Below are 55,814 nucleotides of genomic sequence, written 5' to 3' on the forward strand. Positions count from 1 at the left end.
CAAGGCAGGTGAGCTGGCATGGCACACCGAAGGCAGAAATACCATCATTCAGGGCGACATCAACGGAGACGGCATTCACGACTTTGAAATCCAGCTCCGCGGGCACATTGCTCTGGATGCGGGCGACTTCATTCTCTAAAGCCTGAAATCAAATCAGCGGCCGGGTACTAACCGGCCGCTGAACTTCACTACTCCGCCCGCCCGCCGGGCCTTTTTCAGTTCCTGAATTTTGCTCTTGTCGCCAACGATAGTGTCGACCGCCGCCGCCCGTATCGCAATAATATGGCGGGCTGGCCATGGTCTGTGGGCGAGAACGGAATCTGCATCGAAGCTGGTGACCTCAAAAAGCGTGAAACTGGGCGGATGGTAATAGAAGAAGCGGTAGCCCAGTTCAGCAATGTCTTGGTAGATTTTGAGGGACGGCAATCCCAATAGCACTATCAATATATCCACTTTGCCATCAGCGAAGCAGGGCATTGCACCTTTCAGAACTGCGGGTTCAAACCCTGCCACGTTGATCTTGAGTACATCGATGTGGCTCAGATTCAGCGACTCCAGAGTTTCATCGAGCCGGTCAACGGGCACCATCTCGGTGGGAGTATCATCGTCATCGGCCGCGACCAGATGGCTCATCCACGTCTTAGGTTCAGTTTCAAACCGCCCCATTTCCTGCCGGTCAGACAATGCGGCGTGGTGAACGGTCACCACGTTTGCGACCCCGTTGCGCACAATATTACGCTGGAACGTTTCGATATTGGCGCTGCTGGGTTCGAAAGCGTGGATGGTCGCGCGGGGCAACGACATGGCGGCAAACAGCGAAAACTGTCCGATAGCTGCCCCAACGTCAATTATCGTCCAATTGGGTCGACCCACCCTTTTCAGGAAATCGAATTCAGGGTCGATGTAATCCCCGAAAGCCATCAGGGTGGCGGGAAACTGGCCAGGATAATTGAACTCAAGTATAGGCCCTGACCGTAATTGCACTTCTGCGTGATCGGGCCTGCTTAACCATAGTTTAATACACCTCCCCCCCCGGATGGTCGCAAACGGGCCCGTGGCGCGCATGCCCCAGCCTATCTTGTCGGCCGAAACACGTAGCCGCCGAACGATGGTCGACAACTTTTTGATGTTATTTATCATCACTTTAGCTTCTGCCAGCTTTGAAGCGTGATGAACACCCCGGAGTTAGATCGGTGTCCGGCGTCTGTTCAGAGTAGGCGGTGGATCAAAGGGTGTAGACCTATAGGTCAACTTCCTAGCCCCTCAAGCCTGTGTCACGCTGAATGCAGTACATTGCATCAGTCAAAAGTAGTTGTATCTGCAGTGCGTCTTTGGGGAGACTAGTCATGAGTGAACAAAAAGTTTTTAACGCCGAAAATGGAATTTATGCCGTTTGGGACACAACGCCATCGCAAGATCCAGAAGGTCGCGACGGCATTCTTATGCTTGCCGATACCGGGGTAACGTTTCAAAGCTTACTTAAATCGGCCCAGCAGGGATTTCCTCATCTGGGAGTAACGCTCACCAACCAATTGCCGGACGACGATCCTGCTCTGTTTACGCCGCGTCTGATTCTTCTGGATGCATTGGCGTTCCGCAGTGTTTCCAGTTTGATCGGGCAATGCCGCGAGTATTATCCAAATACGCCCATTGCCCTGATGGTGGAAGGCGGGTGGAACGAAGATCCGGCCTTGCGCGCCGTTGTTGCCGAGCGTGCGGTTCAGGGCCTGCTGCCATTCAACCTGCAAATGAATGTCTGGCTTGCCGCGGTATGGCTGCTGTTGAACGGCGGGGAATATTTTCCAAGTACCGTGGGTCCAAAATCGGCTGCGCGCAGCTTTCTGACTCGGCGGCAGCAGCATTTGAATTCGGATCGTTCGGATTCAGAGTCGATGTTGTCGACGCGGGAAGCCGAAGTGCTGGAGTTTGTGTCCGATGGGCTGCAAAACAAGATTATTGCCGCCAAAATGGAGCTTTCAGAGCACACGGTGAAGGTGCATGTGCACAATATCATCCGCAAACTGAAGGTACATAATCGGACGCAGGCTGCGGCGGTATTCAGATCTTTTGACCGGCGCTCGGGACATGAAGTGTCGGTTGGCAGCCAACCGAGCATCGCACGATCAAGCTGACGGCAACGCCGTCAAGGCGATCTGATTTCGAACGGCAAAAACAGGCTGGCATTTGCACGAGGCAAATGTCGGCCTGAGTTTTTTGGTTCCGGCTAATCGTCGTCGAAATCCTCGGCGATAAGATTGTGACTGTCCCATTGGCTCTCTGGAACTGGATCACCGACGGTAAAGCTGAAATCAGTGACGCTTTGCAGATCTGGCGCGGCGGTGCAGATCAGCTTGATGTGGTACCACTTGAGTTTGGAGCGGAACGCCCCGTCGGACGCCGTCAGGGTTAAATCCTGTAGCCGAGTTTCATCGAAGGCGGCAGCGACCAGAGAGTCCGCTTGATATTGCGGGTCCCACAGGGGGATCTGCTCGAGCGCCTCGATATTGCAAAGCTGGATGACGCGTTCCTCGGCCCCCAAGAGGGGCAAAGTATCGCGAATTTCGCGGTTGGCCGGATCGGCGAGTATGGCGCCGGAAAAATAAGTGGTGGCTTGCACCATATTTTCGCCAGGTGCTGGTTCTGCGGGAGGCACGACTGGCTCGACGGGATCGACAGCTTTGGGTGGGATTTCAATCGGGCCGGCAGGTGTGGCGACCGGAGTAGGCTGGGGCGCAAAACTTGCCTGATATTGGGCAGGCGAAACGATATCAACGGTAATCGAGCGTGTATTGGGCCGATCAAGCGGGCGTGCAGGAATCGAGAGCCAAAGCGCCAGAACCAGCAAATGCAGCGCGCCCGAGGCGAGTAGCGTGACGGCTAGGGCCGTCCCACTCTTCATGCCCGCGCCGGGTTGGCCAGACGGGAACATCAGGTCCATCGAGCGCCCCGGCGACAATGCGCAAACCGCGCCAGGCATTGCCGCCGTGACCAGCGACTTTATGCGAAAACGATTGAACCATGCCCCTGCAATCATCAGCTTAATTTCCAGCGCTTCGCGGCGCGGCATGAATTACATTGAGACCAGCATGCGGTCGATTTTTGGCGACAGTTGGCCATCTCTTCATCGCATGACCACGGGTTGTATGGGGCAGGACTGTGCCGCGCAATATTGGATGATTGGTCATGGGGGACGATTCTGGCAAGGATAGGCTTGAAAGCGCACAGAATTGCGACTCTCCCCCTTTACATGGGGAACGGACTAGTCAATGAATAGGTATTAGATTGGTATGGTATTCGGCTTAGATTGGTTCGAGGTGCAGAAATTTGGCAAGGCTAGTCCTACGTGGGGTCAAGAAGCGGTTCAAGACCACAGAAGTGCTCCACGGCATCGATCTGGAAATAGGCGACCGTGAGTTTGTGGTTTTCGTTGGCCCTTCGGGCTGCGGGAAGTCGACGTTGCTACGGCTGATTGCCGGGCTCGACCCGATTTCAGACGGTGAGTTCTATCTCAACGAAAAGCGCATGAACGATGTGGCCCCGTCCCAGCGAGGGATTGCCATGGTGTTCCAGTCCTATGCGCTCTATCCGCATATGGATGTTTACGAAAACATGGCGTTTGGTGCGCGCCTGATGGGGCTAACCAAGCCCGAAGTTGAAGACCGGATTTCCGAAGCGTCGCGGATGCTGCGGCTGGAAGAATTGCTCAAGCGCAAGCCGCGTGAATTGTCGGGCGGGCAGCGGCAACGCGTGGCTATCGGGCGGGCGCTGGTGCGCAAACCCGAAGTTTTTCTGCTCGATGAGCCGCTTTCCAATCTGGACGCGGCGTTGCGCTCCGAGGTGCGACTTGAGATTGCGCGCCTACATCGCAGCATTGGCGGCACGATGGTTTATGTAACCCATGATCAGGTTGAGGCGATGACGCTGGCTGACCGGATCGTCGTGATGAATCTGGGGCGCATCGAACAGGTCGGCTCGCCACGCGAACTTTATGAAACGCCCGCCAACACCTTTGTTGCGACTTTCATCGGTTCCCCGAAGATGGCGCTGATTGATGTAATCCGGCAGGGTGATCGCGTCGGTATCAAGGATGGTGGTAGCATTGGCCTGTCCAAAATGCCCGATGTTGGCAACCAGCTCAAAATCGGGTTGCGGCCAGACGCCCTGACCATCAGTCGGGACATGGCGACGGACGGGTTTTTGGCCACGGTGGTCTATACCGAATATCTGGGCGACAATGCCTATGTCTATGCCCGTCTGGTAGATGGCACGCTGGTCGGCATCCGCACGCCGCCCAACCAGCTTTACGAGCCAGACGAAGCGGTGCGGGTGTCTGTTATCGAGCCGGCTGCGCATTTCTTTTCCGCCGAAGATGGTCGGCGACTGAGCGTTTGATGACGCTCACCAAATTAATCCATCGCCAATAACGAACAATCAGGAGAGGAACTTGAAAATGAAGACCAATATCATCCGTCTTGGCGCCCTGCTCGGCGCCGCGCTGGTCGCGATGCCTGCGCTGGCCCAGGATCTGACATTCTGGAGCTGGCGTCAGGAAGACCGGGCCCAGTACGAAAAATTCATCGGTGCCTTTGAAGCCGAAAATCCTGGCATTACGGTCAAGTTTGAGACCTTTGAAGCGGCCAATTACAACACCATTCTGTCGACAGCGCTGGCGGGTGGCACTGGGCCCGACCTGATGATGGTGCGCGCTTATGGTGGGTTGGAAAATGTCGCGTCGGCTGGATATCTCATGCCCGTCAGTGCCGAAAATGTGCCAGCACTGGCCGATTTCGCGCCAGCTGCGCTAGAAGCTGAGACCATGCGTTCGGACGGCAAGATCTACGCTGTGCCCTTTGCCAGCCAGACCATGCTGGTGATTTACAACAAGAAGATGTTTGCCGATCTTGGTCTGGAAGAACCCCAGACATGGGACGAGTTCCTTGCCCTCAGCCAGAAAGTCAAGGACAGCGGCGCGATGCCATTTGCCAATGGTACGGCAACGGCATGGCAGAACGAAACCATCGTTTCGGCCCTGACCTCGTCGATCATGGGCAAGGAATTCTACAATGATCTGGTGGCGGGCAAGGCAGACTTTACCGACGCGCGCTATATCGAAGCCCTGACCAAGCTCAAAGAAATCAGCGCCTTTTTCCCTGATGGGTTTATCGGCCTTGACTATGCCTCTTCCCAACAATTGTTCAGCTCGGGTCTGGCGGCAATGTTTGCGGGCGGTTCGTTTGAATTGGCGACCTTCAAGACACTCAATCCTGACCTTGATCTAGGTGTGTTTGCAGCGCCCGGCATGTCGGCTGACGACGAGAAGCTGGTTGGCCTGTTCTTTGATGGTGGTTATGCGGCCAACGCCAATGGCGAAAACAAGGAAGCGGCGGTCAAGTTCCTCAATTATGTGGCCAGCAAGGAGTTCGGCCAGGCATTTGCGGATTCGCTCAACAATATCTCGACGGTTCCCGGCGTGACGTTCTCGAACCCGCTGTTGCAGGAAGTCTCCGATCTCAACAAATCGGCGATCCCCTACATGATGCTGGTACATTTCCGTTATGACGAGCCATCGGGGTCGGTGTTGCTGCAGGGCGAAGTGCAAAAGCTCATGGCCGATCAGACGACGCCTGAGGCCATTGGCTCGGCACTGACCGACGGTTTGGCCGCTTGGTACAAACCTTTCCAGAAGTAAGTCGAACTGGCTGGCCGGACTACTATTTGGGTCCGGCCAGCGCCTATCTACTGATCAATGAGAGTTTGACATGCCTCGATTGCGCCTGACCGGACGCGGAATGTGGATCACGGCGTTGATCGTGCCACCGCTCGCCTTTGTGGCGCTCTTCATTATCTATCCGATCATTTCAGCATTTGCTTATGCGTTCTATGATTGGCAGGGGCTGCTGCGCGGCGACTTCGTCTGGTTCGATAATTTCCATAAGGTCCTGTTCGAAGAACCTTATGCCAGTTGGACACGCAACGCGTTCGGTCACAATATCATTGTTTTTTTTGCGCTGATGGTGCTGCAAAATGGGGTTGGCTTCTTGCTGGCCTATGCCTTGTGGCGAGAGTTGCCCGGCGCGCGCTTTCATCGGATTGCCGTGTTTTTGCCGGTAGTGCTCTCGACCATCATCGTGGGTTATCTTTGGAAACTGTTCCTGCATCCACTGTTTGGCGTGGTCAATCAAAGCGCCCGCGCAATTGGATTGCCATGGTTGGCGCAGCCGTGGCTGGGGCAGGATTCCACCGCCATCTGGGCATTGATATTTGCCAATGCCTGGCACATGGTTGGCTTTCCAACCCTGGTATTTCTGGCCGGTATGCAGCGTATTCCCACCGAAATTCTCGATGCGGTTCGCATGGAGACGCAAAGCGAATGGGTCAAAATCCGCAAAATCGTCTGGCCGCTGGTGGCACCGAGTGCGACTGTGGTTTTCGTTCTGCTGTTCGTTGGAGCGTTCAACTGGTTTGAACTGCCCTACATCATGGCAGGTCTGGACGGGTCACCCTATGGTTCGACTGATGTTCTGGGGCTTTATTTCTACCGTACCGCTTTTGGCAATGTTTCCTCGGGGCAGCAGAACTTTGGGCTGGGCAGCGCGTTGGCCGTGCTGATCTTTGTATTCATCGCGGCCGTGGCGAGCGTCATCACTGTGCGATTGCGGGCGCGGGAGATTCAGATATGAGCGCGACCGCAACGACCTATTATGATCGCAAGGGGATCATTGGCACGTTGGGCCGCGATGGCCTGTTGCAGATCATTCTGGTTGCCAACACCTTCATCATGCTGGCACCCATTGTTATCATGGTGTTTTCCGCCTTCAAGACCAACATGGAGATTTTCCAGTCGCCCTTTGCGCTGCCCGATTTCGGCAACGTCGGGAACTTTGTGAAAATCTGGACGCAGACCAATTTTATCCGCTACCTGCTCAACTCGTTTCTGGTAACGGGCAGTTCGATGGTGCTGATCCTGACGCTGGGCACCATGGCAGCCTATGCCATTGCGCGTTATCAGTTTTTCGGTGCAAGCTTCATTCTGATGTTCTTCATCGCCGGGCTGACCCTGCCCCTCAAACTGGCAATCATTCCGCTGTTCATGCTGATGCGGGACATTGGCATTCTCAACAATCAGCTTTCGTTGATATTCGTCTATACAGCGATGGGCCTGCCGACGACCGTCTTCATCATGACCGGTTTTATCCGAACGCTGCCCAACGAGCTTGAAGATGCGGCCCGGATGGATGGCGCGAGCGAAGCGCGAGATCATGTGGTCGGTGATGTTGCCACTGGTGCGTCCCGCCATGGTTATCGCGGGCATTCAGAATGTGGTACCGATCTGGAACGACTTTTTCTTTCCGCTGGTGTTTATTCAGAACGACAGTCTCAAAACCCTGCCGCAGGGCCTGACGACTTTCATGGGCGAATATAATACGGATTGGGGCGTATTGTTCTCGGGGCTAACACTGTCGGCGGCGCCGATTATCCTGATCTACATCGTCCTGTCGCGGCAATTTATCAGTGGGATGACCTCGGGAGCGATCAAGTGAGTTTAGAACTAAAGCGCGGCGGCCTGATCGTCTCTTGTCAGGCACAGGCCGACAATCCCCTGCACGGCCCGATATTCATGGGAGCCATGGCTCTTGCTGCGCGCGATGGTGGCGCCGTCGGGATTCGCGCCAACGGACCAGAGGACGTTCGCGCCTGCAGGGTGGCCGGATTGCCGACAATTGGCATCAGCAAGATCAAGAGCGACGGTTTTCCGGTCTATATAACGCCCAACCGCGCGGCCGCACAGGATCTGGCAAAGGCAGGCGCTGACATTATCGCGCTCGATTGCACACCTCGTCCCAGAAACGGCGATGATCCGGAAAGTATTGTGCGCTTCATTCGCGATGAGTTGGGCCTGGAGGTTTTTGCCGACATCTCGACGCTGGATGAGGGGCTGGCCGCCGAGCAGATGGGGGCGACCTATGTTTCGACCACCCTATCGGGCTACACCAGCTACACAGAGCCCAAGCCCGAGGGGCCTGACCTCAAGTTGATCGAGGCGTTGGCTTCACGTATTTCGACGCCTATAGTGGCGGAAGGGCGCTTCAATACGCCGCAATTGGCGCGCAATGCGCTGGATGCCGGAGCCCATGCAGTCGTCGTCGGCACCATGATCACCAGCCCGCGCGAAATTACCCGCGCCTTTGCGCGTTCACTCGCGAAATGAGCACTGGCTATCTCGGCATTGATATTGGCGGCACGGCATCTCGCTGGGCGGTTGTTGACGAGGCCGGCCTGCTGGTTGGACGCGGCTCAGCGATGGGAGCGACAGCCCATGTATTCAACCCGGCGGAACGGGCGCGCCTTGAGGCCACGTTGCACGACATTGACCACCAATCCGCTGGTTTTTTGCCGCTCCGGGGAGCCTATATTGGCATAACCGGTTATGGTGACGGGCTTTGGCGCGATGTTGCTCCTCTCGCTGCTGAAATACTGAAACTCCCGACTGATCGGCTTCAGATTACCGACGATATGGATCTTGCCTACCATGCAGCATTTGCGCCGGGCGCAGGCCATCTCATATCGGCCGGGACAGGTTCAATCGGCCTGCATATCGCTGCCGACAATTCAGTTATTCGGGTCGGCGGGCGCGGCCTGCTTATCGACGATGGCGGTTCGGGGACATGGATTGCGCTCGAGGCACTCAACCTGATCTATCGGCGCATCGACGAGACCGGCACGCCCGACGATGCCGCCGTTCTGGCTGAAGAAATTTATGCCGCGATGGGCGGGACTGATTGGGACACGGCACGGGCCTATATCTATGGTGGTGATCGCGGCAAGATCGGGATATTGGCATCGTCGGTCGCCAAGGCCGCGTCGCGTGGTGACGCGGTAGCCCATTCGATATTGCAGCAAGCCGGGGCTGAACTGGCCCGCCTTGGGCAGGCCCTTGCAAAACGGGCAGGAAAACTTCCAATCGGTTATGTTGGGGGCATTGTCAGTTTGCACCCTGCCCTCAAAAAATCATTGATCGATACACTTCTAGATTACGACGTGGTCTTCCCGCAAATTGATGCCGCGTTGACGGCGGCGGAGCTGGCCGCAAAGAAACAGGAAACATGATGAGCAGTACAGAATCCGCCTCGCCCCGCTTTGCCAGCATCGAAGACTGGAACAGCGCGGATCTGGTCGACGGCATTGTGGAAGGGCAGTTTGCTGCAATCAGCGCGGTTCGCACGGCGGGGCCAGCGCTGGCGCGGGCGATTGATCTGGCAGCGGAGCGGTTGGCGCGTGGCGGGCGATTGATCTATATGGGCGCAGGGACATCGGGCCGTATCGCGGCGCAGGACGCCGCTGAATTGCCGCCTACATTCAACTGGCCATATGAGCGGGCAATCACGCTGATGGCGGGTGGCAACGACGCCTTTTTTCTGGCGGCGGAAGGGGCAGAGGACAGCGAAGCGCTGGCCGCCGAAGCGCTCGACGAGGTTGGCGTCGGCGCTGATGATGTCGTCATTGCCCTTGCTGCCAGCGGGCGCACGCCCTACGCCATCGCCGGACTGGTTCACGCGCGGGCTGCGGGTGCCTTGACGATCGGGATATTCAATAATCGCGGCGGCAAGCTGGGCGAGGTAAGCGACATCCCGGTTCTGCTTGAGACCGGAGCGGAATTTCTGGCTGGCTCGACACGGATGAAAGCGGGGACCGCACAGAAGGCGGCGCTTAATAGCCTCTCGACCGGGGTCATGATCAAGCTTGGCTATGTGTATCGCGGCCTGATGGTGGAAATGCTCCCCACCAATATCAAGCTGGTGGATCGCGCCGCCAAGATGATCGTGGAATTGACCGGTGCTCAGTACGATAGTGCGCGCGACGCATTGCAGATTGCCGATGGCAGCATCAAGCTCGCGACTGTTATGATCACCAAGACATTGTCCCGCGCCGAGGCTGAAGCCCATTTGGCAGCCGCCAGGGGCAATTTGCGCCAAGCACTGCGCTAGCATGGCGGTGCGGCTCGAAACTGTTGAATATCCCGACCCGGTGGCGCGTGCCACCATTGGGACCGGCCTGGGGCAATTCAATGAGGCCGACGTTGGGCCAGCTGACAGGCGCGGGTTGGCGGTGTTTGTCCGGGACGAGCATGATGCAGTGGTTGGCGGGTTGAGCGGCTTTACGGCCTGGGGCTGGCTTTATGTGCAGTGGCTATGGCTCGATGAGCTCTGGCGCGGGAAAAGACTGGCTGCGAAAATGCTGGCCATGGCCGAGGCTGAAGCGCAAAAGCGCGGTTGCCACGGTGCCCATATTGATACGTTCAATCCGCTGGCGCTCAAAGCCTATCAGCGGGCCGGCTATGTCATTTTTGGGCAGTTGGACGATTTTCCCAAGGGTCGCACGCGATATTTTCTGCAAAGGCGCCTGGACTCGTGAATTCGACAATCAAAGGAATTTTGTTGGGCATCGGGGGCGTCATGACGCTCAGCGCCATGGACAGCATTGCCAAATCGCTGGGAGCCAGCCTCAATATATTCCTGGTGGTGTTCGTGCGCTATCTTGGCGCCGCAATCTGGCTGGCGTTCTATCTTGTCCTGACCAAACGGGCCTGGCCACAGCGCAAGAATTATTCGCGCCATATGTTGCGCGGCGCGCTCATGGCGATGACTGCCTGTTTTTTCTTTTATGGCGTCACGCACCTGCCGTTGGCTATTGCCGCAGCGCTTGCTATGAGTGCGCCGCTCTATATTTCGCTGTTCGGGATCGTCCTCTTGAAGGAGAAATTCTCGCCGGTGCTGGCAATTGCAATTGTCCTGGGCGTCGTTGGGTCGCTGGTGGTCGTGCTGGGTGGCACTGCTGTTACAGTGACCGGTTCTGCGGACATTCTGGCCTGGGGAGCCGCGATATTGGCGCCGATCAGTTACGCCAGCGCTATCGTATTGCTCAAGCATCATTCCGGGGACGAAGGCGCGGCCTCGATGACGCTGGCTCAATCGCTGGTCGCCGCTATCATCGTCATGCCGTTGGCCGTCGTCAATTTCAGCCTGCCCGCAGGCATTGCCTGGGTGCAGGTCTGCTTTATCGGGCTATTGGGGGCGATTGGCTTTTTGCTGTTGATTGCGGGACTTCGGCGCATTCCCGCTTCGGTTTTCTCGATTGTTGATTACACCGGCCTGCTGTGGGCTGGGATCTTTGGCTATTTGTTTTTTGCCGAGATCCCACCCCCGCAACTGTGGTTTGGTGGGGCCTTGATCATATTGGCCTGCGCTATCAGCACCCATAGCCATCGGGCGCCGCGCGTCAAACCGGCCAAGGCCTAACTGGCAATCTTGCCGCCAGTCATTGGGCTTTTGGCCCCGGTAGTGGTGGGGAAGCTGATCGGCAGATTGCGCATTGTGCGGACGGCGAGGAATGCAAAGCATTCAGCTTCAATGGCATCGCCGCGCCAACCGACGGTTTCAGCGGACACGGCTTCGACACCGGCCCGTCTGCCCAGCATATCCATGATGACGGGGTTGCGTCGACCACCGCCGCAAACGATCAGTTTCTTGGGGCGGGCGGGCAATAAATCGAGCCCTTTACCGACGGCCGACGCGGTAAAGGCGGTTAAGAGAGCCGCGCCATCTTCGACGGCGCATCCCTCGGCCATGTCGGCTGTAAAATCGAAACGGTCGAGTGATTTTGGATAGGCGGCGTTCAAATAGGGGTGATTCAGAAGTTTTGACAGGCGCGTTTCATCGACGGTTCCGGCCAGTGCCAGCGCGCCGTCACGGTCCATTTCACCGCGTCCATGGGCCATGACAAAATCATTGATCGGCGCATTGGCCGGCCCTGTGTCAAAAGCGACGATCTGGTCTTGCCCGTCCCACCAGGTGATGTTGGCGACGCCACCCAGATTGAGAACGGCGTAGGAGCCGTCAGCGCCAAGCCCGCGCATCAGCGCCGCGTGATAGATCGCGGACAACGGGGCGCCCTGCCCGCCTGCTGCAACGTCGGCGCTGCGAAAATCATAGGCAACCCTGGTTCCCAGCCGCTCGGCCATCAGGTCGCCGTCGCCCAACTGGCGAGTTGCCCCAATCCGACCCGGTTGCGGAGCGCGATGCAAAACGCTTTGCCCATGAAAGCCGACGATGCCGATGTCGGTCATGCTCATGCCCTGACGGGCGACAAACCCGGCCACCGCATCGGATTGGGCAATTGTCAGCGCTCGTTCGGCTTTTGCAAAAATTTCGGGCTCGGGACCTTCGAAGTTCCATTCGCGCGCCGCGTCCAGCGTTGCGACCAGCAAAGTGCGTACTTCGTTGGCGTAAGGCGCGAGCGTATAGGTTCCGAACTCGGCAACCGTTTCGCCATCCGTCTTGAGCAGTGCAATGTCAATATTGCCGTCCAGCACCGTGCCGGTCATCAGACCGATTGCCCATATGGGTTCCATGAAAGCGTCCTAACTGCGGTTGACGGCGTCGCCGACCGCGCGGCGCAGCTCGATAATGCCGCTGTCGAAATGGCGGGTCGGATGAACGCGATTTGTCAGCAATGTCCATGCCCGGCCAGCAGCAAAATCCAGCCAAAGGCCAGTGCCGGTAAAGCCGGTATGCCCGATGGTTTCATCGCTGCAATGCTGGCCGCCGGACCAGCCATCATAGGGGCGTTCCCATCCGTGCGTCCGGCGCGCCGATAAGGGTGTCCGCATCAAGGCAATGGCGTTTGCTGACGCGCCTGTGCTGTCTAGCAGGCCTTGAGCAAAGTCCAGAACCGAGGCGGCTGTGCCAAACAGCCCGGCGTGGCCCGAACCGTGCAGCGCCGAACAATTGTCGTCATGCACTTCGCCGCATAAAACGCGATTGCGCCACATACAATCTTCGGTGGCTGCGCAATTTTGTGGGTCCACCGACCAGCCAAATCCAGGGCCGGGGTCAAGTTCGCGTATGGTTTTTTTGGCCAAGCGCTCGAGTGCGAACCCCAACAGAATGAAATTGATGTCGGAATAAACCGACGGTCCGGCACGCCATTCGCGTTGTAAAATGAAGGCACGCAACAGGTCGGGATCACGCCCATAGGTATAAATCGGCTCGACCGCCGGAAACGGCGTTTGGTGGCCCAGGCATTGGCGGAACGTGATCTTGCGCTCCCAGGCGTCGGGATTGTACTGGCGAAAGTCCGGCAGTACGGTCGTGAGCGGCGCGTCAAGGTCAATAGTACCCGCATCGGCCAGGGACAGAATGCGCGAGGTGGTGAATATGGTCTTGGTCAGCGATGCCAGATCGAACCATGTATTTTCCGTCATCGGGCGAACGACTGGCGTTGTCTGGGCCTGCCCCAAATGGCGAACTGTGCGAGCGCCGTCGCGGTCGACCATCCCGAGCACGGCCCCCGGAATCCGACCCGCCTCAATGGCTGCGGCAACGGGCACAAAAGCGGCTTCAAACTTGGCAGTCATTGATGGTCCCGATAGAGATGGCAGGCGACCTGGCCCGCTGTTGTTGATCCCGCCGGGCGCTCCAGAACCGGGCGCACGGAATGGCAAATGTCCATCACTTTTGGGCAGCGGGTGTGAAAGGCGCAACCCATTGGCGGGTTGGTTGGATCGGGCAATTCCCCTTGTAGCACAACCCGTTTCTGGCGGGCCACGCCGGGGCGTGGGATCGCAGACAGCAGGGCCAGCGTATAGGGGTGTCGTGGCTCGTTCATGATCGCTTCGGTGGGGCCGATTTCAACAATCCGGCCCAGATACATCACCGCAATCCGATCACTGACGTGGCGAATGACCGACAAGTCATGGCTGATGAAGAGAATCGACAGATTGAGGCGCTTCTGCAATTGGGCGATCAGATTGATGATCTGGCTCTGGATGGACACGTCCAGCGCCGAAACAGCTTCGTCGGCCACCAGAAGTTTTGGATCGAGGGCCAACGCGCGCGCAATGGCAATGCGTTGGCGTTGGCCACCGGAGAATTCATGCGGATAGCGCCTGCCAGCATCGGGCGGCAGTCCAACCAAATCCAGCAATTCGCGGACCCGATCATTTTGCGACGCCCCGTCCCCAATGCCGTGCACCACCAGCGGTTCGCCAATGATATAGCCAACGCTGTGGCGCGGGTTGAGGGAGCCGAAGGGGTCTTGAAAGATCACCTGCAGATCGCGCCGGATCGCCTTCATCTGGTGGCGATCAAGTCCCGTCAGGTCCTTGCCGTCAAACAGGATTTGCCCCCCGCTAGGTTCTACCAGTCGCAAGAGCGTCCGGCCGAGCGTGGATTTGCCACAACCCGATTCACCGACAACGCCGAGCACCTCGCCCGCCTCGATATCAAGAGAAACATCGGACACCGCCTGCACCACCGCGCCCTTGGCGCCGGGATAAGTCGTGGACAGGTGGTTGAGTTCAAGCAGGCTCATGCGGCAGGGTCCCAGCAACGGATCAGATGGGCATCGCCGACAAGTTCAGGCATGGTTTGCGGGCAGGCATCAACCATGGCATGGCAGCGAGGATGAAAGGTGCAACCGCTGGGGCGCTGCCCGGGAGGCGGCACCGTTCCGGGAATTGCAGGCAGTTCGGTTCCGGGGATGTTTGAGGCTGGAATAGTGCGCAGCAAGGCTTCGGTGTAGCGATGGCGAGGGCGGGCAAAAAGCTCGTCAGCTGCCGCCTGTTCAACAATGCGCCCCCCATACATGACGGCGACCCGGTCGCAATATTGGGAGACAACGCCCAGATCATGTGTGATCAGCAAAACGGCCATGCCGGTTTCGCGCCGCAAATCATCGAGAAGATCGAGAATTTGGGCCTGCACGGTTACATCGAGCGCGGTGGTCGGCTCATCGGCAACGAGTAGTTTGGGGTCGCAGGCCAAGGCCATGGCGATCATCACCCGCTGACGTTGGCCGCCTGACATTTGATGCGGATAACGGATGAGCGCTGTTTCGGGCGTCGGGATACCCACCCGCCCCAGTAGTTCAAGCGCCCGGGCCATTGCCGCTTCCTGGGAGACGTCGCGGTGCAGAGTGACCACCTCGGCGATCTGGTCGCCGACAGTGAAAACAGGATTGAGCGAGGTCATCGGCTCCTGAAAGATCATGGCCACCTGCTCGCCGCGCAGCGCTTCGAGCGCGCGATCATCAAGTTTGAGCACATCGGCGCCGTCAAAGTTGATTTCACCCCTGTCGATGTGCATCGGCGGCTCGGCCAACAGGCGCATGATGGAAAGCGCGGTAACGGACTTTCCGCAGCCCGATTCCCCGACCAGTCCCAGCATTTCGCCAGCGGCAATATCGAAGGAGACCCCCTCGATGACCGGACGGGACCCGACCGAGATGTGCAAATCCTTGATGCTCAGCAGCGCCGGGTCGGGCATTTCGGCTCCAGATAGCTGTCTTGGACGGCCCTTCGCCTTTGGCGTGGCGGGACCAATGGTGTTGTCATCATGCAGAATTAGTACGTTTGGGCAGGCAAAGTCCATACTGGTCTTATATTGGCCTGCAAATTTGCCGACGATGGCCAAACGGGGAACAGATCACGCGGACGCCTCAGCGCCTCAAATTTTGTAGAAGGTGCGCCAAGTGCTTGCACATATTGGGCCAGTGACATAGCGTAGATGCCACAAGGATTGGTCTTAGATTGGCCTGCTTGCGCAATCAAATCGCCGCATGCCAGCAAACCTGAAGTTCTGGAGGAAACATGTCACTCAAAAAACTCAGCGCCGCACTGCTCGCGACCAGCATTCTGGTTAGCTCTGCCTCAGCCGCCACGCTCAATATCGCGATCGATTCATCCCCTGCGGGGCTCGATCCGCATCTGATCACGGCGTTCAACTCGGTGGTCATTGTTCAGGACAATATCTATGAGGGCCTGACGGCCATCGACAAAGATCAGGCCGTGGTGCCGGGTCTTGCCGAGTCGTGGGACATTTCTGACGATGGGCTGACTTATACGTTCAAGCTGCGGTCCGGCGTGACCTTCCATGACGGATCGGCCATGGATGCCGAGGATGTCGCCGCCTCGATCCGGCGGGTGCAGTCCGAAACCGTGGCATCGCCGCTCGCCAGCCGCGTAAGCCCGATCGTCGATATCAAGATCATTGACCCCACCACCGTTGCGCTGGTGCTTGATGCGCCATTTGCGCCGATCCTGTCCTCGCTGGCTGGCATCGCCATTGTTCCCGCCGAGATGGAAACAGACGTGGATGCCCTTCAGCAGACTCCCGACGGCACTGGGCCGTTCAAATTCGCTGAATGGCAGCCGAACGGCTTTATCAGCCTCGACAAAAACGAGGCATACTATCGCGAAGGCGAGCCGAAACTGGACGAAGTTGTGTTCAATTTCGTGCCGGAGGCGGCAACCCGTCAGGTCGGCATTACCAGCGGTGAATATGATCTTTTGCCTGGCATTGATCCGGCCACAGCGCTGCAGCTGCAGGGGCAAGCGGGGGTGACGGTTCAGCAAACGCGAGACCTGTCCTATACGCTTTTGGGCATGAATGTCAGCCGCCCGCCCTTTGACAAACCAGAGGTGCGCGAAGCCATCAACATGCTGCTAAACCGGCAGGAAATCATTGATGGAGCCCTGTTTGGTTCGGGCGTTCCGGCTGGGCCGCTGTCGCCTGCCCTAACCGAATGGGCGCTCGATCCGGGCACCTTTGGTTGCTACACCACCAATGTTGACGGGGCCAAGGCCCTGCTTGAGGAAGCAGGCGTCACAACACCAATCAAACTGACAATGAATGTGTTGCCGCGTCAGGATACACGCGACATCGCGCAGGTTATCCAGCAGGAATTGGCTGCCGGCGGCGTTGAGGTTGAACTGATCAATCAGGAAATCGGACAGTTCGTTCAGGACTGGCGCAATTCCAACTTTGACATGTTCGTATCGGCCAATGGCGGCAGCCCAGATCCTGATGGTTATTTCTATCGCACCTTCATCGGTGGCGGTTCGACTAATGTGTTCAAATATGACGACGCCGAAGTAGATAGCTGGCTCAATGAGGGTCGCGTTGAAACCGATCAGGCCGCCCGCAAGGCTATCTATGACAAACTGCAGACCAAACTGGCCTGCGAGGGTCCGGTTGCTCATATCGCCTATGGCACGCTCAACACAGCCGTCAGCGACAAGGTCAAAGGATTTGAAATCTACGCCAATGGCCGCTTGACCAGCCTCGTCAATGTAACTGTCGACGAATAATTGTTGCCGGTGCGTCGCCTATGGTGACGCACCGTATTTCCTGCGGTTCACCCCGCCCGTCTTGCGGATAGATCCATGTCCCAGCGCTATTTGCTGAGCCGCTTCATTGACCTGCTGGTCGTGCTGTTTGGCGTATCAATCATTGTATTCCTGATGATCCGCCTGATCCCCGGCGATGCCGTGGCGATCATGCTGGGCGCCAATACTGAAATCACGCCCGATCGCATTGCCGAACTCAAGTCACGTATCGGGTTGGACCAGCCGATGGTGATCCAGTACGGTCGCTGGATCTGGGGCGCCGTTCAAGGAGACCTGGGCACCTCGATCTGGACGGGACGGCCAGTTTTGCAGGAGATTGGCGCCAATATCTGGCCAACGGTTGAGCTGACCCTGTTGTCAGTGCTGGTTGGGGCGGGACTGTCCATTCCGCTGGGCGCTTTTATGGCCGAAGCGCGAGGCAAGGGCGCGGAAGTCGCTGTGCGGATTGGTGCGATTGCAGGGCTGACCATTCCCTCGTTCTGGCTGGGGATCGTGTCGATCTTCTTTGTGGCCAAGTTTCTGCCCGGCGTTCAGGCGCTCGGCTATGTTCCATTTACGGAAGACCCGTTGGGCAATCTGCAACGCATGATCCTGCCCGTCATTGCCCTGTCGCTGCCAATGCTGGCCAACCTGTCGCGGCTGGTGCGCTCGGCAATGCTGGATGCATTGAGTCAGGATTACATCCGAACGGCCAAGGCCAAGGGCGCGAACCGGCGGCGCATCATTTATAAGCATGCCCTGCGCAATGCGCTCATTCCCTTCATCACCAGTGTCGGGGTTTCGGCGGGTTATCTGTTGGGCGGTGCCATCGTCATCGAGCAGGTCTTTGCCATTCCCGGTCTCGGAAGGCTGGTGCTGGGGGCCATTGCGGAGCGGAATTATCCTTTGGTACAAGCCACTATTCTAGTGATGACCACGGCGTTTGTGCTAGTCAATTTTCTCGTCGACATGCTCTATGCCGTGATTGACCCACGGGTGTCGCGTTGATCAATTTTGCGCGCCAGAACAAACTCTTGAGCTTTGCCGTCATCTTTGTCGCCCTGCAGGTCTTGTTGGCGCTGTTCGCGCCGGTTTTGGGGCTGCAAGACCCCTATGCCCAGATCATGGTGCAACGGCTCAAGGGCCCGAACGTTGCTAACTGGCTGGGCACTGACCAATTGGGCCGCGATATTCTTTCGCGCATTATTTATGGCTACCGCACCTCGCTCCTCACTTGCGTGACGGCAGTCGTGCTTTCGCTGCTGGCCGGGGGCACGCTGGGGATGCTGGCCGCCTATTATCGCGGCTGGTTTGACCGGATCGTCATGCGGCTCATGGACGTTTTGTTTGCCTTTCCCATACTGCTGCTGGCCATCGCCGTGATTGCGGTGCTGGGCCCCAGCATTTGGGGCGCCGCTATTGCCATTGCCATTGTTTACACGCCGATATTTGCCCGATTGCTGCGCGGCCCGGCGCTGGTGATCTGCGAAAGCGAATATGTCACGGGGGCCAAGGCGATCGGCGCAGGCGACATGCGGATCATTTTTTTGCACCTGTTACCCAATCTGGCTTCTGTGGTGCTGGTGCAAACAAGCCTTTTGCTGTCGGCTGCCATTCTGGTGGAAGCCTCCCTGTCGTTTCTGGGTCTGGGGGCACAACCACCGACGCCGTCGCTGGGCTTGATGCTTTCGGAAGGGCGCAATTTTCTGTTGCTGGCGCCGTGGCCGGCGATATTTGCAGGTTTCGCCATCCTATTTTTGTCATTTGGTTTCAATCTTTTAGGCGATGCGCTTCGCGACACGCTTGACCCGCGATTGCGCAAAGAGAGCTAAATCATGTCGGGCACAGCGCTCGCCGTTTTTGCCGAGCGATTTCCAATCGCGGGTGGATTCACCATCTCCCGCGGCAGCAAGACCGAAGCCGAAGTGGTGACGGTTCAACTATCCCAGGATGGCAAAACCGGTTGGGGCGAATGTGTCCCTTATGCCCGATATGGGGAGCGCATTGATCAGACCATCGGGGCTATTACTGCGCTCGAAATGGAAATTGCCGGAGGACTGACACGGCTGCAACTGCAATCGAGATTGCCACCGGGCGCGGCGCGCAATGGGCTCGATTGTGCCATGTGGGACCTTGAAGCCAAACTGGCAGGTCGCAGCGTTGCGGATCTCTTGGGACGTTCCACTCCGGCTGAAATCGTCACCGCTTTTACGATCAGCCTTGATACGCCCCAACGCATGGCAGCGGCGGCAGCCAAAGCTGAACAATGGTCGCTGCTCAAGCTCAAACTGGGCGGTGAAGGCGATATCGAACGGCTTATGGCGGTTCGTCGCGCCGTGCCAAACAAGCGGATAATCGTTGACGCCAACGAGGCATGGTCCGCGCATAATCTGCCTGAAAATCTCGACGCCTGCCAGCGCACCAGGATCGAACTCGTAGAACAGCCTCTGCCTGCCGATCAGGATCAGATACTGGCTGATATTGTTTCGCCGGTGGCAATCTGCGCCGATGAAAGCGCCCATGTCGGATCGGGACTGGCTCGTATCGAGGCGCGTTACCAGGCGATCAATATCAAACTGGACAAGACCGGTGGGCTCACCGAAGCCTTAGCTTTGATGGCAGTGGCGCGGGGCCAGGGCATGAAGGTCATGCTCGGCTGTATGGTATGCACCTCCCTGTCGATAGAACCGCTCACCCTGCTCGCCGCAGATGCCGACTGGTGCGATCTGGATGGGCCGTTCCTTTTGGAACGTGACCGCCCCGGCGGCTTTGATTGCGTTGACGGCAGATTGGTCGTGGATAGTGGCAAATTGTGGGGCATTTCGAGCTAATCTGAGGCCTCGAGGATGCCCTATGAAAGAACATTGCACAGGGGCTTGACCTTCCCACCATTGGAAGCCCCACATTAAGGTCCACACGATATTTTTCTGTTGGGAGCCCGAAATGAGCGAGCACAGCCATTCTCATGACCACCATAATTCAGACCACGGCGACGCCGCCGAAATGGAGCGCGATCCTGTTTGCGGCATGAAGGTCGACCCGACCGCTGGAAAGCCCAGGGTGGAGCATGAGGGCCACACCTATCACTTTTGCTCCAAAGGATGCGCGACCAAATTTGAGGCGGCACCACAGGATTATCTGGGGGAGCGGAAAAAGCCCAAGGCCATGCCAAAGGGCACGCAATACACCTGCCCCATGCATCCCGAAATTATCAAGGATGAGCCGGGCGACTGCCCGATTTGTGGCATGTCGCTGGAACCAATGGGTGTTCCTGCCGAAGACGCCGGGCCAAATCCTGAACTTGTTGATTTTACCCGGCGCTTCTGGATCAGCGCTGCAATGTCCATTCCGCTGTTGATTCTGACGATGGGCCCGATGATCGGCCTGCCGATCCGGCAATGGATCGGCGAGAACACGGCGATTTGGGCGGAGTTTATACTGGCCACGCCCGTCGTTCTGTGGGCGGCGCTACCGTTCTTCAAGCGGGCATGGAATTCAGTGCTCAATCGCAGCCCCAATATGTGGACGCTGATTGGTTTGGGGGTCAGCGCCGCCTATTGTTACAGCGTGGTCGCCACGTTCTTTCCAGGCCTGTTCCCTGATTCATTTCGGGGTCATGGCGGCGCGGTCGGTGTGTACTTTGAAGCGGCCGCGGTGATCGTGGCACTGGTGTTTCTGGGGCAAGTGTTGGAATTACGGGCCCGTGAACGGACCGGTTCAGCAATCCGCGCGCTACTCGATCTGGCCCCCAAGACGGCGCGGCGCATCGGCAAGGACGGGGATGAACAGGATGTGCCGCTGGAGGAAGTCGAAACGGGCGATCGGTTGCGTGTTCGGCCCGGTGACAGTGTGCCGGTCGATGGCACCGTCACCGAGGGACGCTCCTCGATTGATGAATCCATGTTGTCCGGCGAGCCGCTTCCCATTGAAAAAACTGAAGGGGATAAAGTCACGGGCGGGACGCTCAATCAGACTGGATCGCTGATTATCAAAGCGGAAAAAGTGGGGGCGGATACGATGCTGTCCCAGATCGTGGAGATGGTCGCCAAGGCCCAGCGCTCGCGGGCGCCTATTCAGGGGTTAGCCGACCGAGTGGCCTCCTATTTCGTTCCAACCGTGGTTGCCGTCGCCATTATTTCCTTTGTAGTCTGGGCTATTTTTGGGCCGGAACCCGCCATGACCTATGCGATTGTTTCGGCAGTCTCGGTTCTGATCATTGCCTGTCCCTGTGCGCTTGGCCTGGCAACGCCAATGTCGATCATGACCGCGACCGGGCGTGGTGCCCATGCCGGGGTGCTGATCAAGGATGCGGCAGCGCTCGAGCGTTTTGCCAAAGTTGATACGCTGATCGTGGACAAGACCGGCACCTTGACCGAGGGAAAGCCGCAACTGACCGACGTCATTGCTATATCGGGCTTTGAGGAGACTGACATATTGGCGCTGGCAGCCAGTCTGGAGCGCGGTTCCGAGCATCCGCTGGCAGAGGCTATCGTCAATGGCGCCAAGGAGCGCGGTGCGGTTCTGGTCGATGCCGTCGACTTCGATGCGATCACCGGCAAAGGCGTCGTGGGTCGGGTTGAGGGCAAGGCCATTGCTCTGGGCAACAAGGCGATGCTGGCCGAACAGGGTGTATCGAGCGACGCACTGCAGGCCCAGGCAGATCAACTGGCCGAGGATGGCAAGACCGCCATGTTCGTCCTTGTCGAGGGCAAGTTGGCAGGCATTGTTGCGGTTGCGGATAAGATCAAGCCGACGACCGTTGAAGCGATCCGCCAACTGCATGAAACCGGGCTAAAGATCATCATGGCAACCGGGGACAATGAGCGCACGGCGCGTGCAGTCGCGTCCCAACTTGGCATCGATGAAGTGCGGGCTGAGGTTTTGCCCGCCGATAAGCAGAAACTGGTGGAAGAACTTCGGGCCAAGGGTGCCATCGTTGCGATGGCGGGTGACGGGGTCAACGATGCGCCGGCTCTGGCGGCGGCTGATGTCGGGATTGCCATGGGCACCGGCGCCGATGTGGCAGTTGAAAGCGCGGGCATAACATTGCTCAAGGGCGATTTGACCGGGATTGCGCGGGCAAGAACCCTATCGCAGGCGACGATCCGCAACATCAAGGAAAATCTGTTTTTCGCCTTTGTTTACAATATCGTGGGCGTGCCTATTGCAGCAGGGATTCTGTTTCCGATGTTCGGATTATTGTTGTCGCCAATGATTGCGGCGGCGGCGATGAGCCTGAGTTCGGTTTCAGTCATCACCAACGCCTTGCGGCTGCGCAATCTCAAAATTTGAGGGTGCGCAACCGAGGCATTGGCCGTCGCGGCTATTGGGTCGCGGCGGTTGTTAGTTTGTCCAATGCCCCGGTCATGGCGGCAAATGCGTCATCAGCGCCTTCGATGGCGTAGCGGGCCTTGAGGGCGGCGGGGTCTTCGTAGCCGAGTTGAGTGGCATCATTTTCTGACCAGACCAGAACGCGCAAGGGGAGATCCAGACCGGCGCGGCGGTCGGCCTTGATGATCGGGGTGCCGATCTTGGGATTGCCGAAGATGACCAACACTGTGGGGGATAAGTCATCGCCGACGGCTTTGGCGCCTGCGGCATGATCGACTTTAGCGAAAACCGTTGCCCCTGCCCCCTCGACGGCGGCAACCAATTTTTCGACGGTTTCATCGACAGTTGAGGGGCTGGATTTGACGATCCATTCCTGGGCGAAGGCTGGGGAAGCCAGCATCAACAGGACTGTTATGCTGGTGATCAAGAATTTCATGACGCATTTCTCCGGCTTTGAAACCAATAGTGGCGAGTAGGAACCCTGCGGGAAGCCGAGGGTTCAATCACCATGGCGTGATGGGGCGATCAGCCAGCCCGAACTGCCCGGGGAAAACGTGCGAATGCAGCGATGGTTACGAGGGCGATGAGGCTGCTGGCGAGGGCGAAATAGAGGGCGGCGGTGAAACTGCCTGTGGCGTCAAAACTGGTGCCGGCCAGCCACGGAGAGAGTAACCCCGCGACCCCCCAAGCGGTAAAAACAAGTGCAAATGTGTGACCAAATGTTAGCGTTGAGGTCAACGCACGCGTCAAAACCGGCATGGCCGAGGCCATCAGCCCATAGCTGAGTGCAACCAGGGTCAGTCCGATGCCACCGGCATAGACGTTGGGCGAGATGATCAAGGTCAAAAGACCAATGGCGGCCAAGATGGGTGAGAGGCCCGCGATGATGATCGGGGGCAGCCACTGACCCAATAGGCTGACCGAGAGCCGCCCACCAGTATTGCCCAAGGCAATTACGGCCAGCACGGTCGCCGAGAGTGCGGTTGCGGCGCCGCGATCCTCGATAATGGCAGATGCCAGCCCCAGAACCATCAAGCCGGTGCCTGAGCCGAAGGCGAAGATCGTCCAGAGCAAGGCGACATGCCCTGCGCGCGGCGGGGCGATGATGGGTGCGGTGTCGCGGTTGGTGGCGGTGGATGCTGCCTGCTCATGGGCTGGAAATGCAAAGACAAGAGCGGCGGCGACAATAAGGGCCAACGCCACGGGCAAAAGCGCGGCCAGTTGCCAATTGAGGGCAACCAGCGCACGAATGGTGGGGCCAAAGACGACGCCACCAAGGCCAAAGGCGGCGACCATCAGCGGGGTGAGAACGGCCGGAGCCGACGATTTGGCGGCCAGCTCGACCGTTTGAATATAGATGATGCCGCTCATAGCGCCGAAACCGAGGCTATAGAACAAGAGGAACAGGTCAAAGCCTGGTGCAACCGTCGCCAGGACCAGCGAGATTGCTGCCAAAACGCCGGCGGCCGCTGCGGCGCGTGAACTTTTCATCGGCGCGGGCAAATATGGGAATAGCAGCACGGCCAGCGAAAAAGCGACGATGGCGAACGAGAAAACCTGCCCGGCCTGCTGCACGCCAACATCATAGCGCACGAGCAACGCCGGGATCATCGAACTCCACGCATATAGGCTACCGGCGGCAAAGCACAGGAGTGCGGCGGCCAGCATGGGCAGCCTGGCTTTTGCGGGTTTTGAGGTCACGGCGCAATCCGATTGGGGCCGCACAATTCGACGGCGATATAAGACTTGTATGAACAAATTAAATAAGTCAATAATGTATCACAGCACCATGACGGGACGACGAACAAAGGCAAAAGCCAGTTCGGATGGGAGGATAATGTTGGAGATGGCGGCCGTTACGGGCAGCGCACAAACGCGGTTCAGTCGTCGCACCGATGGTTCCTCATTTCGAGATTGGGCCAGCGAAGCCTTTGAGGCTGCGCTGTTAATGGCAACGCTGGATCGGGCGGACGTTGATACGCTGATTGTTGCCTCTGAAAGTGATTTTTTCACGCTGCAGCTCAATCCGGCAGCAATTCTTGCTGGCGATCTGGGACTTGTCGGCGTTGCGACGATGCGCGTAGAGGGCGGAGGTGCTTCGGGGCAGTTAGCCGTGCACGCGGCAGCCCAAGCCATCGCCTCGGGCCAGGCTCGCCATGTTGCCGTCATTGGGGTTGACCCTTCGGCCTCCCAGCTTCCGGCGGCAACGATCAAACTGCTCTATGGCTATTCGTTCGACGCCTGGACGGACGGCATGACCGGCACATCGGCAACGGCGCTTTATGCGCTGTCCTATCAGGCATTTGCAGCGCGGATCGGGCTACCGGATAAGTGCCTTGACCAAATTGCGCTGCAGAACCGGGCCAATGCAATGCTCAATCCCAATGCGCACTTGCCGCGCCAGCACAAAATGGCAGAAATCGCGGACTCGCCGCTGATCGCCTCGCCTTATCGTCGATTGCACTGTTCCCCCCTCAGCGATGGGGCTGCCGCGATCATTCTGTCGCATCCCGATGCCCTGCCCGGTGCCAGGGGCAGCGCGCCCCGCATCACGGGAATTGGCGCCGCATCCGACCACGCCCAACTGGGAGCGCGTCAAGATACGGGTACCTTTACCGCCAAACGCAAGGCAATGCAGCGGGCCTGCCAACAGGCAGGAATTGGTCCAGCCGATATTGATGTTGCCGAGGTTTACGATGCCTATGCGGGGGCACAGTTGCAGGCGCTAAACGTCTTGGGATTGAGCGAGACGCTACAAGCCGATCTCGATGCCCAGCATTTTGCGCCCGAGGGCCGTTTGCCGATCAACCTTTCGGGGGGGCTGCTGGGGCAAGGTGCGCCGGTGGGGGCGACCGGGGTTGCGCAAACGGCGACCTGTGCGCTGTTGCTCGAGGGACGGTATCATCCGGAACTGCAACCGAAGCGGCCTTTGCGCCACGCGCTGGCCGACACTCATGGCGGGGTGTGCACCACAGCGGCTGTGACGCTGCTGAGTCAGGCGGACGCAAAATGATTTCATATGAACTCGCCCTGCCCTATTCGCTGGAACCGGGATGGCTGGCGCCCTACGTCGAAGCCTTGCAAAAAGGCCGGGCGATGGGTCGGAGCTGTTCAAAATGCGGCTCCGTCAGTTTTCCGCCGCAACGCCGCTGCCAATGCGGGAGTGGTGAGGCACAATGGGTCAGGCTTTCGGGAAAAGCATCGGTATTGCTGCGCACACATGGCAGCGACGGCACCTTTGGGTTGGTTCAATTCGAGGGAGCGACCAACAAGGCGGTGACGCGGCTTGAGGGCTTTGCGTCCGAAATAACCGACGGCCACCTGATTGCCCCACCCAGCGACGTCCCTGCGCTTATTCTTGCTCCATCCAAATCAAGGTCCACACCGTGAACCCTTTCGCCAGCCTGACCGACGCGACCCTCGACAAGCTCAATCTGCGCCGTGATGGAGACGCGCTGCGCATTGTCTGGCCTGCCGACACCAATATCTACCACATGACGTTGGGTCGGCATCTTGCGCCGGAAATGCGCGACCGGACTGCGATCATATTTGAGGACGCCGAAGGCAAGGTCAGCACGCAGAGTTTTGCCGACGTTGAGCGCGCCGCCAGTGGGCTGGCAGCCCGGCTGGAAGGCCTGGGGTATGGGCGCGGCGATCTCGTTGCGATCCACACTGGCCAACATCCCGATACGGCAATTGCGCATATGGCCATTTGCAAGCTGGGTGGCACCGCCGTGACATTGTCGCAGCTTTACGGTCCCGAAACGCTGGCGCACGCCCTGGCAGATTGCGGCGCAAAGGTCGTTTTGACCGATGAGGCGGCGTGGCGCCCGTTGCGCGACGAGGCGCCGACACTGTTCCCCAGCCTTGCCCATGTCTTTTTGCGCCAACCCCAAGCGGGTGAACTTGATCTTGGCGAAGCGTTTGGCACCGATATTGCGGACTTTGTGCCCGAATATGGTGGGGCCGACGATCCGGCGCTCTTGATGTACACTTCGGGCTCGACCGGAAAACCCAAGGGCATACTGCACGGCCATAGAGTGCTGGCTTCATACACACCTTCGATCAGTCTGTTTTTCAATCTGACCATGGACGAGCCGGACGCCGTTTTCTGGTCGCCGTCGGACTGGGCCTGGGTTGGTGGGCTGCTCGACATGTTGTTTCCAGCCTGGATGGCGGGTCGCCCCATCGCCACGTCGATGGATCGGTTCAAGGCAGAATGGGCCTATGGGTTCATGGCAAGGCATATGGTGACACATACTTTTCTGGCACCCACAGCAATCAAGCGGCTGGCGCAAACCGCCGAGCCGCGACAGGATCATGATCTTGCGCTGCGCGTGATCTGCACCGGCGGAGAGGCATTGGCGGCAGAAACACTGGAGTGGGCCGAAAAACGCCTTGGCGTTGTCTGCAACGAATTTTACGGCATGACCGAAGTCAATCATCTGATCGGCAATTGCGCAGCGCTTTATCCACGCAAGCCCGGATCAATGGGCCGGGCCTATCCGGGCCATGTGGTTCGGCTGGTGGATGCTGACGGCAAGGATGTGCCCGAGGGCGAGGCAGGCGAAATCGTTACCCCGATGACAGCGCCCACCCGGTTCCTTGGGTATCTCAACAATCCGGGCAAGGAAAAGGAAATGCAGTTGGGCGACAGCCTGCGCACCTTTGATCTGGCAGTGCGCGATGCTGATGGCTATTTCTGGTACAAGGGGCGCTCGGACGATCTGATAAAATCCTCCGGCTTCCGCATTGGCCCTGCCGAAATCGAGGACTGTCTCTTGGCCCATCCGGCGGTTGCCGAAACAGCGGTCGTGGGCAAGCCCGATGCTGATCGCGGCACTATCGTCAAAGCATTTATCAAGGTTCGACAGGGATTTACGGCGGATTCTGAACTATCTGATTCATTGACCCAACATGTGCGCCAGCGTCTGGCGGGCTATAAGGCACCGCGCGAGATAGAGTTTGTCGACGACTTTGTCATGACCTCGTCAGGCAAGATCAACCGGCGCGCCTTGCGCGATGCTGAAAAAACCAAGGCGCGGGGGAACGCATGATGAACCAGATTCCACTGACCCCGTATGTTGCCGAATTCATTGCCAAAGAGCAGCCCCTGCGCATTGGCGGCAAGTTGCTGGAGAGTGCGGCGTCGCTTGAAATTATCAATCCGTCGACCGGGGGCAAGCTGGCGCAGGTTGCGCGGGCGGGAAAGGTCGAAATTGATCTGGCGGTTGCGGCGGCGAAGGATGCGTTCGAGAACGGGGCCTGGACCCGGATGCTGCCCAATGAACGCAGCCGCATATTGTGGCGGCTGGCCGATCTGATCGAGGCGCGGGCCGACATATTCGGACAGTTGGATGCGCTTGATAATGGCAAGCCATTTCACGTGGCGCGGGATGTAGATGCGCATTGGTCGGCGCGGCATTTCCGTTATTTTGCCGGATGGGCCGACAAGATCGAGGGGGCGACCATCCCGGTGGGCACACCTGACCGCCTGACCTATACCAAGGCCGAACCGCTGGGTGTTTGCGGGCTGATAACGCCCTGGAATTACCCGTTGCTGATGGCGGCGTGGAAATTGGCACCGGCACTGGCGGCGGGCAATACCATCGTGCTCAAACCGTCCGAGGAAACGCCGCTGTCGGCGCTTTATCTGGCGGATCTGGCGCTGGAAGCTGGATTGCCGCCGGGGGTTCTCAATGTTGTGCCGGGTTATGGGCATGATGCAGGGGCGGCGCTAGCGGCGCATCCAGACGTGGCAAAAGTCGGCTTTACCGGCAGCACGGCGACAGGTCGGCGGATCGTTGAGGCTTCGGCTGGTAATCTCAAGAAGGTTTCGCTCGAACTGGGCGGCAAAGCCGCCAACATCATTTTTGATGATGCCGATCTCGACAAGGCCATCGCGGGGGCTTTCTGGGCCAATTTTGGCAATAACGGGCAGAGCTGTACCGCCGGATCGCGCCTTTACGTGCACAAGAGCATTCATGACAAAGTGTTGGATGCATTGGCGAAAATTGCACCAACAGTGTCGGTTGGTCCGGGACTGGATGATCCTGCCCATGATCTGGGGCCGGTGATCAGCAAGACCCAACTTGGCAAGGTCCTGGGGTTTCTTGATGGTGGCGAAGGCACTGTAGTAACCGGCGGAGCGCGGATGGACCGCGAGGGCTGGTTCGTGCCGCCAACGATCATTGCCGACTTGACCGACGATATGCGGCTGGTGCGCGAGGAAGTGTTCGGGCCGGTTCTGGCGGTGTTGCCCTTTGAGGACGACAGTGAGGTTCTGGGCCGCGCCAACGCCAGTCAATATGGCCTGGCGGCGGGGCTTTGGTCGCGGGACGTAAGCCGGGTTCGTCAATTTGCCGACAAGTTGCAGGCAGGTACTGTGTGGGTCAATTGTTGGGGCGACACCGATGCGGCGGCGCCGTTTGGCGGAGTCAAACAATCCGGCTATGGCCGCGAAATGGGGCGGGAAGCAATCTCACTCTACACGCAGACAAAATGTGTTTGGATCAATTGATGAGGGCGAGCGTGACTGAGCTCAGCGACATACCGAAATATGAGCAGGCTTACCGTGTCATTCTGGATCGGCTGAAGGCGGGGCGCTATCCGATTGGCGGGCGCATGCCGACCGAAGGCGAGTTGAGCGAACATTTCAAGGTCAGCCGGGTCACCATTCGGCGGGCGCTCGATATGCTGGTGCAGGATGGCTACGTGGAAAGTCGGCAGGGAAGCGGTTATCGCGTCATTACGCTGTCGCCAGCGTCGGACACTTGCCTGACCTCGTTCACCGACGCAATGTTACGCGCCGGTTTGGAGCCGACATCGCAGCTATTGTCGCTGACAACCTTCAAGACGGGAGCGCCCGAGTTGGGGCATTTACCAGCCGACATGCAGGCGCGTCCGATCACCCGGGTCAATCGGCTGCGACTGGTGGATGGTAATCCGCGAATGCTGGTGATGTCGCATGCGCCGGCTGAATTGTTGCAAGGGGCGACGGCGGCGGATTTCCCCGAAAGCGGGCCGGCACAGTCGATTTTGCGGATTCTGGCGCAGCGCTTCAAGCTGGAGTGGTCGGCGGCGTGCGAGGATATCAGCCCGGTTGTGGCCGACGCGGAAATGGCGGGGCTGTTTGGTATTGAGGTGGGTAGCCCGATCCTGCGGCAGGCATGCTCGGCGTTCGATGATGACGGTCGCACGGTGTTCCACGAGGACGTTTTCCGCACCGGGACGGTCAGTTTCACGCTGTCCAAGCAAAACCGGCAACCCAACCATTTACCCTAGAGGCACCATGAGCACGTTTCCCAAGCTGACCCAGACGCAAATGGTTGAACGGCTTTCGCCGCCGACGGACAAGGTGCGGGTCATCATTGATAGCGACACGGCCAATGAGATCGACGATCAATATGCGCTGGCCTGGGCTTTGTTGTCGCCGGAGAAATTGAGCGTTGAGGCGGTGACGGCGGAGCCGTTTTCGTTTGCCCACCATTTGCCGGTGTTGCGGGCGGCTGAGGCGGCGATGCTGTCAGGCCAACCCTATCCCGAGCACGTTGTGGGCGGCTTTCAGGGCTGGCTGTCGCGGCTGCACAATCAGGGACGGCGGGTTGCTGATCTCAATCTGGTGGGGCCCGACGAAGGGGTTGAACTGAGCTACAGGGAAATTCTTACGGTCTATGAAAAGCTCGGCATGTCGAGCGAGGGCAAGGTATTTCGTGGCGCGCCGCGCTATATGACAGCGCCGGATGATTGCGTGAAAACCGAAGCTGCCGAAGTCATTGTTGATCTGGCCAAAAGCGGGGACGGTCCGCTTTATGTGGCGGCGATGGGGTGTGTGACCAATGTGGCGGCAGCACTGTTGATGGCGCCCGAAATCGTCAGGGATATCGTCGTGGTCTGGACCTCAGGCTACCCATCAGCCGCGCCTCATTCGAACCGGCCATCGCTTAATCTAGTGCAGGATGTGCATGCGTCGCGGCTGTTGTTTGATAGTGGCGTGCCCCATGTCTATTTGCCAGGCTATCATGTGGGCGCGCAGCTCAAGATTTCGCTGCCTGAGATGGAGCAATTCGTGCGTGGGCGCGGGGCAATGGGGGACTATCTCTATCACCTCTATACCAATAACCCGCTGCACAAGATGTTTGCGCTTGAGGATACGGCGCGGCGAACGTGGGTGATCTGGGATATCATCAATATTGCCTGGCTGATCAACCCCGAATGGGTGCCGACCCATATGACGACCTCACCGATCCTGACTGAGGATCTATACATGCAGCTGGACCCGAGCCGCCACGCCATGGCCGAGGCCCATGACGTGCAGCGGGACGAAATCTTTATTGATTTTTACGACAAGCTGGCCACGCTTAGCTGAAATCGGACGCCCGCAGGTGGTCGCGCATCGGCCTGCGGGTGAGGCATTCCATGCCGGTCCACGAGCCGAATTCGGCCAGAACGGCGGCGACGTCACCGGGCACGAGGACGAAATGATGCTCAAGACCGTGGGCCATGACAGTGGCGACGACGTCTTCGAGCGTTGACAGATCGCCAGCGATTGCAAAATTTTCGAGCCACCCCCGGCAACCGGTAAAGCCGGAGGGATCGCGGCCTGAAACGTGCGCAGTCATGGCGAAGATCGCGCTGGCGTCGCGAGCAATCCGCATAATCGTCACCGGACCATCGCGGAAGACCAGATCGGCTATCGCGCCAAATTGTGGGCCCTCGGGCGTACCGCGGCCGATCATGGGGTGATTGATCCAGCGCGCGCCATCATCGTCGGCAAGATAGAGCGGACCACCGCCGCCATGCCACATCAACAACTGGTTTGCGTCGAGATCGGGTTCGGTCATGTCGAGCAGATAACCAACGCGACCGCTAACCGATTTGGTGACCAACTGGGTAATGGCACCCAAGACGTCGCCTTCAGAGGCGACAGGCAGATTGTCCTTCTCCTCAAGCATGGTGAAGGCCGCGCCCGGATGCATGCCCGGCCTATCTTGCAGAGCGGGCCAGTCACTGACGGTCAACGCGGCATAATCAAACTGTTTGGCGATATCACGCAGGGCGAGCGTGCAGCGGGCGGTCAACGCCATTTGGGTTTTGGAAACACCATCGACCCTGGCAGTCTGGCGAAATTTTTCAACTTCGTTCCAAACGCGCGTCTCGTCCATCGCGTCCATGCGGTCCGTCAGTTCGTGCATGTCGTGATGGGATACTTCCACCCCGAGGCGAGCACGCAGGGCATTGGTGGAAACTTCCATATTGTAAAAGGTCATCGCCAACCCGCCGATGACGCCGATGCGGGCGCCTTCGAGTTCGCAGGCGGCCTTGAGCGCCATCAGTGAGGTGCGCAAACGCTGTTGCAGCGCTGGGCTTTCCGGCGCGCCGTGGTACCATTGCACCGGTTCGCTGCGCAAATCGCGGACCTGTCGCGCAATTGACATCGACATATTGAGCGAAACGAAATTGTTGAGCTGGATATCGCCGGTCCGCGCCGGTTCGGGCACAGACCAGAACCCCGCGCGAACGGGGGCAGCAGCAATGGTGCGGGCCACATCGCCCATGGTGAAGCCACCATGGAGCAGCAGGATGAACTCGGCACCGCCCGACTGGCACTCGGCGAGCGCCCTGCCCGCGCCGGTAGCGTCCATTGGAATTTCGCTGGCAATGACCAACCTGATGCCAAGCGCCGCGCAAAGCGCCTGGAGTGTGTTTTCGGCCCGCGACCACACTGAGTGGTTCTCGGGAAAATAGCTTGGCAGCGATGCGCGGATGAGGCCGATGGTCAATGTTTTGGGCAAAAGTGCCTCCAGAACTAAATGCGCAGATAGCCGCCGTCGACGACAAGCGATGTCCCCATGACATATTTGGCCATATCCGAAGCCAGATAGACACAGGCATCGGCAACTTCGCTGGGCTCGCCCCACCGTCGCGCCGGGATCATATCAAGATATCCCTCGCCCGTCGTGGTGCCGATGACCGGATCGTCTTCAATGTTCATCTGGGTGCGCATGATGCCGGGATTGACATTATTGACCCGGATGCCCATCGGGCCCAGTTCGTCGGCCATCGAATAGGTCAGCAGACGCACAGCGCCCTTGGTCAAATTATAATGGCTGAAGCCGCCAGTACCGCGCATACCGGCGATCGAGCACATATTGATAATGACACCACTTTTGCGTTTGACCATGACCCGAGCGGCAGCTTGCGAGCCAAAATAGACGCTCTTGACGTTCACATCGACCATTTTGTGAAAAACGTCTTCAGTCGCTTCAAGCAGGGGCTGCTTGAGCAGGATGCCGGCATTATTGACCATGATATCGAGCCCGCCCCAGGCCTCGGCTTCCTCGACCAGCGCGGCAAGTTGATCGACCTTGGAGACGTCGCATTTAACGAAGCGGGCATGATCGGCATATTCGGCGTTGATCGTATCAACCACAGATGGACCGCCCTCGCGACCAACCGGATCGAGATCGGCAACGATGACTTTGGCACCTTGACGAACAAAGGTTTCAGCAATGGCGCGACCATTGCCGCTGGCGCCACCGGTAACAATGGCAATCTTGTTCTTGAGCATCGCGTAACCTCGTTTATTGCGTCGTTTCTATAAGACGCTTCAGGCGCGTCAGGCCCGTATCGGCCAGCCAGTCGGTCATGGCCTGTTCACCCTGGGCACCAAAAATGCCGACAGCTTCCGACCAGATCGAGCGTCCACACATGAAGCCGGCATAATCGACGCCCGCTTCGGTCGCCATTTCCAGCGAAGCCTTGAACCAATCGAACGGCACGCCGGCACTAAGATAGACAATGGGCAGGCCATTGGCTGGGGCTGCAGCGTCCCGGAACGCAGCAAGAGCGTCTTGGCGGCTCATCTGCGATTGGCCGAAGCCCGCGACGAAATTAAGGTCCACCGGCACTTCAAGCTTGAGAATGGCGACATTGAAACGCGGCTGGGCGAAGACTTCGACAGCGCGACGCACCAGATCAGGCTTGATGGCGGCGAAATTTGCGTTGCCGGGCTTTTGGTCGGGATGATAGATCAGCGGTTCCATCAGGAATTTCAAACCGTTGGCGGCACACTCCTGACCAACTGATTCAACCAGATCATGCTTGCGGTCGTTAAGCGCTGGATCATCATCGGGCGCATAGTACATGAAGAATTTGAGCTGCTTGACCCCGAGGCGCGGGAAATCGGAAACGGCCAGATTGTCCGGCAGCACGGTTATGCGATCCGCATCGGAAATATGATAGACGTCCGCCTCATAGGCCATCATCGGCTCGCAGCTGGCCGGATAGTCGGCCAACAGGTCCGGGCCGCAATTGGCATCAACCAACAGGGTTGAGGCGGTTGGCCCGAGCGTTGTCAGTACGGCGTGCTTGAACGTCATCAGATCATCGGGCAAGGCGGATGCGCCACGGGCGGTCTTAATCGACGCGGCAAGGCCGCTACCAGCATCGACCGCCACGCCGCGAATTTGCAGATCGTGATTGCTCATGCCCTCGTCCCTTTGTGAATGGCGGGAAAATTCGGGGTGGACTGCGGTGCTTGCCAGAGGTCGAGCATTTGAGGGGTTGGGGTCAGCAGGGAGATTGAGAAGCCGGCCATTTCCTGGGTGGTCGAGAAGGAGCCAATCATTGGCGAAACCCGAGGGATATTCAGTTTTTCGAGACCCTGGGCGACTTCGTTGAAGACCGTGAGTAGTTCCATTTGCGTGGTGCCGCCCGATCCATTGACCAGCACGACGGTCGGCGTGTTGGGCGCGATGGGGCGGTCCTCAAGCAGTTCACTCAACATGAAAGCGACGAGATCGCGCACCGGGCCGACCTTTCGGCGGCCAACGCCGGGCTCGCCATGAACACCCATGCCGATATAGATTTCATCGTCGGGCAACGAGAACATGGGCGCACCGGTCAACGGCGAAATGCCGGGCGCGACGGCGGCAGCCAGTGTGCGGGTGCGTGACCGCACGTCTTCGCCCAGCGTCACCAGATCATCGAGCCGCATGCCTGTTTCGGCAGCAGCGCCGAGGATCTTGTAAACAAAGATTGTGCCAGCGGCGCCGCGACGCTCGTCTTCGGACCCTTTTGGGGCCGAAGATATATCATCGTACATCAGTAAGGGTTGGACGGAGAGGTTTTCGTCTTCAGCCATCATGGCGGCGGCATTGCCATTGATGACATCGCCTTCATGACGGGAAATCAGCAGCACGGCACCGGCCTTGCCGGTGACTTCGCGAATGCCCTCAAGGATCAAGTCCGGTGAGGGCGCGGCAAAGACATCGCCCACCACATTGGCGTCGAGCAGGCCGGAGCCGACAAAGCCCATGGCAATGGGTTCGTGCCCGCATCCATTGCCGATCAGTAGCGTCACTTTGGCGTCGCGATCCTTGGGATGGGCGCGGCAGACAACACGGGGATTTTGGCCGCGCGCCACGATGCCCGGATAGGCGGCAACAAAGCCATCGATCATATCATCGGGCATGCGCTCTTTGGAATTGATGAGCTTTTTCATGGTTGTTCCCCGTGTTCCTTACTAAATTGAGTCAGGATTTCGGCGACTGAAAACGCCCCTGCATCGAGATGGCCGACGCCGCCACCTTCGACATATTTGGCGCGACCGCGCTTTGCCTGCATCGGTTTGGTTGCCTCAGCGCCTCTCCTCGCTGCCTCAGCGGCGGCAGCGGCCGGATTGGCCGGATCGGCGTTGGCGGCCGCAGCCGCAGGCAGCAGCGCATCGAGCATGGTTTTATCGCCCGCCCTGGCCTGCCCCAATTGGCTGATCTTCCTTGCGGCGGTGGCGAGGGCATCACCTAGCGTGGATGAATCATTTTCAGCCTGTTCCAGCGCCCCGATCAGCAGACTGAACAGGGAACCGGACGCGCCGCCTGCAGCCTTGCGAAAGGCGACGACGGGCGCATCGGGGGTAGCAGCAGCAGCGCGCATGCCTTTAAGAATAGTGCCGCCGTGGTCGCCATCGCCGGTTGCGGCATCCAGTTGGTTCAACCGGGCTTCGAGCTGTTCGAAGCGGCTGACGAGATGCAAGAGAAACGTCTGGTTCATGAGAATGTCCGCCGCATGAACTGGAGCGCCTGTTGGGCCGCTCCCTGCGCTTCGGGTTCGATGTTGCGCCAGATGTTGAGGTCGGCACTGGCGGGATTGCCGGCCAGAACGAACATTTCGGCCACGATCCAACCGTTGTAGCGCATGGTTTTGAGACTGGACTGGACCACATCCCAAGGGACATGGCCGGAGCCCGGCACACCACGGTCGTTGTCGGAAACATGGAAATGAACCAGTTTGTCGCCCGCTGAGGTGATCGCTGTGGCAATGTCCTTTTCCTCGATGTTGAGGTGAAAGGTGTCCAGCAGCGCGCCGATGTGGTCGGAGCCGGTGGCGCGTGCGAGCGTCACCGCCTCGGCGGAAGTGTTGACGAGGTCGGTTTCAAAGCGATTGATTGCTTCAATACCCAGCGTCACGCCAGCGTCGGCAAGATCGACATCGAGTTTGGCCAACATGTGGGCAGAACGGGCGGTTCGGTCGGCCTTTTTGAGGGGGTCAAACACCCCCCAGGGGGCATAGACCACACCAGCGAGACCGTGCGAACCAAGTGTCGCGCAGGTTCTGACAGCCCAGCGCAAATGTTCCAGTCCGGCCTGCTGGACAGCGGGATCGGCCGAGGTAATGTCGGCGTCGCGCGATAGGCCATGCGAACAGGTGACTTCGAGGCCGTGGTCGCGGATCAGCCCGGCAGTGGCAGCAGCCTTTTCGTTGGTCATGCCAAGCAGCGAAATCTCGACGCCATCATAACCAAGGTCAGCAACGTGCTTGAGGATCGGGGAGATTTCGTCTGTCCAGCGCGCCATCCAGAGCCCGGCGTGAATACCGAATTTCATGTTTATCCCTCCTATTGCAATACCCAGAGGGCCTGTGGCGGCAGGTGAATTGGCACCGGACCACCTACTTCAAAGTCGCCCACTTCGTCGGGATTAGCGATCGCTTCGACCATGGTTTCGCCAACGCGCAACCGCAGCCGCGTCTGGGTGCCGAGGTAAATCCGGTCCTCCAGAATGGCGGTCAGACCATTGGTCTGACTGGGTCCGATTTTGACGTTTTCGGGTCGGAAAGTGAGCGTGCCCTTGCCGGTGATGGCATTTTGCGGCAAGGCCAGCTGACCCAGCGCGCTATCGAATGCCGTGCCGCTGGATTGGCCGGGAATAAAGTTTTGGCCACCGAAAAAGCGGGCGACTGCCTCGTTGGCAGGGCGTTTGTAGAAAACATCGGCGTGATCATACTGGCATAGTCGACCATCAAGGATCAGGGCGACCTTGTCGGCGAGCACGACCGCCTCTTCCTGATCGTGGGTGACGAAAATGGTAGTGATGCCCATTTCCTGCTGCAGGGAGCGGATGAGGTCGCGCATTTCAAAGCGCAGGTGGGCGTCAAGGTTCGACAAAGGCTCGTCAAGCAGCAGCACTTTTGGCTGCACGATCAAGGCGCGGGCGAGCGCAACGCGCTGTTGCTGGCCGCCGGAAAGCTCGGAGGGACGGCGCTTGCCCAGATCCGGTAGTTTGACCAAATCCAGCATTTCGCCAACGCGGCGGTCGATCTCGGATTTGTCGACCTTGCGCATCTTGAGACCGAACCCGATGTTGTCGGCCACACTCATATAGGGAAACAGCAGATAGTTCTGGAACACCATGACAACGCCGCGATGTTCTGGCTTTTCGCGCAGGATCGAACGGTCATCAAAGGTCACGTCGCCCGATGTCGGGGTCAACAGACCGGCGATCATTTTCATGGTCGTGGTCTTGCCGCACCCGGAGGGGCCGAGCAGCGCGGTTAGCTCGCCGGTGGGAATTTCGAGCGACAGGCGGTCCAGCGATGGCACCTTGGAGCCGGGGTAAACCTTTGTCAGGTCCTTGAGCGAAACATGGGTCATATGCGTCCGAACCCTCCGACAGCGCCGTTACGGCCGGACAGATGCCGCGCGGTGAGGATGAGAATGATGATGCCGGGCAGAATGTAGACAATGCCGATGGCGCCGGTGATGTCGTTGCGTCCGGAGGTGGCGAAGTTGAACAGCAACAAGGGCAGCGTGACCACCCGGCCCCCGCCGATCAGCAGTGTCAGGATGTACTGGCTCCAGGAGACAAGAAAGGCGAACAGGCCGCCGACAATAATGCCGGGCAGGATGGCGGGAAATGTCACATACCAGAAGGTCTTGAGCCAAGACGCGCCAAGGCTGCGGGCCTGCGATTCAAAGGCGGGATCGTAGTTTGCAAAGATGCCGGACATAACCAGGACCATATAGGGCAAGGTGGGGACCAGATGCACCAGCACTACGCCGCCGACTGTATTGTTGAGCCCGAGCGTGATGAAAACGCTGTGGATGCCGAGCGCCACGGCAATACCGGGCACGATGGTGGGGGCAAGGATCAAAAGTTCAATCAGTTCCTTGCCGCGAAATTTATAAAGGCCCAGGGCGCGTCCGGCGGGCACGCCAACAAGGATAGACAGAACGGTTGCTGCCAGCGATATGCCGATCGTCAGGCCAAGACTGTCGATGACTCCGGCGCGGTCAGACAGTGCATATTCCCAGGCGGAGAGTGTCCACTGCTTGGGCAGGATGTCGGGGAAGAACCAACCTCGCGCGAAGGACCAAATGGCGAGCGGGATCAGTGGCAGAACCAGCCAGACGATCAGGACGGCGCCGGCAAGTCCCCGAAAAGCGCGTAGCCAGGGTGAATCATTTTGCATGGTTCAGCTCCGGATATTGCGGCGCGAGATGCGCACGTAGAGGAAGATCATCAGGGCACTGAGCAAGGCGATGACAATGGCCATGGCCATGGCTTCAGGGCGCGCTTCGAGATCAACGTCGGTATATTTGCGATAGGCCAGAACCGGCAGAGCGGCGGGATAGTTGGGGCCAAGGATGGCCGGAATTTCGTAGGCGCCGAAGGTAAAGGCAAAGACCATGACCGAGGCCGATAGCAGGCCGGGGAAGATCAGGGGCAGCAACACGTGGCGGAAGGCCTGCCAGCGGTTGGCGCCCAACGAGCGGGCAACGCTTTCGTAATCCTCGCCCAGCGCCTGCATGTTGGCGAGCAGGATGACGCCAATGAAGGGCACTTCCTTCCAGACATATTGCAGGATGATGCCGATGGCGTATGGGTCAAAAACCAACGCCGGAAAATCGCCGGGACGGCTGATCATCCCCCATTCGGCGGCAAGCCGGGCAAAACTGCCTGATTGGGAGAACAGGTAGAGAATACCGATGGCGCCAACTAGATGCGGCACCGTCAGGTTCAGCTGAAACAGGAAATTGATGATGGCGCGGCCGATGAACTGGCGGCGCAACAACAATGCCGCGCCAATAGCCAATATGGAGGACAGCACAGTCGAGGTGACAGAGATGTGCAAGGTCAGCAAAAAGGAAAGATAGAACTCCTGCGAGGTAAAAACCGTCACATATGCGTCGAAATTCGGATCAACCAGGCCAATGACGGGCATGTAGTTGAGCGAACGTGCCAGCCCAATTCCCAAGCCGCCCATGAACAGCACGATAATGGCTGTCAGCGCCGGTGCCAGCAGGAGAAAAATTTTCAAGCGATCAGACATGGCTAATCCGCTGCCTTTCGACACAAAAAAGTGACAATGTTCCCTGCGGTGAAAGCACCGCAGGGACAGTCGGGAGGAGTATTAGCGGCCTACGTTTTCCAGCCAGCCCTGCTCGATGGCAGAAATCCAGCTAGCCTGAAGTTCAGGCAGCGCAGCCTTGCCGAGTTCTTCGGACGAAACAACCGATTCAGGCTGAACGATCTTGGCAAAATCCGCCTGAATTTCAGGTGAAGTACGGTCCACTTCGATTGCAGGGGAAGTTCCCCAGACGTCGGGACGGGCCTTTTCGTATTGGGCCTCGCCTGACAGCAGAACATTCTGCAACACCAGCGCTGCCGCCTTGTGCGGCGAGTTGAACGGAATCAGCGTATAGTTGGTGTTGCCGATAGTGCCGTCTGTCAGACCGTAAGAGCGCACAGTTTCAGGGAATGTGCCATCCTGAACGGCGATACCGAACTGGGAAGGCTCATAGTTGAAATAAAGGGCGACTTCCTGATTGGCGAACAATTGCTGCATGGCATTGATCGAGGTGGGATAGGTTTGCCCCTCGCGCCACAAATATGGCTCCATGTCGTTTAGTATCTGCCAAGTCTTTGCGGCGACCTCATCATACTTGGCTTGATCGAAGGGTCCAAGCAACTGATCTGCACCACCGGCGGCATAATAGAAGACGTGCCGAACGAACACGGCGCCGTTAAAATCGGGGGTGCTGGATAGGTAAACTGGCCGGGATTTTCCTTGACCCAGTCAATCAGCTCGCCGATGGATTTGGGTGGGTTTTCGGTACGGGCGCTATCATAGGCAAAGGCGAACTGCGCGCGCGACCATGGTACTTCGCAGCCTTCAACCGGAACACCAAAGTCATTGGCGATCGCGGGATTGTCCCAATTGACCAGCTCATTGTTGGGCAAGACGTCGGTATAGCCGCAATAAACCATATCGCCCTGCATCATGGTGCGGAAGTTCTCGCCATTGATCCAGATCATATCGACCGAGCCATTGTCGTTGACCCCGGCCTCGCGCTCACCCAGAACGATGTTGACGACTTCAACGGTATCGGAAACACCGACGCGATTGAGAGTGATGTCATACTGGTCTTTGAGGATGCCGCCGACATAGTCGGACACGTACTGATTGATATTGTCAGCACCGCCCCAGAGGAACCAGTTGACCTCACCGCCGCGAGCCATTTCGACGACGTCATCCCAGCTCATGGCATTGACCGCATCGCCGTCTGCGGTATCGGCGTAGGCAATTGGCGCGTAGCTCAGCGCTACCGATAGCAGCGCCCATTTCATTACTTTTTTCATTGTCTTCCTCCCGGTTGATTATTGTTTCAGCGCACGGGTTATCCCGAACGCTGTATTTATGCCGCGCGGCGCAGGGCGACCTCCTTGGCCAGCTGCAGTGCGACGTCGAAAATCCTGGTATTGGCACGGCTCAATTCCGCCGCGTGCTCGGGCGGCAGCGGATCAAGAAACGTCTTGCCCTCGGACAAAGCATCCCAGACCGACAGAAGCGAAACGGCGGAGACGCCAAACTTTTGCGCAACGGCCCCGACGACCGAAGTTTCCATATCGACAGTCAGCAGCCCCTCTTCTGCCCATTGCCGACACATCTCGTCGGACTGGGCAAAAAGGCTTGGCCATGTCAGATGACGGCCACGCAGCGTTTGCAAATTTTCTTTTGCCAGTAACCGCTCGGCGCGATCAATCCAGACCGGATCCAGTTCAATGTCGGGCCCGCAACCGTAGTGCTGGGAAACGCCATCACGGGCGGCGCAAATTTCGGGCAGCATGACGCTGCCGGGTCGTGCATCAGGAATGAAGGCGCCGCAGGTGCCTAACTGAATGAGCAGCGGGGTGCCCATCTGGGCAAAAATATGAGCGGGTTCGACGGCGCGCGCCGCCCCATAAGCGCAGCAGTAGGCGACACGAACGCCCTGCCATTGGCCAATGTAGATATCGGGAAACGCGGTTTCGCGGACATTATCGAGCAGGGCCAGGCGCGATTTTTCGGCAGCAGCACGCCACCATGTGCCCTCGAGGATGAGCGCAGCGGGTTCCTGGCCGACCTCGATATTCAACGCATCACGCCATACGCGCGCCGCCACATCCAGTACCGCCATTGGGTACCCTCTCCCTTGTGATCCCGAGGGCGCACCTTCGAGTCCCATATTTGTCCGTACAAATTGTTTAGAATAACACGGCTTGTCAAGCGTACAATTCGAACGAAGCTCAGTTTATTGTCCCCCCAAAGGGAACATCGTTTCACTCAGGGCAGAACAAAATCAAAAAAACGCTGCATCCCCAGAAGGTTATGCGGCGCAGGGGCCGGGTGGCGCTTGTCAATGTGCAATGGACAGCGGCGATCAGCTGTTGGTTATCGGCTTTGATGCGATGGAGAAGACGGTACGTCGCGCCATGAACAGGTGGGCAGCCATTGGTGCCCCATGTCTGTCACAGATAGGGTTTCATCCAGCCCAAACCGGCACTGGTACCCGCCTTCGGCTTGTATTCACAGCCAATCCAGCCATCGTAACCGAAGCGGTCAAGCGCCGCGAAAATATTTGGATAGTTAAGCTCGCCCGTACCCGGTTCGTTGCGGCCGGGATTATCGGCAATCTGAATATGGGCGATGCGATTGGCCAGTTTTTCGTAAGTGGCCAGCAAATCACCCTGCATGATCTGGGTGTGGTAAATGTCGTACTGCAGGTAAAGATTATCCGAACCGACGGCCTCGAAAATACGCAGAGCGTGGTCAGTGCGGGATACTAAAAAACCCGGAATATCGCGCAAATTGATTGGCTCGAGCAGCAGTTTGACGCCAGCATTGGCGAGACGCGGCGCGGCATAGGCGAGATTATCAACCAGGGTCTTGTCAAGAACTGATACTTCAATCCCGGCGGGCGCGATCCCGGCAAGGCAGTTGATCTTTTTGCAGTTCAAAGCCTTGGCATATTTTATCGCCTCGTCAACGCTGGCACGAAATTCATCGACCCGATCCGGCAAGCAGCCAATGCCGCGCTCACCGGCGACCCAATCGCCTGCAGGCAGATTGAACAGGGCCTGCTCCAGCTTGTGCTCTTTCAAAAGCGTCGAAATGGCATTGGGGTCTTCAGCGTAAGGGCCGACATATTCCACCGCGCCAAAACCATCCTCAGCGGCGGCTTTGAACCGGTCCAGAAATGGCAGGTCGGCATATAGAAACGATAGATTGGCGGCAAAACGAGGCAATGGACTATCCTTGGGCAGTAAAACCGATGTGATGCATTGAACGCTCATCACGCTGGACCGGGCTCGGCCATGCTGATGATAACAGATTAGTGGCTTGGTGCGGTCTTGCAAGAATCGCGCCTTCGATCCCAACGACAGGATTTAGTTTGGGCCCCTCCTGCAGTGCGCAACGCGCTAGCGGACAGCCATATCGTGCAGTTGCACGCTGGTAGCGGCTGAGCCGAGCAAAGTCTGGGTAATGTCGGATACCGTTGCCGACATTTTCATGCGGACCAAAAAATATAAGCGCCTCCTGCCAGCGCCAATCGAACGTCACCGGCGGCCATCGCCGTCATCCAGTTTTCATATCTGATCCAATTTGGGCCAGGCGCGAGTGACAGGGCGCGACAGAACCCGCCATCGGGGCCTGGGCCCGTCATCCATTGATTGGCAATGGTTTTGGGCCAGCCCGAAATTTTGGCCGCGTTTTCCAAGGCAGCGGACGTGCAACCGGCTAATACCACGAGGTCATCAAGCAGAACTCCCCGCGCCAACAATTGCTCAATCAGGGGGTGAATGTCCTGCGGTTGGCTGAAAATGCTGAGCGCGACCCGTTGCTTGGGAGCATTCATGGGGACGCCTCTCAATGGCCTGTGTTATCGTCGCACTGGGCCAGCAATTGCAACCTGTGCATATCGCGGACCACAAACCCCGCACGGTCAGGCAGGTCAATAACCCGGAGGGCGCGCAGTTTTGTCAGGGTCCGACTGACTGTTTCAATGGTCAGGCCCAAGAAGTCGGCAATATCGGCGCGGCACATGGGCAGAGACCGACGACCGTCGGAAGCGGCGGCTTCGTTTCGTTTGGTCATGCTCAGCAAGAAGCTGGCTATGCGCTCGACGGCTGTCTTGCGGCACAGCAAAATGGACAAATCGCGCATGTTGGTCACTTCGTCAGCTGCGATTTCGAGCAGTTTTTCGCCCAGATCGGGCCGATCATGCATGGCGCGAAGCAGCGAAGATTTGTGAATGGCGCGCAAGCGTGTCGCCGCGATGGTATCGCAGTCGAAGCGATAGTGATCGCCATGGCCGAAGCCGACGATGTCACCGGCAAAGGCGAAGGACACGATCTGGCGCCGTCCGTCGGGGAAAATCTTGAAGGCGCGAACGCAGCCATCGAGAACTTCATAAAAATGCGTGGCCGGATCCCCTTCCCGAAAAAGCGGCGAATATGCCGCCAGCGACCGCACGCCATTGCTCGAAAAAGCATCGTCAGACCAGATTGGATGGTGGTCAGCGCTTGGCTCAATAGTAGAATGAAGCATAAAGGTAATCCCGGACGGTCGAAGGGTGTCGCTGGCGGACTATGCTCATGGTGGTGTAAACGCTGTGCGCGGCGGACGTAATGAAATGTAACCAAATGTATCCAGGTCGGGGGCGATGGCTGAAATTCAGCACCATATTCTGGTAGTTGACGATGACGAGCAGATCAGACGCATGCTGCGCCGCTGTCTCGAAGACGAAGGCTATCGGGTCAGCGAGACCCAGGACCAGTCAGGTGTCGAATCGTATCTGGCGACCGGCGTTGATCTGATCACGCTCGATCTGGGGTTGGGCAGCGCGGACGGGCTATCCATTGCGCGCGCGGTTCGCCAACGCTCCGATGTTCCCATCATCATGATTACCGGAAAGGGCGATATGATTGATCGTATCGTTGGGCTTGAAGTGGGCGCGGACGATTATATCGCCAAGCCCTTTCATTTACGCGAAGTGCTGGCGCGAGTGCGCTCCGTATTGCGGCGCTCGGCCCCCGCAGGCAGCCCGCCGGTGCAGCAGGTGAACGGCTCTACCAGACAAATCCGCTTTGATGATTTCGTGATGAGCCTTGACCGGCGCGAACTATACGACCCGCAGGGGAGCGAATGCCGACTGACGAGCGGCGAGTTCGATTTATTGGCGATGTTTGTCCAACTCCCCCATCGCGTGCTCAGCCGCGATCAGATCATGGACCTGCTCAAAGGGCACGACTGGACGCCCAATGATCGCAGTATCGACAATCAGATCGCCCGGTTGCGCAAGGTGATTGAGGAAAATCCACGCGCGCCGCGCCTGCTCAAGACCGTGCGCGGGACGGGGTACAGTTTTACACCGCACAAAATCGAAGCGGGTTGATCACGGCGTCATGATTATGGCGTCATGGCGTTGCCTATGGCTGCCGCCAGATCGGCCTGCCGATAGGGTTTGCGCAGCACTTTGAGCTGTTCGGCGGCTAGCAGATCACCATGGGCCAGAACATCAGCAAAGCCCGACGTCAAAAGGACGCGCACGCCGGGATAATTAGCACGCACATTGGCGCTCAGCTCATAGCCGGAGATGCCACCGGGCATGACCAGATCGGTAAAGACCAAATCGATGTGGGGTTCGGTTGCCAATATGGTCAGCGCATCAGCGCCGCTAGCGGCTTCGAGAACCCGATAGCCGAGTTGGGTCAAGCGAGAAACCGTCAGTTTACGCACCCGCGGGTCGTCCTCGACCGCCAGGATCACCTGGCCCTGGCCCGGTGTCGCCTGATCAGGTGTATTGGCATTGTCCGGGTCAGCAGGCCGTTGCTGATATCGCGGCAGGAAAATGTTGACTGTCGTGCCGCTGTCGGGTTGGCTCTGAATGCTGGCGTGGCCGCCCGATTGTTTGGCAAAACCATAGATCATCGACAGGCCCAGCCCGGTGCCGCGCCCTTGTTCCTTGGTGGTAAAAAACGGCTCAAACGCCTTGTCGAGCGTTTCATGGCTCATGCCGGTGCCAGTGTCCGAGACGGTCAGGCGCACATAGTCACCTTTGGGCAAACCGTCTAGTTCCATACTCATCGTCTCATCGACGCTGACATTGGCGGTCTCGACCAGAAGACGCCCACCATTGGGCATGGCATCTCGTGAATTGACGGCAAGATTGACGATGGCACTTTCGACCTGAGAGGGATCAACGCGGGTCGACCAAAGGCTGGGGCTGAGGGTGTTGGACAGATAGACCGTGGCGCCCAGTGTGCGGTGCAGCATGTCGGTGAGGCCGAGCACAAAATTATTGAGATTGACCACCTCTGGTTCAAGATGAGAGCGCCGCGCAAATGCCAAAAGTCTTGCGGTAAGCCGTGCGCCGAGGTCGGCCGCCTCAAGAGCCTCGGTTACCAGTTCGTGCTGCAGAGGGGTGGTCAGTTTGCCTTCGAGCATTTCCAGATTACCAACGATAACGGTCAGCAAATTGTTGAAATCATGGGCGATACCGCCGGTCAACTGACCCATCGACTCCATCTTCTGGGCCTGATGCAGGGCGATTTCGGTCGCCTTGTGGGCGGAAAGATCGTGAATAATGCCGGTGAAATGAACCTGGCCATCCATGGTGAATTCGCTGACGGCCAGATGCATGGGAAACAAGGTGCCGTCGCTGCGGCGTCCTGTGACCTCGCGGCCCTTGCCGATGATCTTGCGGTTGCCGGTCGCAATATAGTTGCTGATGTAGCCATCGTGCTCGGAGTGGTACGGCTCGGGCATCAGGAAATGCACATTGCGCCCCATAAACGCTTCCTGATCATAGCCGAACAGGCGCGCAGCTGCGGGATTGACCGAATTGATGGAGCCGTTCGAATCAATGGTGATGATCGCATCCACCGCCGATTCGAGAATGGCCTGAAGTTTTTCGGCCTGTCCGCGCAGGAACGGCGAGGCGGTGGTCTGATTTGTCAACGTTTTCTACCCATCGGCTATGCAGCAAAAACCCTAGTCCCGCCGGGAAATTGTTTCAAGTTTTTCAAGGGCGACGTGATTGGAGTTGATAGAAAGATTCAGTCGATTAACGGGCTGTCTTTGCGCTGGATCAAAGACAGGCAAAATCTTTGCTTTAGGCATCGGGAGAAGCGCTATAGGCGCGCCCTCTGGCAGCCAAAGGATTTGGGCAAAGATGATTGCAGACCTGACACGGGCCGAGCGGACCTGGGCGATGATCATTGTAGGTGGACTGACCGTGATCGGTCTGGCCATGGCAGTTGGTGGGCGCAACGACCTGCTGGGTGTTCATGGATGGATGGTGATGATTGTCGGTTTGGCCGGTTTCGCCATGATGATCCGTCAGTTCGATGCGCCCGAGCCTGACCCTGAGCGCCTCCAGCATTATTATGACGCACCAACGCGGGCAGGCATTATCCTGACATTGATCTGGGCGGTCATCGGTATGTTTGTTGGTCTGTGGGTCGCGACACTGTTGGCGTTTCCCGATCTGACATTTGATGCGGCGTGGGCAAGTTTTGGGCGGCTGCGGCCGGTTCACACCAGCGGCGTCATTTTTGGCTTTGGCGGCAATGCCCTGATCGCGACGTCCTATCATGTGTTGCAGCGCACCACTCGGGCCCGCCTACCCGATCAGATCAGTCCTTGGTTTGTGCTGCTGGGCTATAATCTGTTCTGCGTGATCGCGGCCAGTGGCTATATGATGGGCCTGACCCAGTCCAAGGAATATGCCGAGCCCGAATGGTATGCCGATATCTGGCTGACCATTGTGTGGGTTGTCTATTTCTCGATCTATATTCGCACGCTGATGCGCCGGAAAGAACCGCATATCTATGTGGCCAACTGGTACTACATGGCCTTCATTCTGGTCGTGGCGATGCTGCACATCATCAATAATCTGGCGGTGCCGATCTCGCTGGGCAGCGCCAAGAGTTACTCGCTGTTTTCGGGCGTTCAGGATGCGATGACCCAGTGGTGGTACGGGCACAACGCCGTGGCGTTTTTCCTGACCTCGGGCTTTTTGGGCATGATGTACTACTATTTGCCCAAGCGTGCCGGACGGCCGATCTTTTCCTATCGCCTGTCGATCATCAGTTTTTGGGGCATCACCTTCATGTATATGTGGGCGGGCTCGCACCATCTGCACTATACCGCGCTGCCCCAATGGGTTCAGACGCTGGGCATGGCCTTTTCGGTGGTGCTGCTGGTGCCATCATGGGCATCGGCAGGCAATGCGCTGATGACGCTCAATGGCGCCTGGCACAAAGTGCGCGATGACGCTGTGCTGCGGTTCATGGCCCTGGCCGTGATCTTTTACGGGCTGACGACGCTGGAAGGCTCGTTCATGGCCATTCAGGCGGTTAATTCGCTGTCCCACTATACCGACTGGACCATCGGGCATGTGCACGCCGGGGCACTGGGGTGGGTCGCGATGATCGTTTTCGGCTCGCTCTATGCGCTGGTGCCGACAATGTGGAAGCGGCCAAAGCTCTATTCGGCAAAGCTGGTGGAGGTTCACTTCTGGTTAGCGCTATCGGGAACGCTGATCTACGTATTCGCCATGTGGAATTCGGGCGTCACCCAGGGCCTGATGTGGCGCACCTATAGTGAAAGCGGCGCGCTCACCTACTCGTTCATCGACAGTCTGGTTGCCATGCATCCCTACTATATTGCACGGGCGATCGGGGGGCTGTTGTTCCTGCTCGGGGCAATTGTGGCGTCCTACAATATCGGCATGACCATTCGTTCGCCAATCGCCGAGACTAGCGATGATGCCGGGCAGGATCTACCCGCCCAACCTGCCCTGCAAGCCGGAGAATAAGCCAATGTTCGGCCTTCACTATAATCTTGAACGCAACGCTATCGGGCTGGTTCTGGCCATCGTCGTGGTTGCTGGTATCGGCGGTTTCATCGAGATCGCTCCCCTGTTCACCATTGATGAAACAGTGGAACAGGACGCCGACATGCGGGTTTACACGCCACTCGAAGTGGCCGGGCGCAATATTTACATTCGCGAGGGGTGCTATGCCTGTCACTCGCAAATGATCCGCACCCTGCGCGATGATGTGGATCGCTATGGCCCCTATTCACTGGCGGTCGAAAGCCAATATGATCACCCGATGCTTTGGGGTTCCAAGCGGACCGGGCCAGACCTGGCGCGGGTTGGCGACAAATATTCGGATGCATGGAACACGGCGCACCTCAACAATCCGCGTGATCTGGTGCCCGAATCCAAGATGCCGGCCTACCGCTGGTTGCTGCGCAATGAGCTCAAAACCGAAGATCTTGGGTTGCATCTGGCAGCGCTGCGCAAGGTCGGCGTGCCCTATACCGACGAGATGATCGCCAACGCCTCGATTGATGCGTATGCCCAGGCCAATCCCGATACCAACGACGCCCCGGCGCTGGCTGAGCGCTATGGCGACGCCACCCATATTCGCATGTTCGATGGCGACGGGGCGCGGCTGACCGAAATGGATGCGCTGGTCGCCTACTTGCAGGTGTTGGGCAAAATGACCGACGCCGCCTACCAACCTGATTTGCCGGAGGCCCAGTAAATGCCGTTTGACCACGAAACGCTTGTTGGCTTTTCCAAATCCTTTGGGCTGTTCTACCTGATCGCGCTGAGCATTGGGGTGCTGGTTTATACATTCTGGCCTTCCAACCAGAAGCGGTTTCAGCAGGCGGCAAAGGATGTCGTTTCCAATGAGGATGACCAGCCATGGCACTAAGCGAGCGCGATAAAGTCTCGGGCCATATGACGACCGGGCACGAATGGAACGGCATCAAGGAACTCAATACGCCCGTGCCACGGGTGGTTTATATCTTCTTGATCAGCGCCACTATTTTTTCCGTGACATGGACCATCCTGATGCCCAGCTGGCCCGGGATCAATGACTATTTCCGGGGCCTTTTGGGTGCCGACCAACAGGCCGAGGTTCGCCAGAGCGTTGCCGAAGGTGTTGCCGAACGCTCCAGTTGGACGGATGCCATTGTAGACGAGGATTTTACAACAATTCGGGCGGACCCGTCCCTGATGCAGACGGTGCGTGAAACCGGCAAGATGCTGTTTGCGGAAAATTGCGCGGCCTGCCATGGCGCTGAAGGGCTGGGCAATCCGGGCTTTCCCAATATTATTCAGGCGCCCACCATGTGGGGCGACGATCCCGCAACCATCATGGAAACCATTCGCGTTGGCATCAATTCGGCCCATGATGAAACACGCTATGGCCAGATGCTGGCCTTTGGGCGCGATCAAATGTTACCGTTGTCCGATGTCGACAGGGTCGTGACCTATGTGCAGACGCTGAGCGATCCTGCTATCGCGACGGCCGACAATGCCGAGGACATCGGCGAAGGCGCAACGATTTTCGCCGACAATTGCGCGGCCTGCCATGGTGAAACCGGCACTGGCATGCAGGAGACCGGTGCACCAAACCTGACCGATCAATATTGGATATATGGTGGTGACCGCTCGAGCATTCGCCATACGGTCTATTATGGCCGCCAAGGCCTTATGCCGACCTGGGAGGGGCGATTGACTCCAGCCTATATCAAGCTTCTGGCGCTTTATGTGGCCGACTTGAGGACGGCAGCCAAATGAGGAGCAGGCTGTTTGTAGCAATGCTGGTGGCGGGGGGGCTATTGGTCGTGGCGGGTAACACCCAACTTTTCCACGCGGCCTTCACCTCCAAACCGCAATGCGTCGACCACCTCAAGGCCAAGGGCCCGACGGGTACCTATCAGGCCGCTAAATCCGCCTGCTGACCGCAACAGATCTGGACAATTTCCATGGCAAAGCAATTTGTGCAAATACCGGCCACCGTTCCCCCACTGCCCAAGATGGTCGATCATCGACGGCATCTGGCATTAGGGGCGTCGTTCGGTTGGCTGGCCGCGGGTTGGCGCGACATGATGGTCAATCCGTTGCCCAGCCTGATCTATGGACTTGGCGTCGCGCTTTTGTCAGCCATTATCCTTTGGGCGATGAGCCTGATGGGTTGGGAACAGGTGCTATTTCCGGCGCTGGCCGGTTTTTTAATTGTCGCCCCCCTGCTCGCCACAGGACTTTATGAGAAAAGCCGGCGGCTTGAAGCGGGTGAGCCGGTATCGCTTTGGGTCATGGTGTTTCCCAAGCGCGGTGGTGGGCAACACCTGCTCTATGTCGGGGCCATTCTGGGCCTGTTGATGATGGTTTGGATGCGGGCGGCAGTCCTGCTTTACGCGCTGTTTTTCGGGCTGCATCCGTTTCCGGGGTTCGATCATATTCTGGAGTTGCTGTTCAACACCCCGACAGGCATCGCCTTGTTGATCACCGGCACGCTGGTGGGCGGATTGTTCGCTGCCTTTGCCTTTGCGATCAGTGCGCTTTCCATTCCGATGATGCTGGACAAGCGTATGGATGCGTTTTCCGCCATGGCCACGAGCATGTCGATGGTTTGGAACAATCTGGGCGCCATGCTGGTCTGGGCGGCGATTGTGCTGGTGCTGACCCTGGTCAGCCTTGGCACAGCACTGATCGGACTGGTGGTGATCTTTCCGCTATTGGGTCATGCGACGTGGCATGCCTATGTGAGCACGCGGCGATAGGATGAGCTGCCGCGTGCCATCACCAGCCATTGCTGAAGCAGCGGTGGCGCCCGCGCCGATGGGGCCAGCGGCCAACGAATTGTTGCTGGCAAGCCGTGTGCTGCCACACGGAATTCGGCAAGCAGATCTGTCGGTACCCGGTATTCACTGCGGCAATTGCGTGCGCTCGATTGAAAAGGCACTCATCAGGTTGGACGGCGTTGAGAGCGCCCGGGTCAATCTTTCGACCAAGCGGGCTGGCGTGCGCTGGCGCGCCGACAAATCGCCGCCACCGCTGATTGAAACATTGGCCAATCTGGGGTTTGAAAGCCACCTGCATGATGATGGGGACGAGCCGCGCGACGGGACGCTAACGGGGCTAATCCGGGCGCTTGCCGTTTCGGGCTTTGCGGCGATGAACATCATGATGCTGGCGGGTTCGGTCTGGGCTGGTGCCGACCCGGCAACCCGCGATATTCTGCACTGGATCTGCGCGGGACTGGCGCTACCGACCCTACTCTATTCGGGGCGCATCTTTTACCTGTCCGCCTGGAAAGCATTGCGATACGGGCGCACCAATATGGACGTGCCGATCAGCATTGGAATTACGCTGGCCTTCCTGTTGAGCCTTTATGATACGACACAGTCGGGCGAGCAGGTCTATTTTGATGCCAGCGTGTCGCTGGTGTTCTTCCTGCTGATCGGGCGCACGTTGGACCATTTGATGCGTGAACGCGCGCGTACGGCAGTAAAAGGCCTAGCGCGCATGGCGCCGCGCGGTGCGCTGGTGCTGCATGCCGATGGGGTGCGTGACTATCTGCCGGTGCGCGAAATCGAACCGGGCATGACCATCCTATTGGCGGCAGGGGAGCGCGTGCCGGTCGACGCTATTGTCCTTTCGGGCACCTCGGACCTTGATCGCAGTCTGGTCAGCGGGGAAAGTGTGCCGGTCGCCGTGGGGCCAAAGGCGCGGCTTGAAGCCGGCACGGTCAATCTGACCGGTCCACTGACCATTCGCGCCGAGGCGTTTGAACAGGATTCGACATTGGCGGCGATGATCCGTCTGATGGAAGTGGCGGAAGGCGGGCGCAGCCAATATCGGCGTTTGGCGGATCGGGCGGCGGCGCTTTACTCGCCAGTGGTGCATCTGACGGCGCTGGTGACGTTTGTTGGCTGGATGGCGCTGGATGGCGATCTGCATCAGGCGACGACAATTGCCATTTCGGTTTTGATCATCACCTGCCCCTGTGCGCTGGGACTGGCGGTGCCGATGGTGCAAATGGTGGCGGCACGGCGCCTGTTTGCCGCCGGGATCATGGTCAGGGACGGCTCAGCGCTCGAGCGGCTGGTCGAGATTGACACGGTTGCTTTTGACAAAACCGGGACGCTAACGCTGGGCAAGCCCGAATTGACCAACAGGGCCGGCATTGCCCCGGACCAACTGGCATTGGCGGCAGCGATGGCGGGCCATTCGCGCCATCCCTATTCCGTTGCCATTGCCCGACTGGCGCAGGGCGACGAAGCCATTGAGATCAGCGATATCAAAGAAGTTGCCGGGTTTGGAATCGAGGCGCGACGCGCAGGCAAATTATATCGATTGGGGCGAGCCGATTGGGCGCTGACTGGCGATAAAGACGTCAGTGGCACTGTATTGAGTTCCGATGGCGCGCTGCTAACGAAATTTGTTTTTTCCGACCGCTTGCGGCCTGACGCGACCGGGGCGACGGCGACGCTGGAGCATCAGGGCCTGGCGCTGGAAATCATTTCGGGCGACCAGTCTGGCATGGTTGCGGCGGTTGCCGGGCAACTGGGCGTGACAAGCTATGAAGGAGGCATGTTGCCGACAGAAAAATCGGCGCGGATCGAAGCGTTGGCGGCGGCGGGACACAAGACATTGATGGTTGGCGATGGCCTGAACGACGCGCCGGCGCTGGTTGCCGCCCATGTTTCAATGGCGCCGGGGAGCGCTATCGACATTGGCCGCAACGCTGCCGATTTCGTATTTCTGCATCAAGATCTGAGTGCTGTGCCGCAGGCCATTGCCGTGGCGCGGCAAGCACAGGGTCTGGTGCGGCAGAACTTTGCGCTGGCAATCCTCTACAATGCCGTTGCCCTACCGATTGCCATTTCGGGCCATGTCAGCCCGTTTGTCGCGGCAGTCGCCATGTCGGGCTCTTCAATTGTTGTTGTGTTGAATGCATTGCGGTTGAGCCGTGGCGGTCGCAGTGCCGAGTCACCGACCATTGGGGCAACAGCCGAGGCGACGCCATGAGTAGTCTCTATTTTTTGATCCCGATATCAATCCTGTCGGGCGCTGCCGGACTGGCCATCTTTTTCTGGTCGCTGCGTAATGGCCAGTATGAGGACATGGATGGGGCAGCCGAACGCATCCTTTATGAGGATGACGAGCCCCTGCCCGGGCGGTCAGACCATCGAGAATGACTTCCAGCCCCACCACCAGCGCGTCAGCGTCGTAACAAGCGCCAGAACGGCAAAGACTGTGGCAAACAGGGCAAATGTATGGGGAAATACGCAGATCAGGGCAAATAGCAGAATCGTCTCTGCCCCCTCAGTTATGCCGCCCAGATAATACAGCCCCTTTTTGGGCATGCTGAGGGATTTGAGCCCGCGCCGTTCGGCGATCACGGCAAAGGCCAGAAAGCTGGAGCCGGTGCCGATGAAGGACAGCAGCAGGAACGATCCCGCCAGCCCGTTGGCTACAGGATCGGCCAGGACAAAGGCAAAGGGGATGGCGGCGTAAAAAAAGAAGTCCAACGCGATATCGAGAAATGCCCCGCGATCGGTGGGGCCGCGCTGCCGGGCGATGGCGCCATCCAGCCCATCCATGAGCCGGTTGGCGACGATCAAGGCCAGCCCCAGCCAGTAGTAATGCAAGGCGATGGCTGGGACGGCCAGCATGCCGGTTATAAATCCGACAATGGTGACGCCGTTGGCGGTGGCGCCGAGTTTGGCCAAAAGGCGTGCCGGAGGTGCGAGCACACGCTCCTGTGGGGGGATCAGTACGCTATCAAACATGCTCGTTCGTTTCCTCTTGCACGCATTTGGCCACGAGCCCGCAATTGCCGACCCGCTGCGTTATGCAGCGCCTAATGGGCTGCTGCAGTGCTGTTGGTGCCCTGCGCCATGGCCTGGAAAACCAGCCCAAGCACCGCACCGTAGACGAGATGCAATATCAGCGTCATGACCGGGGCCATAATACCCATGTTCAATCCGAACAGGCCAGCACCGGCCATTGGCATGACCAGGATCATCATCATCAACCAGGCGCCAGCACCGAAGACCATGCCGCTGACAGCAGGGCCGCCGGGCAATCTGGCGCGAATGAGGGCATAGGCGCCGCCCCAGATCATGGTGCCAATGATAAAGTGCATCAGCCAACCGAAGGCAACCGATTGCAAGCCGAGCATGTTGGTGATCATTGCGGTGACGTCCAACCCGGGCATCAGGCCCATCATGGATTTCATCACCATGAGCGCGGACAAAACAACGGTGGCAACGAAGCCTGCCACAAAGCCTTTGTAGATCACGGACATTTTTGTCTCCTTGTCTGCTTTACTCATGCTTTAAGCTGGGCAGCGAATTTGCCATTCCAGCCTTGGCAGTGACGCTATGTCTATTGAGAACGTCCTGCGTTACACATCAATGACCCCGGTCTCGCGGCTGGATATTTGAATTCGCGTTGTGTGGGATGGGTTGCGCGACCTTTGGAGAGTTGATGAGGGGCCAAAAACCGACTGCTGCAATGAGCGATGAGTTGCTTGTTGTCGGGCTCAAGAAGGGCGACGAGGCCGCGTTTCGGCAGATTTTTGCGCGCGAGAACGCGGCATTGCTGGCATTTGCGCGCAATTTCGTGCGCGAAAGCGCGGCGGCCGAAGAAGCGGTGCAGGATACCTGGGTCGCGGTTATCGGTGGCATCGGGCGCTTTGAGGGGCGTTCAACGCTTAGAAGCTGGATATTTTCGGTACTGGCCAATATTGCCCGCACCAAAGCCAAGCGCGATGGGCGCGTGCTGTCGTTCTCGGACATGGGATATAATGACCCGGCGGTCGATCCGGACCGGTTTAGTGGCGATGGCACCTGGCTGTCACCGCCCGGGCGCTGGTCCGAAATCAATCCCGAGCGCATTCTGGGTGGACGGCAATTGTTGGCCCACGCCATGGCGGTGCTCGAGCAACTGCCCCCCAATCAGCGGGCCGTGGTGCAATTGCGGGATCTGGAAGGATTGAGTGCTCCTGATGCCTGCGAGATCCTCGGAATCACCGAATCCAACCAGCGCATCTTGCTGCACCGCGGGCGATCGCGCATTCGCGCAGCCATCGAAGTGCTAATGGACACCGAAAAGGGCGAACAGTTTGACCCGACGAAATGAGGACCCTGCGAACTTGTAACAAATCTGTCCGTGAACAAACTAACCAAGTGTCACGAGCCGAACGCGCGTCGGCAAGCGGCAATTGTAGGAGAATAAGAATGCTCACCTGTAAGGAGCTTGGCGAACGCGCCAGCGACTATCTTGATAGCGAGATGAACTGGCGCGACCGGGTGTCGGTGCGGCTGCATCTGATGATGTGCAAACATTGCCGCGCCTATATGGATCAGTTGGCCAAGACTGTACAATTGTTGCGCGACGATGCCTCAACAGTTGATGCGGGCGAGCCTGACCCGCGTCTGATCGCGCTGTTGTCGAAACGCTCGGGCGAGGCAAGCTGAGCATGGAGGCGGGATGAACGCGCTCGAACTCCCCTTGCCCGAACCGGTCATCCGCCTCGGCTCATTTCTGATCATCTTTGTCATTCTGGCCATTTTCGAGCTGACTTCACCGCGCCTTGAGCGGCCAGAAATGCTGGCCGCCCTCAAGTCGCGCCGCTGGTTCACCAATGTTTCGGTGTTGATTATCTCCTCGGTCAGCCTGCGGATCATTTTTCCGGTGGCGGCCGTCGGCACTGCCTTTTGGGCGGAAACGCAGGGATGGGGATTGTTCAATCAGCTGGCCATACCGGGCTTTCTGGCCGGGATCGTGGCCATTGTAGTGCTGGATTTTGCGGTCTGGTTTGAACATGTGCTGAGCCACAAACTGCCCTGGCTCTGGCGTATTCACCGCATGCACCATTCCGACACTGGATTTGATGTG

The 55,814-nt window shown here is 58.3% G+C and carries 59 protein-coding genes and 1 pseudogene (2 of these 60 only partly in view); 35 read left to right on the forward strand and 25 right to left on the reverse strand.

Annotated elements, in window-relative coordinates; translation table 11 throughout:
* Positions 1-139: the 3' end of a M10 family metallopeptidase C-terminal domain-containing protein gene (locus tag PSQ90_RS01915; protein WP_282211757.1), read on the forward strand. Its footprint begins 1,820 nt before the window's first position; the window shows 139 of its 1,959 coding nt (coding positions 1,821-1,959); its start codon lies off the left edge, out of view; it ends in the stop codon at positions 137-139.
* A gap of 14 nt (positions 140-153) precedes the next feature.
* Here PSQ90_RS01915 and PSQ90_RS01920 read toward each other — a convergent pair whose 3' ends face one another.
* Positions 154-1,119, reverse strand: coding sequence for an FkbM family methyltransferase (locus PSQ90_RS01920; protein WP_282211758.1), 966 nt, complete (start codon positions 1,117-1,119; stop codon positions 154-156).
* 164 nt (positions 1,120-1,283) lie between these two features.
* Between PSQ90_RS01920 and PSQ90_RS01925 the strand changes: the two genes are divergently transcribed.
* Positions 1,284-2,132 (forward strand): response regulator transcription factor, encoded by an 849-nt coding sequence (locus PSQ90_RS01925; protein ID WP_282211759.1) that lies wholly within the window; start codon positions 1,284-1,286, stop codon positions 2,130-2,132.
* A gap of 92 nt (positions 2,133-2,224) precedes the next feature.
* Here the strand turns inward: PSQ90_RS01925 and PSQ90_RS01930 are convergent, their stop codons facing one another.
* Positions 2,225-3,067 carry a DUF930 domain-containing protein gene (locus PSQ90_RS01930; protein ID WP_282211760.1) on the reverse strand — a complete coding sequence of 281 codons (843 nt, stop codon included), beginning with the start codon at positions 3,065-3,067 and terminating at the stop codon, positions 2,225-2,227.
* A gap of 257 nt (positions 3,068-3,324) precedes the next feature.
* Between PSQ90_RS01930 and PSQ90_RS01935 the strand changes: the two genes are divergently transcribed.
* From PSQ90_RS01935 to PSQ90_RS01980, 10 genes are all read left to right on the forward strand, one after another.
* A complete protein-coding gene (locus PSQ90_RS01935; protein ID WP_282211761.1) occupies positions 3,325-4,392 on the forward strand; it encodes an ABC transporter ATP-binding protein in 1,068 nt (355 codons plus the stop codon).
* Positions 4,393-4,450: 58 nt separating this feature from the next.
* Complete coding sequence (locus PSQ90_RS01940; protein ID WP_282212967.1) at positions 4,451-5,689, forward strand: extracellular solute-binding protein; 1,239 nt, start codon at positions 4,451-4,453, stop codon at positions 5,687-5,689.
* Positions 5,690-5,759: 70 nt separating this feature from the next.
* On the forward strand, positions 5,760-6,680 hold the full coding sequence (locus tag PSQ90_RS01945) for a carbohydrate ABC transporter permease (protein ID WP_282211762.1): 921 nt from the start codon (positions 5,760-5,762) through the stop codon (positions 6,678-6,680).
* Positions 6,677-7,423: a carbohydrate ABC transporter permease gene (locus PSQ90_RS01950; RefSeq protein ID WP_282211763.1), complete on the forward strand. Its 747-nt coding sequence runs from the start codon at positions 6,677-6,679 to the stop codon at positions 7,421-7,423. The genes PSQ90_RS01945 and PSQ90_RS01950 overlap by 4 nt, the downstream gene beginning before the upstream one ends.
* Positions 7,410-7,541 carry a hypothetical protein gene (locus tag PSQ90_RS01955; RefSeq protein ID WP_282211764.1) on the forward strand — a complete coding sequence of 44 codons (132 nt, stop codon included), beginning with the start codon at positions 7,410-7,412 and terminating at the stop codon, positions 7,539-7,541. The genes PSQ90_RS01950 and PSQ90_RS01955 overlap by 14 nt, the downstream gene beginning before the upstream one ends.
* Entirely contained in the window at positions 7,538-8,209 is a 672-nt protein-coding gene (locus tag PSQ90_RS01960; protein WP_282211765.1) for an N-acetylmannosamine-6-phosphate 2-epimerase, read from the forward strand. Before PSQ90_RS01955 ends, PSQ90_RS01960 begins: the two co-directional genes overlap by 4 nt.
* A complete protein-coding gene (locus PSQ90_RS01965; protein WP_282211766.1) occupies positions 8,206-9,108 on the forward strand; it encodes an N-acetylglucosamine kinase in 903 nt (300 codons plus the stop codon). The genes PSQ90_RS01960 and PSQ90_RS01965 overlap by 4 nt, the downstream gene beginning before the upstream one ends.
* Positions 9,105-9,986 carry an N-acetylmuramic acid 6-phosphate etherase gene (locus tag PSQ90_RS01970; protein WP_282211767.1) on the forward strand — a complete coding sequence of 294 codons (882 nt, stop codon included), beginning with the start codon at positions 9,105-9,107 and terminating at the stop codon, positions 9,984-9,986. Before PSQ90_RS01965 ends, PSQ90_RS01970 begins: the two co-directional genes overlap by 4 nt.
* A 1-nt stretch (position 9,987) precedes the next feature.
* Entirely contained in the window at positions 9,988-10,413 is a 426-nt protein-coding gene (locus tag PSQ90_RS01975) for a GNAT family N-acetyltransferase (protein ID WP_282211768.1), read from the forward strand.
* The gene (locus PSQ90_RS01980) at positions 10,410-11,297 is read left to right on the forward strand and encodes a DMT family transporter (RefSeq protein WP_282211769.1); all 888 of its coding nucleotides are present in this window, start codon (positions 10,410-10,412) and stop codon (positions 11,295-11,297) included. The genes PSQ90_RS01975 and PSQ90_RS01980 overlap by 4 nt, the downstream gene beginning before the upstream one ends.
* On the opposite strand, the gene PSQ90_RS01985 is transcribed toward PSQ90_RS01980, so the two are convergent.
* Genes PSQ90_RS01985 through PSQ90_RS02000 form a run of 4 tightly spaced genes read right to left on the reverse strand, consistent with a single transcriptional unit; the run spans position 11,294 to position 15,323 of the window.
* Positions 11,294-12,409 carry an anhydro-N-acetylmuramic acid kinase gene (locus PSQ90_RS01985; protein WP_282211770.1) on the reverse strand — a complete coding sequence of 372 codons (1,116 nt, stop codon included), beginning with the start codon at positions 12,407-12,409 and terminating at the stop codon, positions 11,294-11,296. The two genes, PSQ90_RS01980 and PSQ90_RS01985, sit on opposite strands and share 4 nt — an antisense overlap.
* A 9-nt stretch (positions 12,410-12,418) precedes the next feature.
* Positions 12,419-13,414: a serine hydrolase domain-containing protein gene (locus PSQ90_RS01990; protein WP_282211771.1), complete on the reverse strand. Its 996-nt coding sequence runs from the start codon at positions 13,412-13,414 to the stop codon at positions 12,419-12,421.
* On the reverse strand, positions 13,411-14,370 hold the full coding sequence (locus tag PSQ90_RS01995) for an ABC transporter ATP-binding protein (RefSeq protein ID WP_282211772.1): 960 nt from the start codon (positions 14,368-14,370) through the stop codon (positions 13,411-13,413). Before PSQ90_RS01995 ends, PSQ90_RS01990 begins: the two co-directional genes overlap by 4 nt.
* Positions 14,367-15,323, reverse strand: a complete 957-nt coding sequence (locus PSQ90_RS02000) for an ABC transporter ATP-binding protein (protein WP_282211773.1) — start codon at positions 15,321-15,323, stop codon at positions 14,367-14,369. Before PSQ90_RS02000 ends, PSQ90_RS01995 begins: the two co-directional genes overlap by 4 nt.
* 323 nt (positions 15,324-15,646) lie before the next feature.
* Between PSQ90_RS02000 and PSQ90_RS02005 the strand changes: the two genes are divergently transcribed.
* The 5 genes from PSQ90_RS02005 to PSQ90_RS02025 all read left to right on the forward strand — a co-directional run bounded on the left by PSQ90_RS02005 (position 15,647) and on the right by PSQ90_RS02025 (position 22,456).
* The gene (locus tag PSQ90_RS02005; RefSeq protein ID WP_282211774.1) at positions 15,647-17,146 is read left to right on the forward strand and encodes an ABC transporter substrate-binding protein; all 1,500 of its coding nucleotides are present in this window, start codon (positions 15,647-15,649) and stop codon (positions 17,144-17,146) included.
* Positions 17,147-17,221: 75 nt separating this feature from the next.
* Entirely contained in the window at positions 17,222-18,172 is a 951-nt protein-coding gene (locus PSQ90_RS02010; RefSeq protein ID WP_282211775.1) for an ABC transporter permease, read from the forward strand.
* Complete coding sequence (locus PSQ90_RS02015; RefSeq protein WP_282211776.1) at positions 18,169-18,996, forward strand: ABC transporter permease; 828 nt, start codon at positions 18,169-18,171, stop codon at positions 18,994-18,996. Before PSQ90_RS02010 ends, PSQ90_RS02015 begins: the two co-directional genes overlap by 4 nt.
* A gap of 3 nt (positions 18,997-18,999) precedes the next feature.
* On the forward strand, positions 19,000-19,995 hold the full coding sequence (gene dgcA, locus PSQ90_RS02020; protein WP_282211777.1) for an N-acetyl-D-Glu racemase DgcA: 996 nt from the start codon (positions 19,000-19,002) through the stop codon (positions 19,993-19,995).
* 112 nt (positions 19,996-20,107) lie between these two features.
* Positions 20,108-22,456, forward strand: a complete 2,349-nt coding sequence (locus tag PSQ90_RS02025; protein ID WP_282211778.1) for a heavy metal translocating P-type ATPase — start codon at positions 20,108-20,110, stop codon at positions 22,454-22,456.
* A 31-nt stretch (positions 22,457-22,487) separates the two neighbouring features.
* Here PSQ90_RS02025 and PSQ90_RS02030 read toward each other — a convergent pair whose 3' ends face one another.
* The gene (locus PSQ90_RS02030) at positions 22,488-22,931 is read right to left on the reverse strand and encodes a DUF302 domain-containing protein (RefSeq protein WP_282211779.1); all 444 of its coding nucleotides are present in this window, start codon (positions 22,929-22,931) and stop codon (positions 22,488-22,490) included.
* Positions 22,932-23,020: 89 nt separating this feature from the next.
* On the reverse strand, positions 23,021-24,196 hold the full coding sequence (locus PSQ90_RS02035; RefSeq protein WP_282211780.1) for an MFS transporter: 1,176 nt from the start codon (positions 24,194-24,196) through the stop codon (positions 23,021-23,023).
* Between the two features lie 145 nt (positions 24,197-24,341).
* Between PSQ90_RS02035 and PSQ90_RS02040 the strand changes: the two genes are divergently transcribed.
* From PSQ90_RS02040 to PSQ90_RS02065, 6 genes are read left to right on the forward strand one after another with little or no spacing between them, the layout of a single operon-like run.
* Positions 24,342-25,508 (forward strand): thiolase family protein, encoded by a 1,167-nt coding sequence (locus tag PSQ90_RS02040; RefSeq protein WP_282211781.1) that lies wholly within the window; start codon positions 24,342-24,344, stop codon positions 25,506-25,508.
* The gene (locus PSQ90_RS02045) at positions 25,505-25,885 is read left to right on the forward strand and encodes a Zn-ribbon domain-containing OB-fold protein (protein ID WP_282211782.1); all 381 of its coding nucleotides are present in this window, start codon (positions 25,505-25,507) and stop codon (positions 25,883-25,885) included. Before PSQ90_RS02040 ends, PSQ90_RS02045 begins: the two co-directional genes overlap by 4 nt.
* Complete coding sequence (locus PSQ90_RS02050; protein ID WP_282211783.1) at positions 25,882-27,552, forward strand: acyl-CoA synthetase; 1,671 nt, start codon at positions 25,882-25,884, stop codon at positions 27,550-27,552. The genes PSQ90_RS02045 and PSQ90_RS02050 overlap by 4 nt, the downstream gene beginning before the upstream one ends.
* A complete protein-coding gene (locus PSQ90_RS02055; protein ID WP_282211784.1) occupies positions 27,549-29,015 on the forward strand; it encodes an aldehyde dehydrogenase family protein in 1,467 nt (488 codons plus the stop codon). The genes PSQ90_RS02050 and PSQ90_RS02055 overlap by 4 nt, the downstream gene beginning before the upstream one ends.
* An 11-nt stretch (positions 29,016-29,026) precedes the next feature.
* On the forward strand, positions 29,027-29,779 hold the full coding sequence (locus PSQ90_RS02060; protein ID WP_282211785.1) for a GntR family transcriptional regulator: 753 nt from the start codon (positions 29,027-29,029) through the stop codon (positions 29,777-29,779).
* Positions 29,780-29,786: 7 nt separating this feature from the next.
* On the forward strand, positions 29,787-30,863 hold the full coding sequence (locus tag PSQ90_RS02065) for a nucleoside hydrolase (RefSeq protein ID WP_282211786.1): 1,077 nt from the start codon (positions 29,787-29,789) through the stop codon (positions 30,861-30,863).
* On the opposite strand, the gene PSQ90_RS02070 is transcribed toward PSQ90_RS02065, so the two are convergent.
* From PSQ90_RS02070 to PSQ90_RS02140, 14 genes and pseudogenes are all read right to left on the reverse strand, one after another.
* Positions 30,856-32,289: an L-fucose/L-arabinose isomerase family protein gene (locus PSQ90_RS02070; RefSeq protein WP_282211787.1), complete on the reverse strand. Its 1,434-nt coding sequence runs from the start codon at positions 32,287-32,289 to the stop codon at positions 30,856-30,858. The genes PSQ90_RS02065 and PSQ90_RS02070 overlap by 8 nt on opposite strands.
* Positions 32,290-32,303: 14 nt before the next feature.
* Positions 32,304-33,065 (reverse strand): SDR family oxidoreductase, encoded by a 762-nt coding sequence (locus tag PSQ90_RS02075; RefSeq protein ID WP_282211788.1) that lies wholly within the window; start codon positions 33,063-33,065, stop codon positions 32,304-32,306.
* Between the two features lie 13 nt (positions 33,066-33,078).
* Complete coding sequence (locus PSQ90_RS02080; RefSeq protein ID WP_282211789.1) at positions 33,079-33,984, reverse strand: tagatose 1,6-diphosphate aldolase; 906 nt, start codon at positions 33,982-33,984, stop codon at positions 33,079-33,081.
* Complete coding sequence (locus PSQ90_RS02085) at positions 33,981-35,000, reverse strand: dihydroxyacetone kinase subunit DhaK (RefSeq protein ID WP_282211790.1); 1,020 nt, start codon at positions 34,998-35,000, stop codon at positions 33,981-33,983. The genes PSQ90_RS02080 and PSQ90_RS02085 overlap by 4 nt, the downstream gene beginning before the upstream one ends.
* Entirely contained in the window at positions 34,997-35,548 is a 552-nt protein-coding gene (locus PSQ90_RS02090) for a DAK2 domain-containing protein (protein ID WP_282211791.1), read from the reverse strand. Before PSQ90_RS02090 ends, PSQ90_RS02085 begins: the two co-directional genes overlap by 4 nt.
* Entirely contained in the window at positions 35,545-36,381 is an 837-nt protein-coding gene (locus tag PSQ90_RS02095; RefSeq protein WP_282211792.1) for a sugar phosphate isomerase/epimerase family protein, read from the reverse strand. Before PSQ90_RS02095 ends, PSQ90_RS02090 begins: the two co-directional genes overlap by 4 nt.
* An 11-nt stretch (positions 36,382-36,392) precedes the next feature.
* Entirely contained in the window at positions 36,393-37,427 is a 1,035-nt protein-coding gene (locus PSQ90_RS02100; RefSeq protein WP_282211793.1) for an ABC transporter ATP-binding protein, read from the reverse strand.
* A complete protein-coding gene (locus tag PSQ90_RS02105) occupies positions 37,424-38,245 on the reverse strand; it encodes an ABC transporter permease (protein WP_282211794.1) in 822 nt (273 codons plus the stop codon). The genes PSQ90_RS02100 and PSQ90_RS02105 overlap by 4 nt, the downstream gene beginning before the upstream one ends.
* A 3-nt stretch (positions 38,246-38,248) precedes the next feature.
* The gene (locus PSQ90_RS02110) at positions 38,249-39,106 is read right to left on the reverse strand and encodes an ABC transporter permease (RefSeq protein ID WP_282211795.1); all 858 of its coding nucleotides are present in this window, start codon (positions 39,104-39,106) and stop codon (positions 38,249-38,251) included.
* Between the two features lie 81 nt (positions 39,107-39,187).
* A pseudogene (locus PSQ90_RS17095) lies at positions 39,188-40,416 on the reverse strand (ABC transporter substrate-binding protein).
* A 56-nt stretch (positions 40,417-40,472) separates the two neighbouring features.
* Positions 40,473-41,234 carry a phosphorylase family protein gene (locus tag PSQ90_RS02125; RefSeq protein ID WP_282211798.1) on the reverse strand — a complete coding sequence of 254 codons (762 nt, stop codon included), beginning with the start codon at positions 41,232-41,234 and terminating at the stop codon, positions 40,473-40,475.
* 331 nt (positions 41,235-41,565) lie between these two features.
* Positions 41,566-42,342 (reverse strand): hydroxypyruvate isomerase, encoded by a 777-nt coding sequence (hyi, locus tag PSQ90_RS02130; protein WP_282211799.1) that lies wholly within the window; start codon positions 42,340-42,342, stop codon positions 41,566-41,568.
* 263 nt (positions 42,343-42,605) lie between these two features.
* The gene (locus tag PSQ90_RS02135) at positions 42,606-42,953 is read right to left on the reverse strand and encodes a hypothetical protein (RefSeq protein ID WP_282211800.1); all 348 of its coding nucleotides are present in this window, start codon (positions 42,951-42,953) and stop codon (positions 42,606-42,608) included.
* A gap of 11 nt (positions 42,954-42,964) precedes the next feature.
* Positions 42,965-43,645, reverse strand: a complete 681-nt coding sequence (locus PSQ90_RS02140) for a helix-turn-helix domain-containing protein (RefSeq protein WP_282211801.1) — start codon at positions 43,643-43,645, stop codon at positions 42,965-42,967.
* Between the two features lie 115 nt (positions 43,646-43,760).
* Here PSQ90_RS02140 and PSQ90_RS02145 point away from each other — a divergent pair, with 115 nt between their 5' ends.
* On the forward strand, positions 43,761-44,492 hold the full coding sequence (locus tag PSQ90_RS02145) for a response regulator (protein WP_282211802.1): 732 nt from the start codon (positions 43,761-43,763) through the stop codon (positions 44,490-44,492).
* Between the two features lie 14 nt (positions 44,493-44,506).
* Here PSQ90_RS02145 and PSQ90_RS02150 read toward each other — a convergent pair whose 3' ends face one another.
* On the reverse strand, positions 44,507-46,057 hold the full coding sequence (locus PSQ90_RS02150) for a PAS domain S-box protein (protein WP_282211803.1): 1,551 nt from the start codon (positions 46,055-46,057) through the stop codon (positions 44,507-44,509).
* Positions 46,058-46,271: 214 nt separating this feature from the next.
* On the opposite strand from PSQ90_RS02150, the gene ccoN reads away from it, so the two are divergent.
* The 8 genes from ccoN to ccoS are packed head-to-tail and all read left to right on the forward strand — an operon-like array spanning position 46,272 to position 53,107.
* Entirely contained in the window at positions 46,272-47,918 is a 1,647-nt protein-coding gene (gene ccoN / locus PSQ90_RS02155; RefSeq protein WP_282211804.1) for a cytochrome-c oxidase, cbb3-type subunit I, read from the forward strand.
* A 4-nt stretch (positions 47,919-47,922) separates the two neighbouring features.
* A complete protein-coding gene (gene ccoO / locus PSQ90_RS02160) occupies positions 47,923-48,654 on the forward strand; it encodes a cytochrome-c oxidase, cbb3-type subunit II (RefSeq protein ID WP_282211805.1) in 732 nt (243 codons plus the stop codon).
* The gene (locus PSQ90_RS02165) at positions 48,655-48,828 is read left to right on the forward strand and encodes a cbb3-type cytochrome c oxidase subunit 3 (protein WP_282211806.1); all 174 of its coding nucleotides are present in this window, start codon (positions 48,655-48,657) and stop codon (positions 48,826-48,828) included.
* The gene (ccoP, locus tag PSQ90_RS02170; RefSeq protein ID WP_282211807.1) at positions 48,819-49,700 is read left to right on the forward strand and encodes a cytochrome-c oxidase, cbb3-type subunit III; all 882 of its coding nucleotides are present in this window, start codon (positions 48,819-48,821) and stop codon (positions 49,698-49,700) included. The genes PSQ90_RS02165 and ccoP overlap by 10 nt, the downstream gene beginning before the upstream one ends.
* On the forward strand, positions 49,697-49,864 hold the full coding sequence (locus PSQ90_RS02175; RefSeq protein ID WP_282211808.1) for a hypothetical protein: 168 nt from the start codon (positions 49,697-49,699) through the stop codon (positions 49,862-49,864). Before ccoP ends, PSQ90_RS02175 begins: the two co-directional genes overlap by 4 nt.
* A gap of 24 nt (positions 49,865-49,888) precedes the next feature.
* Entirely contained in the window at positions 49,889-50,686 is a 798-nt protein-coding gene (locus PSQ90_RS02180) for a DUF2189 domain-containing protein (RefSeq protein ID WP_282211809.1), read from the forward strand.
* A gap of 1 nt (position 50,687) precedes the next feature.
* Entirely contained in the window at positions 50,688-52,937 is a 2,250-nt protein-coding gene (locus tag PSQ90_RS02185) for a cation-translocating P-type ATPase (protein WP_407648152.1), read from the forward strand.
* Positions 52,934-53,107 carry a cbb3-type cytochrome oxidase assembly protein CcoS gene (gene ccoS / locus PSQ90_RS02190; RefSeq protein ID WP_282211810.1) on the forward strand — a complete coding sequence of 58 codons (174 nt, stop codon included), beginning with the start codon at positions 52,934-52,936 and terminating at the stop codon, positions 53,105-53,107. Before PSQ90_RS02185 ends, ccoS begins: the two co-directional genes overlap by 4 nt.
* Here the strand turns inward: ccoS and PSQ90_RS02195 are convergent.
* Both PSQ90_RS02195 and PSQ90_RS02200 read right to left on the reverse strand, forming a co-directional pair.
* Positions 53,090-53,701: a CDP-alcohol phosphatidyltransferase family protein gene (locus tag PSQ90_RS02195; protein WP_282211811.1), complete on the reverse strand. Its 612-nt coding sequence runs from the start codon at positions 53,699-53,701 to the stop codon at positions 53,090-53,092. The genes ccoS and PSQ90_RS02195 overlap by 18 nt on opposite strands.
* Positions 53,702-53,772: 71 nt before the next feature.
* Positions 53,773-54,219, reverse strand: coding sequence for a DUF6789 family protein (locus tag PSQ90_RS02200; RefSeq protein WP_282211812.1), 447 nt, complete (start codon positions 54,217-54,219; stop codon positions 53,773-53,775).
* A 182-nt stretch (positions 54,220-54,401) separates the two neighbouring features.
* Between PSQ90_RS02200 and PSQ90_RS02205 the strand changes: the two genes are divergently transcribed.
* The 3 genes from PSQ90_RS02205 to PSQ90_RS02215 form a co-directional block, all read left to right on the forward strand.
* The gene (locus PSQ90_RS02205) at positions 54,402-55,055 is read left to right on the forward strand and encodes an RNA polymerase sigma factor (protein WP_282211813.1); all 654 of its coding nucleotides are present in this window, start codon (positions 54,402-54,404) and stop codon (positions 55,053-55,055) included.
* Between the two features lie 98 nt (positions 55,056-55,153).
* Complete coding sequence (locus tag PSQ90_RS02210; protein WP_282211814.1) at positions 55,154-55,393, forward strand: zf-HC2 domain-containing protein; 240 nt, start codon at positions 55,154-55,156, stop codon at positions 55,391-55,393.
* A 13-nt stretch (positions 55,394-55,406) separates the two neighbouring features.
* Positions 55,407-55,814, forward strand: the 5' end (the start) of a protein-coding gene (locus PSQ90_RS02215) for a sterol desaturase family protein (protein ID WP_282211815.1). It continues 411 nt past the right edge of the window; the window shows 408 of its 819 coding nt (coding positions 1-408); the start codon lies at positions 55,407-55,409; its stop codon lies beyond the right edge, outside the window.

Origin of the sequence: Devosia rhodophyticola, from assembly GCF_028816475.1 — a bacterium.
Classification (GTDB): Bacteria; Pseudomonadota; Alphaproteobacteria; order Rhizobiales; family Devosiaceae; genus Devosia; species Devosia rhodophyticola.

What these genes read in the sequence shown, in the direction of transcription:
- PSQ90_RS01930 (WP_282211760.1), bottom strand. Translation starts at nt 3,067, where the DNA reads ATGCCGCGCCGCGAAGCGCTGGAAATTAAGCTGATGATTGCAGGGGCA.
- PSQ90_RS02080 (WP_282211789.1), bottom strand. Translation starts at nt 33,984, where the DNA reads ATGAGCAATCACGATCTGCAAATTCGCGGCGTGGCGGTCGATGCTGGT.
- PSQ90_RS02180 (WP_282211809.1), top strand. Translation starts at nt 49,889, where the DNA reads ATGGCAAAGCAATTTGTGCAAATACCGGCCACCGTTCCCCCACTGCCC.
- PSQ90_RS02095 (WP_282211792.1), bottom strand. Translation starts at nt 36,381, where the DNA reads ATGAAATTCGGTATTCACGCCGGGCTCTGGATGGCGCGCTGGACAGAC.
- ccoO (WP_282211805.1), top strand. Translation starts at nt 47,923, where the DNA reads ATGTTCGGCCTTCACTATAATCTTGAACGCAACGCTATCGGGCTGGTT.
- PSQ90_RS02105 (WP_282211794.1), bottom strand. Translation starts at nt 38,245, where the DNA reads ATGCAAAATGATTCACCCTGGCTACGCGCTTTTCGGGGACTTGCCGGC.
- PSQ90_RS02205 (WP_282211813.1), top strand. Translation starts at nt 54,402, where the DNA reads ATGAGGGGCCAAAAACCGACTGCTGCAATGAGCGATGAGTTGCTTGTT.
- PSQ90_RS02195 (WP_282211811.1), bottom strand. Translation starts at nt 53,701, where the DNA reads ATGTTTGATAGCGTACTGATCCCCCCACAGGAGCGTGTGCTCGCACCT.
- PSQ90_RS02000 (WP_282211773.1), bottom strand. Translation starts at nt 15,323, where the DNA reads ATGCCCGACCCGGCGCTGCTGAGCATCAAGGATTTGCACATCTCGGTC.
- PSQ90_RS01975 (WP_282211768.1), top strand. Translation starts at nt 9,988, where the DNA reads ATGGCGGTGCGGCTCGAAACTGTTGAATATCCCGACCCGGTGGCGCGT.
- PSQ90_RS01945 (WP_282211762.1), top strand. Translation starts at nt 5,760, where the DNA reads ATGCCTCGATTGCGCCTGACCGGACGCGGAATGTGGATCACGGCGTTG.
- PSQ90_RS02140 (WP_282211801.1), bottom strand. Translation starts at nt 43,645, where the DNA reads ATGCTTCATTCTACTATTGAGCCAAGCGCTGACCACCATCCAATCTGG.
- ccoS (WP_282211810.1), top strand. Translation starts at nt 52,934, where the DNA reads ATGAGTAGTCTCTATTTTTTGATCCCGATATCAATCCTGTCGGGCGCT.
- ccoP (WP_282211807.1), top strand. Translation starts at nt 48,819, where the DNA reads ATGGCACTAAGCGAGCGCGATAAAGTCTCGGGCCATATGACGACCGGG.
- PSQ90_RS01970 (WP_282211767.1), top strand. Translation starts at nt 9,105, where the DNA reads ATGATGAGCAGTACAGAATCCGCCTCGCCCCGCTTTGCCAGCATCGAA.
- ccoN (WP_282211804.1), top strand. Translation starts at nt 46,272, where the DNA reads ATGATTGCAGACCTGACACGGGCCGAGCGGACCTGGGCGATGATCATT.
- PSQ90_RS02210 (WP_282211814.1), top strand. Translation starts at nt 55,154, where the DNA reads ATGCTCACCTGTAAGGAGCTTGGCGAACGCGCCAGCGACTATCTTGAT.
- PSQ90_RS01925 (WP_282211759.1), top strand. Translation starts at nt 1,284, where the DNA reads ATGCAGTACATTGCATCAGTCAAAAGTAGTTGTATCTGCAGTGCGTCT.
- PSQ90_RS02185 (WP_407648152.1), top strand. Translation starts at nt 50,688, where the DNA reads ATGAGCTGCCGCGTGCCATCACCAGCCATTGCTGAAGCAGCGGTGGCG.
- PSQ90_RS01940 (WP_282212967.1), top strand. Translation starts at nt 4,451, where the DNA reads ATGAAGACCAATATCATCCGTCTTGGCGCCCTGCTCGGCGCCGCGCTG.
- PSQ90_RS01955 (WP_282211764.1), top strand. Translation starts at nt 7,410, where the DNA reads ATGGGCGAATATAATACGGATTGGGGCGTATTGTTCTCGGGGCTAACA.
- PSQ90_RS02090 (WP_282211791.1), bottom strand. Translation starts at nt 35,548, where the DNA reads ATGAACCAGACGTTTCTCTTGCATCTCGTCAGCCGCTTCGAACAGCTC.
- PSQ90_RS02165 (WP_282211806.1), top strand. Translation starts at nt 48,655, where the DNA reads ATGCCGTTTGACCACGAAACGCTTGTTGGCTTTTCCAAATCCTTTGGG.
- PSQ90_RS01990 (WP_282211771.1), bottom strand. Translation starts at nt 13,414, where the DNA reads ATGACTGCCAAGTTTGAAGCCGCTTTTGTGCCCGTTGCCGCAGCCATT.
- PSQ90_RS02125 (WP_282211798.1), bottom strand. Translation starts at nt 41,234, where the DNA reads ATGGCGGTACTGGATGTGGCGGCGCGCGTATGGCGTGATGCGTTGAAT.
- PSQ90_RS02025 (WP_282211778.1), top strand. Translation starts at nt 20,108, where the DNA reads ATGAGCGAGCACAGCCATTCTCATGACCACCATAATTCAGACCACGGC.
- PSQ90_RS02065 (WP_282211786.1), top strand. Translation starts at nt 29,787, where the DNA reads ATGAGCACGTTTCCCAAGCTGACCCAGACGCAAATGGTTGAACGGCTT.
- PSQ90_RS02100 (WP_282211793.1), bottom strand. Translation starts at nt 37,427, where the DNA reads ATGACCCATGTTTCGCTCAAGGACCTGACAAAGGTTTACCCCGGCTCC.
- PSQ90_RS01995 (WP_282211772.1), bottom strand. Translation starts at nt 14,370, where the DNA reads ATGAGCCTGCTTGAACTCAACCACCTGTCCACGACTTATCCCGGCGCC.
- PSQ90_RS02055 (WP_282211784.1), top strand. Translation starts at nt 27,549, where the DNA reads ATGATGAACCAGATTCCACTGACCCCGTATGTTGCCGAATTCATTGCC.
- PSQ90_RS02010 (WP_282211775.1), top strand. Translation starts at nt 17,222, where the DNA reads ATGTCCCAGCGCTATTTGCTGAGCCGCTTCATTGACCTGCTGGTCGTG.
- PSQ90_RS02135 (WP_282211800.1), bottom strand. Translation starts at nt 42,953, where the DNA reads ATGAATGCTCCCAAGCAACGGGTCGCGCTCAGCATTTTCAGCCAACCG.
- PSQ90_RS02200 (WP_282211812.1), bottom strand. Translation starts at nt 54,219, where the DNA reads ATGTCCGTGATCTACAAAGGCTTTGTGGCAGGCTTCGTTGCCACCGTT.
- PSQ90_RS02075 (WP_282211788.1), bottom strand. Translation starts at nt 33,065, where the DNA reads ATGCTCAAGAACAAGATTGCCATTGTTACCGGTGGCGCCAGCGGCAAT.
- PSQ90_RS02085 (WP_282211790.1), bottom strand. Translation starts at nt 35,000, where the DNA reads ATGAAAAAGCTCATCAATTCCAAAGAGCGCATGCCCGATGATATGATC.
- PSQ90_RS02045 (WP_282211782.1), top strand. Translation starts at nt 25,505, where the DNA reads ATGATTTCATATGAACTCGCCCTGCCCTATTCGCTGGAACCGGGATGG.
- PSQ90_RS01985 (WP_282211770.1), bottom strand. Translation starts at nt 12,409, where the DNA reads ATGGAACCCATATGGGCAATCGGTCTGATGACCGGCACGGTGCTGGAC.
- PSQ90_RS02145 (WP_282211802.1), top strand. Translation starts at nt 43,761, where the DNA reads ATGGCTGAAATTCAGCACCATATTCTGGTAGTTGACGATGACGAGCAG.
- PSQ90_RS01950 (WP_282211763.1), top strand. Translation starts at nt 6,677, where the DNA reads ATGAGCGCGACCGCAACGACCTATTATGATCGCAAGGGGATCATTGGC.
- PSQ90_RS01965 (WP_282211766.1), top strand. Translation starts at nt 8,206, where the DNA reads ATGAGCACTGGCTATCTCGGCATTGATATTGGCGGCACGGCATCTCGC.
- PSQ90_RS02005 (WP_282211774.1), top strand. Translation starts at nt 15,647, where the DNA reads ATGTCACTCAAAAAACTCAGCGCCGCACTGCTCGCGACCAGCATTCTG.
- PSQ90_RS02040 (WP_282211781.1), top strand. Translation starts at nt 24,342, where the DNA reads ATGGCGGCCGTTACGGGCAGCGCACAAACGCGGTTCAGTCGTCGCACC.
- PSQ90_RS02030 (WP_282211779.1), bottom strand. Translation starts at nt 22,931, where the DNA reads ATGAAATTCTTGATCACCAGCATAACAGTCCTGTTGATGCTGGCTTCC.
- PSQ90_RS02175 (WP_282211808.1), top strand. Translation starts at nt 49,697, where the DNA reads ATGAGGAGCAGGCTGTTTGTAGCAATGCTGGTGGCGGGGGGGCTATTG.
- PSQ90_RS02110 (WP_282211795.1), bottom strand. Translation starts at nt 39,106, where the DNA reads ATGTCTGATCGCTTGAAAATTTTTCTCCTGCTGGCACCGGCGCTGACA.
- dgcA (WP_282211777.1), top strand. Translation starts at nt 19,000, where the DNA reads ATGTCGGGCACAGCGCTCGCCGTTTTTGCCGAGCGATTTCCAATCGCG.